This window comes from Prosthecobacter dejongeii, assembly GCF_014203045.1.
Taxonomy (GTDB): Bacteria; Verrucomicrobiota; Verrucomicrobiia; order Verrucomicrobiales; family Verrucomicrobiaceae; genus Prosthecobacter; species Prosthecobacter dejongeii.
In genome coordinates, this window is record NZ_JACHIF010000007.1 from 229227 (window position 1) to 286897 (window position 57671).

The following is a 57671-nucleotide window of genomic DNA, read 5'->3' on the forward strand; positions in this document are numbered from 1 at the left end:
CATCTGTTTGGCTGTCATTTGGCCTACTGGCACTGTGGCTCCAACGTAAACGAGGTCTTCCTGTTTCTGGGCGAAGATCCCTACGTGGGAGTGTCCTTGTTGGGTAAAGCTGCGCCTTTCCTGGATGGCCGATTCTGGTGAGAGGCAGGTAAGTTTGAAGGGCAAAAATGTTTCGGTTTCTGTCAATACACCATTCAGTCCCATGCCTTCGACGACGTATTTGAAGCGTGCTTTTTTCCGGTTGGTCCTGTCACCATGCTTGATGAATACTCTCAGCAAAGCCACCATGACATCATTGAGTTGCTCGGGTTTGACAATCACTCCCCAATCGCTGGCGAAAGTTTGATGTCCAGTGACTCCACCAAGCGCAATGCGAAAATATACACCAGGTTCGATGCCATCGTTGTTCTCCCCAATCTTCACCGCGCTGGCTCCGATGTCGTTGGTGTCTTCCACAGCACTGATGAGCCCACCGCCGTCATAAGCAATGTTGAATTTGCGAGGTAGATCGTAGAACTCCTTGGAGGCGATGATCAGTGTGGCCAGCTCATTCACCAGAGGTCGCACATCAATGATTTCATGTGGATCATAACCCGCGCATGGATTCATGGTAATGTTGCGAATGTTGTCAGCACCTGCGCCTTTAGAATGAAGTCCGCAGGACTGAATGCGGCGCAGTACTTCAGGGCAGTTTTTGGGCTCAATGAGGCGGATTTGGAAATTGTTCCGCGTCGTGATTTGGATGTAGCCACTGGTCAGTTCATGGGTGATTGCAGCTAATTCCCGTAACTGGTAGCTTTTCACAACTCCTCCGGGTATACGCAGGCGGCACATGTACCCGTCCTTCACGGGATTGAGCCAAAAAAGCCCGTTCCATTTGTAACGAAAAATGGATTCAGGTTCAGGTTTAGCATTCCAACGAGCATCCATCACGAGTTGCTCAATGGCATCGAAAGGGTGCAACTCACGTTTGATGCGTTCCTCCTTGGTTAAGTCTTCTAATGCAGGGCCTTCAGGCACTGTAGGCTTTGCTGCAGAAGTTCCCGAAAGATCGGCAAACGAGACGCCTCCAGCAGTGACCCCGGCAAAAAAGCCTTCAAGGTAACGCTGCTGTTCAGCGGAGAAGTTTTTATCTGCCGAGAGCGAAGGAATAGCTAGAGTGGTCATAGCGGTAAAAGTAAGGGATGCTTTTGGGAAACGGCCTTTGGCGGAGGCTTCAATACACGTCGCGTTGGTACCGTTTGTTTTTCTTCATATCGGCAACATAAGCACTGGCTTCTTCCGCCGAGCGACCGCCTGCGGTCTGGATGATTTCATGCAGTGCTGCATCCACATCCTTAGCCATGCGTTTAGCATCTCCACAGACATAAAAATGAGCGCCTTCCTCCAGCCACTGCCACATCTCGGCAGCCGCAGTCAACATGCGGGTCTGCACGTAGATCTTTTCTTCCTGATCCCGTGAAAAGGCTGTGTCCAGGCGGGTGAGGAGGCCCTTTTGCACCCACTCGATGATTTGGTCATGATAAAGGAAATCGGTGGTGCGCCTCTGGTCGCCAAAGAATAGCCAGTTTTTACCTGTGGCTCCCGTGGCTTCACGCTCTTCTAGAAAAGCGCGGAATGGGGCAATGCCTGTTCCCGGTCCCACCATGATGACGGGCTTGCTCAGATCCGCCGGGAGGCGGAAGTGTTTGGCTACATGGAAGAAGATTCCCGTCGTTTCGCTCAAAGCTAGACGATCTGCTAGGAAGGTGCTGGCTACGCCTTTATGCTGCACGCCGTGGACGTCGTAACGAACAGCTCCTACACAGAGATGCACTTCTTCAGGGTGGGCCTTGATACTGGAGGCAATCGAATAAAGGCGTGGCTGAAGTTTGCGCAGGCTGGTGACAAAATCTGCTGTATTCAATAACTGGTTAGGAGTAATCCCGTGCAGATGACGCACTTCATAGTTTGAAATAAGGGCGTCACGAAGGAATGCCGTGCCACCATCTGGCAAAGCTGCCTCTGCCTGTGGGTCCAGACTGTGGGCGGAAATGATGGCATCTACAACCTCAGGGCAGTTTTTGACATACACGCCCAGAGCGTCTCCCACTTCATAGTTAAGACCAGAACCTGCGAGTGAGAAGGCGATGTGTCGGGTGTCTTTAGAACTGCCACTCGCGTTCAAGGCAATGTTTGCGATCAGTGGCGCTGGAAAGGGGTTCTTTTTGCTGTAACCTTTTTCTTCGATCTCCTTTGCGGGGGGAACTGCTGCGACGACGGTCACAGATATTTCTTTGCCTGTTTCCAAGGCACTTAAAGCGGTGCTGCTCCACGTTTTAGCCAATTCATCGAACTCGACGTCACAGTCCACACGCTCAGTCACGCGTGTCGCACCGAGTTCTGCTAACCGAGCATCGATTTTTTTGCCTGCTAGGCAAAAAGTCTCCCCGTAATTTTTATCCCCTAGAGCGAGGACGCTGTACTTCACGCCATCCAGTTTAGGACTGCTGCCATTTTGATTGATGTTGTCCCAGAAAGAGATGGCATTGTCTGGCATGTCTCCCTCACCCCAAGTGCTGGTGATGAGTAGAACATTTTGTTCGCGAATCAGGTCGGACGGTTGCAGCGAGTCGAGGCCAGCCGCACGTGCGGTAAAACCCCGGCTCGCTGCTTCCCTGGCCAGCCGCTTGGCCAAACTTTCCGCGTTGCCGCTCTGGCTTCCAAAAGCGATAAGCAAAGACCTTTTCGCTATCTCGGCAGTGGGGGGAAGGGGAACGCTTTGGTTCTCTCCGCGACTGATTAGGCCTGCCAGAAAGCCGTTGAGCCAAGCTCTTTGCTCGGCAGTGAAAGGTGCGGATTCAGGTATGAGTGGAACGCGGGACATAACGGTTTTTCAAGTCAAAATTCAGGTGAGGGCCATCATCCTAAAAAGGAGAAGCAGAGAGATAACCAAAAGGATGAAAAATTCGGTGCGATACAAAATGAGCGGGTTTCGCTCGATGAGTGGTGTGAAGTTTTCGAAGAAGGGCTGCACCCGTTCTGGATTGGCTAAATCATGGGCCAGTTCGGAATAATGCTGGTAGCGACGTTCCGGCTTCAGTGCGATGGCTTGGCGTACGACGGTCTCCGACCACGGTGAGACATTTGGATTCGGTTTGGTTAGGCTTTTGGTCGCGCTGAACGTGGGAGTCTGAAAACGTTCGATGCTGCCATAAGGCAGTTTGCCCGTCAGTGACTGGTAGAGAACCACCCCAATGGCGAAAATTTCCGTGCGCTCTTTGTTGGGGATCCCACGAAATCTCTCAGGTGCCAAATACCTGGCGGTTCCAGCGGGGAAAGTTTGCACTAAACCGCCTAAATACTTGCGGTAGAAACTGTGACAGTGTCCAGAGCTTTTAAGGTCGGATAATTTCATTCTGGGCTGGTTGGTTGATGCCCCTTTCAAATAGCCACCTGCGTGCCAATTGTGCGGGTGGCTTTCAGTTGCAATGTGAATCTTTTATTGGATATTCATGAACATAATTCATGAATGGAGGGGCGTGGTAAGACTGCTTGAAACACTTTTTGCCGGTTTTTCCGGTGTATTGTCGGCCTAGCTTGGCCACGCTCCTCCACCTATCAGGCTGCCCAGTTCAATGCCTCTCGTGTAGCATCGCTGCAGCTTTCCAGTATTATTGATCGTTAGAAGTCAATCTGCACCTGCACGTATCCAAAATGGGCATTATCATCCGCTCCAGTGTCTGAGAGATAGTCTCCAGCGATGAATAGACTGTAGCCTGCCTGTAGTGCTACGTGAGGATTGAATTTGTAAACAGCAGTCAGGTCCACTTCTTGTCCACGAAAGCTACTGGCAGTACGAGCGGCTGCATTCACTGGACGGACGCCGGTGACACCATTGACACGGCGCCAAGCGTCATCATTGCTAGCATTCCAATAGATGTGGTAGTCCAGCATAAGCTTTAACTTTGGCGTGGGCATGACACTGAAGTTGATCTGGGGATTGTGCATGTTGGTCCAGCCGGTGGTGTCCATGTAGCCATAGAACAAATGGTTTGTCGGATACAGGTTTTGGAAGGTTTCGATGTCACCGTCAGCAGGGTTTTGGTCGCCTGTGGCATAGTTGTATTGCAGGCCTAGACGTGGTTTCCATGGATGGCCCAGCCAGTTATAACCCGCTCCCCAGTGGCCTGCAAAGGCGGTCAGATCACGTCCGTTGACTTCACCCGTTTGGAAAGCCATTTCGGTCTCATAGTCCCAGCCACGTAGCTTCTTTGCATCGCCCTTCCACAGAGTGCCGAAGGTGAGGAAGTTGGTGTCGCCGAGTTTGGGCCCGAAGTTGGCATTGCCGTCATCCATTTTGTGGAAGACATAAAAATCCGTCGTGGTATTCACCGGCACGAATTGCGTGCTGAAATAAACACCGCTGAAGATTTCATTCAGATTGTCATCATCATCCAGGAAGGTGGACTTGTTCCACTCATGATCTTTGAAGACCACGGGACTCGAACTGAAAAGATCCAAGGACCATTTGGGGGCGGCGTACCGCAGTTTCAGCGCATCAAAGGTACGTGCTTGGTTCAGCCATTCCAAGGGGCCCACAAGTCTCTGATCTCCATAACTCAGGAATTGACGACCGATGGTGGCGCTCGGTCCTTTTTTGATGTCGCCCAATTGCACATAGGCCTTGAGGAGATCAAAGGTATCATCGCCTTCAGCCGCAAAAGTTCCGATCTCATTCGGTCGGCTGCCACCGATCTCTCTCACATCTTGCCCTTGGGCATAGATTTTAAACCAAGGAGTAAAACTGTATCCGAGGCCTAACCGAAAGCGCTGAAGTAGCCATGAGGCATCTTGAGGGCCGTTAACGGCACTATTAAAGTCAAAGTTGTTTTCGCGAACTTCGACGCGCATTTTCTCTTGGATATCCACGGTAAGTTTACCGTCCAAGAGTGTGATGGGGGCATACCCTGGAGGGAGGGGCGGTGCGGGTGGCACAGAGGATATGGGGGCGGGTGAACCTGCTTGGGCCAAAGAAGCCGTTGCCAGGAGTATTGCTAGCCTTTTCATCGGTAGTGAGGGTGGGTGTTGATGCGTTATTGTTGTTTTTCTCGGCTAAGCGGCGGCTGTCGGGAAAGGAATGACGTGAGCTGCCATTTCGGCAGCCATGTCTGGGGAAGGTTTAAACTCAGGTTCGCGGCTGGGACGAATGTGAGAACGGTCGTTGAGGAAGGTGATTAGGCGCTCACGCAGTTCGTAATAGCGTGGGTCTTCCATGATTTCTTTGCGGTTACGCGGGCGTTCAAAAGGGATGCTCAAAATGTCTTCCACTTCTGCTTCGGGACCATCTGTCATCATGACCACACGGTCAGAGAGGAAGATGGCCTCATCCACATCGTGAGTGACCATCAACGTGGTGATGCGGTTGCGACGCCATAGCTCTAACAGCACTTCTTGTAATTCGTAACGAGTCAGAGAATCGAGCATGCCAAACGGCTCATCTAGAAGCAGCATCTTTGGCTGCAAAGCAAAGGCCCGAGCTATACCAACGCGCTGTCTCATGCCTTGGGAGAGTTCTGATGGATATTTATGCATCGCATCGGATAGGCCGACAATACTGAGGTAATACTCAGCCATTTGGCGGCGTTCCATCATGCTAGCCGTGAAATACACTTGGTTAACGCCGAGCATGACATTCTCAAATGCGGTCATCCAAGGTAGCAGGCACGGAGACTGGAAGACGATGCCTCGATCTGGCCCCGGCCCCACGGCTTCTTTTCCAGCGAGAATCATATTGCCCTGACTGACTTCACTCAAACCTGCGACCATCATAAGCACGGTGCTTTTTCCACAACCGCTGTGACCGATCAGAGTTGCAAACTCACCCTCCTTCAGTTTCAGATTGAAGTTTTTGACGATCGTTGCCGGACCTTTGGGCGTGTCATAGATCTTCCACAAGCGATCCAGTTCGAGCATTTTGGGATTCAGTACACTCATGCGGTTACCTCCACTTCTTCATTTTTCAGTTCGTTGCGGCGTTTAGGGCCCCGGCGGTTCAGGAACTCAAAGCTATTCACCAAATTCAGATCCTCTGGAAGGATGTCTGGCAGGGCCAGTTTGAGGCTGGATTTCGTTTTATTTTTACTTTTGGCATCCAGCAGAATGCTGATCAGGTGTGCTCGGAGTTTTTTGAATTTAGGGTCGTGATTGATGGCCTTGCGATCTCGAGGGCGTTCGATGTCCACCTGAATTGATTCTCCCAAAGTTGCTGGAGAAGTTGGTAACAAGGGGATAACTCGATCCGCTACTAAAATGGCTTCATCAGGGTCATTGGTGATCCAAACGACGGTGGTTTTATTGTTCAGCCAAATCTCAGCAATCTCGTCCTGGAGAGTGGCTCGCGTTAGGGCATCCAGGGCACTTAACGGCTCATCCATCAAGAGGACTTTGGGGTTCATCGCTAGTGTGCGCGCCAAGGAGACGCGCTGCCTCATACCACCGGAAAGTTCTCTGGGCAGTTTGTGAGCTGCATGGCTCAATTTCACCATGCCGATGTGTTTTTTTACGTGGGCAGCCCGCTGTTCTTTGGTCCAGTCTTTGAACACTTCATCTACGGCTAGAGAGATATTTTCCTCCACAGTCAACCAAGGCAGTAAAGAGTAGTTCTGGAACACGAGTCCACGATCTGGGCCTGGCTCTGTGATGGGTTTGCCCTCGATCATAGCTACACCAACATCTGGTTTCACTAAACCAGAGATCAGGTTGATCAGTGTGCTTTTCCCTGAGCCAGAATAACCAACGATGACAACGAATTCACCTTCTTCGACAGAAAGATTGATATCGCTCAATACTTCGGTTCGCTGGCCTGGTAGGCCGAAACCCTTGGATGCATTTTTAATTTCGATGAGTGGCATATCGAGTGAAATTTCTTCCGTTAAGCAGTTTTGAAGCGGTTTTCGATCACACTCATCAGACGGTCTAAAACGTAACCGATGATGCCAATGGTGAGGATGCAGAGAATGATGTGGGCGAAGCTATTGGCGTTGTATTGCTGCCACAAAAATCCGCCTACTCCTGGCCTACCAGTAAGCATCTCCACAGCTACGATGACGAGCCAAGCAATGCCTAAACTGAGCCGAAAGCCCGTGAACATGTAGGGCAGAGTGGCTGGCACGAGGACTTTCCACAGCGTTTTGCTTTTCGACAACTTCAGCACTTTAGCCACATTCAAATAATCCTGAGGTACAGCACGCACGCCAACAGCGGTATTCATCACCGTGGGCCACATGGCACAGATGGCGATGGTGAAGAGAGCCGCTGCATCTGAGGCTCCAAAGGTGGTGCGGCCACCTTCGTCCATGATCTTCACGCCGCTGAAAAGAATCATTCCCAAAGGAAGCCAAGCCAAAGGTGAAACGGGTCTTAAGACTTGAATGATCGGGTCAAACGCGATGGTGAACTTCTTTGATAGTCCCAAGAAAAAGCCAATGGGGGTGCCTATGACGAGGGCAAGAAAGTATCCTTGGGCCACAAGCTTTAGGGACAACCAGGTAAAACGTAAAATGCCCTGATCCAACTCTCCTCGCTTGGCGAAAGGTTCCATCACATACTTGCGGCTGGCCGTCCATGTTTCCCCGGGTGTGGGTAGATCTTTGGAAATGCCGTAGCGTTTGGTTTCTTTGACCGTGTCCCCCCAGTCATCTTTCTTTAGAGTGGTCACAGATTTCCCGGCGATGCCATACCAGATGAAGCAGCAGACAAGGATAGCGCCTAATGGCAGGAGGAATGAGTCGAGTTTGTAACGTTGGAGCAGGTTCATAGGAGAAGTAGAATAATGAAAGAGAGGGGCTCCGGACATGGAGCCAGATCCGGCGCAGAGAAAAACCTCTGCCAGTGAGCCAGATCTGGCTTTGGGGTTAAAGTTTGTTAGGCTTTTAGGCTTTTGATATCGAAGCTAGCTGCGTAAGTTTCGAGATCGCTTTTAGGATCAAAGACATTCCCATCGAAGAACGATTCAGGTTTATTGTCGGCACCGCCATGGGCGAAGCCGATCTCCTTCATCGCTTCTTCATAAATGTCACCACGCATGACCTGCTTCGTAACGGCGGCGTAATCAGGAGCACCTTCTGTGAAGCCCCAGCGGCGGAGCTGCGTGAGCCACCATTCACAAAACTTCGCTTGTGGATAGTTGCAGTTGCGGTCACTGAAGATCATGTAATTGGGGTCCCTGAAACGGCGCCCATCTCCCATGTCGTATTTTCCCTGCAGACGGCCCAAAATGGTTTCTGGAGGGCAGTTGATGTAGGTGGGGGCACTGACGATGTTTGCCTGTTCTTCGCGGTTTTCCATTTTGTCCAGCCACACACTGGCTTCATGCAAAGCTTTCAGGACGGCTTTGACCGTCTTGGGATTTTTCTCGGCAAATTCTTCGGTGAAAGCACAGACCTTTTCTGGATGGTCTTTCCATATGGACTGAGTGGTGATGGAGGTGAATCCAATGTCATCTGCGATGGAGCGTGCATTCCAGGGCTCTCCCACACAAAAGCCATCCATTTGGCCGACTTTCATGTTGGCCACCATCTGTGGAGGTGGAATGGTGATGAGGGAAACATCAGCTCCAGCGCCCCCAGCATCTCCCGGGTGAATCCCCCCGGCTGCCAGGTAGTAACGCATCCACATGGCATGTGTGCCTGGAGGGAAGGTCATGGCAAATGTCATGGGCTTTCCGGCGGCTTTAGCCTCATCCACAAAAGGCTTCAGCGCTTTCGGATCATCGGCCACTTTACCTTTCAATTCCTTTTTGAGGGTGATGGCCTGACCGTTGCGGTTGAGAAGCCAAGGAATGATCATAGGCTTTTTAGGGGCACCTCCCAGTCCCATCGTGCTAGCAATCGGCATGCCGATCAGCATGTGCGTGGCCTGAATGTCGCCATTGCTCAATGAATCGCGAATAGCCGCCCAGCTAGCACCTTTGGTAACGGTGGACTTGATACCGTATTTTTTAAACAGGCTCTTTTCATGAGCGATAACGATGCTGGAGCAGTCCGTGAGTGCGATGATGCCTAGATTGACATCTGGTCGTTCTGGAGAGTCATCGGCATAGGCGCTGCCGACCCACCCCTGAGGGAGGCCCGCTAAAAGAGTGCCTAAGCTGGCTGCGGTGGAACGCTGTAAAAGACTGCGGCGCGAGAATGTGTGGGCGGGTGGTTTCATGCGAGGGCGGATTTGGAACGTTTATTGGTTTTGCTGGTTTTCTTGGCGGCGGCTTGCGGTGCAGGGAAAGGGAGGGCATCAGAGTTCCAGCATTCACGCAGGGCCTCACTGGCTTCGTTGCGTTGACTGGGAAGGATGAGTCCGTGGGCAATGAATTCATCCACGAGCCAGCGACCTCGCTCGCTGGTAGTTTCATTGGCCTCGTAACGATGGAAGATGTGAAATTTGGAGGCCTCGATATTTTTGCCTACGCCTAGATCAAATGGACCTATGAGTGAGCGCTGAAGGATGTCTTCGCCGTTGGTGAAATAACCGCTATCAGCGAGGATTCGGACCACCTCTGGGCGATTTTCAGACACATCGCAAAAAGCGCAAGATTCACGCAAAGCCTCTCGAATGGCATGTGCTTGATCGCCATGTTGCTCAATAAAAACCTCATTCATTAGCAACACTTTTTCTGGATGCTTGGGGGAGAGATCTTCACTGGTCGCCGCGATCCAGCCCACACCTTTATCTACAGCCACTGAGTTCCAGGGCTCTCCCACACAGTATCCATCAATGAGGCCTGCCGCTAAGTTGGCAGCCATTTGTGTCGGGGGAAGAGCTACGATACGAACTTCCGTATTCGGATCAATGCCGCCAGAGATCAGCCACCGGCGCAGTAAAAAATGGTGGGCGGCATAGCGGGAGACCATCCCAAAAGTCAAACGACGAGATGTCGTGCTACGGATGAGTTTTTTCAGGGTTACTGCATCACGCACGCCGCGGTTCCAAAGGTCACGACTCAGCGTGATGGCATCGCCATTTAGATTGAAGACGAATGGGGCCACCACTCGGCAAGGAGGCGTGCTTAATCCCAGACGCATGGCTAATGCCAGCCCGGCAATGGCATGTGCAGCATCTATTTGGCCATAAAGCAATTTCTCCCGAATGGTGGCCCATCCGACCTCACAACTTAATTCGACCTTAACTCCATGTTTGCGAAACAGCTCTTTTTCCTTCGCCACGAGCAAAGGGGCGCAGTCGGCCAGCGGAATAAATCCGATGCGGACCGGCTGGACGACACCCGCAAGAGGGGCAGGGGATAGGAGAGCTGACTTTGGCATAACAATAGACAGCATCAGCATCAGGGGTGCCAGCGTGCCAATCTCATGCAGAAACCACGCGCAATCTTTTTCACATGCAGTATGAATGTAATTCATGGATCATCCGCTCGATACCCGACAGCTTCGCGCCTTTATCTCGCTGGCACGCAGCGGTAGCTTTACCCAGGCTGGCCGCGAGCTGCATCTTACCCAGTCCGCCATCAGCCATGCCATCAAGGCCTTGGAGACCGACTTGGCTTGTCAGCTTTTCCATCGGCAGGGTAAAAGTGTCCATTTAACCCACCATGGGCGTGAGCTACTGCCGCACGCGGAAACCATCATGCAGGAAATGATTCAGGCCCGTGCCATGCTAGGTGCTCTGGATATGACTCCTCGTGGCCGCCTAACCATCGGTTGTACCCCTGCAGCTTCCCAGTTCATCCTCCCCACCGTTTTACGGGAATTTAAAGAAAGCTTTCCTCAATATGAAATCCGGGTGGTGCCAGGGGAGACCCCACAGACGATCGAAAAACTTCTCTCCAATGAAGTGGATCTAGCCGTAACGTTGCGTCCGCCCGATGTGACGCGCTTGGATTGCCACCCCATTTTTGAAGATGAACTGGAATTTTTGGTTTCGCCCCTTCATGCTTGGGCTACCAAAAACCCGCGAATCAAAGATGCTAGTTCAGAGACTTTTATCGTCTCCAGTCGTAGCAGTTTAAACTTTGCCATGATCCAGGAGTTCTTTTTGAAACAAGGCGTACGTCTCAATCACTTCATTGAGTTAGGTAGCAGTGAAGCGATCAAAGAATTGGCCAAACTTGGATTGGGTGTTGCAATTGCAGCGCGGTGGATTGCGCGGAATGAAATAGCAGCAGGGCAGCTCGTTCCTGTTCCTTTGCCTAAAGCACGTCTCCGTCGTCGTTGGGTGACATCCCATCTGAAAGGACGCCCTATGAATCTTGCCGAAAGAACATTCGTCGGGCTTTGCGAGCAGGTGGGTAAATACATGAATTAAAATTTGTTAGACGTTGATTATGCTCTCGGGTTCTCCTTATCAATACTGTTCCAGATGTGGACATGAATCCATGGCTGCCATTTCGGAGCGGCAGCATGTTTGTAATGAGTGTGGTTATAAACATTATATCACACCCTTCCCTGCCGCAGGGGCTTTGATATTAGATGCTCAAGAGAGACTGCTTGTCACGCGTCGTGCCCATGAGCCTGGGCTTGGTAAACTAGGGCTGCCAGGAGGCGTTGTGGAACCTGGTGAAGCAGGCGAGGAAGCGGCTGCCCGGGAATCAAGAGAAGAAGTGGGCTTGGACATCCCTCCGTCATCGTTTCGATATTTCATGTCTCTGCCTAACTGGTATTGGTATCAAGACTATCTCTGGCCTACGTTGGATCTTTTCTTTCTGACCCAAGTGGAAAGCTTCGAGCACTTCAGCCCCTGTCCGGCGGAAGTCTCTGAGATTCTTCTCATACCTTTGGACGAAGTCTCCTTGGAGGATTTTGCTTTTGAATCGAACGCAGAAGCTGTGAGACGGTTGCAAGAATCTCGTGCCCGGCTTGTATGATGCTACATCATGATTCACCCACTTTTTGATCTTACCGGTAAAGTCGCACTGGTCACTGGCGGCAGCAAAGGACTGGGCAAGGCTATGGCCCGTGGTTTTGCCGAGGCCGGGGCTCATGTATTCATTTCCAGCCGTAGCGAGGCGGATCTCAAAGCTGCTGCGATAGAGATTGGCGAGGGTTTGCCCGTGCGAGTGGAATGGATGGTCGCGGACATGATTGATCGCGCTCAAGTGAAAAATCTGGCTGACGAGATCGTTAAACGATTGGGCAAAGTGGACATCCTCATTAACAATGCAGGTTCAAATCAACCTCAAGCCATCGATGAGATCACCGACGAGGCCTGGGACCGCATTGTCGAACTGGACCTCACTTCTTGCATGGCGCTCACACGCTATTTAGTCCCTGGAATGAAGGAGCGCCAGTGGGGGCGGGTGATCCACATTTCCTCGGTTTTGGGCGTAGGCTCGAAGGAAAAACGCAATGCCTACTCGGCCTGTAAAGCTGGCCTCATAGGGCTGGCTAAAGCCAGCGCCATTGACCTCGGCACTTTTAATATCACCGTCAATTGTCTTTGCCCCGGGCCTTTTCTCACAGATCTCCCCATGAGTTTACTCAGTGATCCTGAAAAAGAAGCCTTTGCCAATCGCACCGCTCTTCGTCGCTGGGGACTTCCTCGTGAACTGGTTGGTCCTGCTTTGATGCTTGCCAGTGAGGCTGGTAGCTACATCACTGGGGAAGCTCTTTTGGTGGATGGTGGGGCTTTTGCTCGAGCTTTGTAGGAAGACAAATCTTTGCTGGCGCTTTTCTTCCGTGCCCTTTCAGTACTGAAATGTCATCTTCGTCCACTGCCCCCGCCACTTCTCACCGGCCAGGAATCATTCTGGTTCTGATCACCCTTTTGGTTTACGGGTTGTTGTCTTATTTACGACACTCGGAAAAACCGATGTGGGATGAGCAGCGTTATCTGGATTATGCGACTAACTTAACGCAGGGATATTACGTTACGGAAGCGGAGCCAGATATTGTCAACGGCCCGGCCTACCCCATTCTTCTCATGCCTTTCGTAGGGGGCGGGCCAGACCATTGGTTATTTGCGCGGTTTTTAAATGCTGTTTTCATGGCTGGGGCGGTCGGCTTTGTTTGGTTGACCGTCCGCCATTACGCCAACTCCGCATGGGCTTTCGCTGGTGCTTTGATCACGGCTTTTCATCCCACCTTACTTTGGATGGGGGCGGCGCTCATGACGGAGCCACTCTCCACCTTTACCTTTACAGGCTTTATTTGGAGCTTCACTCACGCCCTCAGGGACAAAAGATGGACGTGGACTTTGCTCACTATCGTGTTTTTCGGAACACTCATCTTAACCCGGGTCTTTTTTGGGCATGTGCTCATGGCTACAGCCGTTCTTTGCGGAGCGCTGTTATTCATCAAAGAATGGCGACCAGCTCTGCTGCGCACCCTAGTTATTTTGGCGGGCTCGCTCGTTTTTTGCTCGCCTTATTTAGCCTACACCCAATCTAAAACGGGAGAATTCTTCTGCTGGTCCACCAACAGTGGGGAACTGCTTTACTGGATGAGCAGCCATCACGAGGGCGAAAATGGTCACTGGTTTGGCAAAGCTGATGTGCGAACCAAAGAATTTCTAAATCCCGTACATCGCGAGTTTTACACAGAACTACTGACCCACCCCATCTTGGAGCGTGAAGAGCGGCTGAAGGCGGCCGCCATGGCCAATTTCAAAGCCGCTCCAGCTAAAGTCGCCTACAATTGGGTCTGCAATCTCACCCGTCTCGCCTTCGGTTTCCCTCGTTCTCACCAGCCAGAAGAGCTTCGCACCATTGTCTTGATTGCCTTTAACGGTCCCGTCATTTTATTAGCTGCTGCGGCGGGCTTATTGGGATTGTGGTTCTGGCGCAGCATCCCGGTGGAAATTTGGCTTCTAATGGGCATGGCTGCTTTTTACTTGGGGGGCAGCACCCTCGCCCCCAGCCTGCCGCGCTACTTTGTCCTGATGGTCCCCGTGCTTTGGTTGGGAATCGCGCATGTTTTTTATCGGCACGTCCGGGTGAGCATCACGGATTGAAAAGATCAAATCGGCACTGGAATTGGCCCAAGGTGAGGCTAGAATCGTATCTCCCCAGCCGTCAGACATCTTTTGTTCTGATGCAGTTCTTTCCAACTTCCCTATGCCCAGCAAGAAGACCCACGTCTGCGACTCTGTCGAATCCGTCATCGCGGACATCCGTGTCGGCCGCATGGTGATCGTCACTGATGACGAGGACCGTGAAAATGAGGGTGACCTCATTTGTGCAGCCGAGGCGATCACGCCTGAGATGGTCACTTTCATGGTTCGTGAAGGTGGGGGTATGCTCTGTGTGCCAGTTTCTTTGGGTATCGCTCAGCAGTTGAATCTGGAGAGCATGGTTCCGGAAAACCGCGAGGCTTTCCGCACCGATTTCACGGTCACTGTGGATGCTGCGGAGGGTATCACCACCGGCATTAGCTCTGCGGATCGTGCCCGCACCATTCGGCTCTTGGGGGAGCCTAAAAGTACGATTGCTGACTTCGTCCAACCAGGCCATATCAACCCTCTTGTGGCAAAGCCAGGTGGAGTCCTCCGTCGTGCAGGTCACACAGAAGCTGCTGTGGATCTCTGCCGTCTGGCTGGACTGCGCGAAGCGGGTGTCCTGATCGAGATCATGAATCCCGATGGCACCATGGCACGCATGCCAGATCTTCAAAAGTTTGCTAAAAAGCATAAACTTAAGATTTGCTCCATTGCCGATTTGATAGCCTATCGCCGCCGCAGCGAAAAACTGGTGGAGAAGATCGAAGTCGTGGACATGCCAACGGATTTTGGTGTTTTCAAACTACACCTTTATAAGAGCAGTCTCGATGGCGTTCACCACGTAGCCTTGGTCATGGGTGATATTGATGCCGAAACCCCGACCCTCGTTCGGGTTCACAGCGAGTGCCTCACTGGCGATATCTTTGCCTCTCGCCGCTGTGATTGTGGCAGTCAACTGCACGCGGCGATGACCAAAGTGGCTGAGGCAGGTCGCGGCATCATCATCTACATGCGCGGGCATGAAGGCCGTGGCATTGGTCTCCATGGAAAAATTATGGCCTATAAGCTGCAAGAGCAGGGGCTGGATACCGTCGAGGCTAACCTTAAACTGGGTTACGCCATGGACCTTCGTGATTACGGTATTGGGGCTCAAATCATTTCGGATCTTGGGGTGCGTAAAATTCGCCTCATGACCAATAATCCGCGCAAAGTCGTGGGATTAGAGGGGCATAAACTTGAAATCACGGAGCAAGTCCCCGTCATTTCAGAGCCTAACCCCCACAATAAAAAGTACCTCGAAACCAAAAAGAAAAAACTCGGGCACAAGCTCTGATCTGCACCGCCTCATTCTCAGGCTCTTATAATCTTCTCATGTCACAATACGGTCCCAGTCGTCCTCGCCCCATCCAGGATCGCGTTTCCATCGCGATCGTGGCCAGTCTCTATAACAATCAATTCGTGCAGGGTCTGATTGACGCTGGTCGTGAAGAACTCGAAGAGCTGGCACCCAATGCCACCATCACTGTTTATCGTGTGCCTGGGGCCTTTGAAATCCCAGTCTGCGCGGAGTTGGTGATCAAAAATACCAAGCCAGATGCAGTGATTGCGTTCGGTGTCATCATCCGCGGTTCTACAGAGCATGCTGACTTGGTAGGTGCCTCTGTCACTGATGCTCTTCAACAGATGGCCGTGCGCCACACACTTCCGGTAGTGCACGAAGTCCTGTTGGTAAGTTCTGAAGAACAAGCCGAAGAGCGTTGTCTAGGCGTGAAAATCAATCGTGGCACAGAGGCCGCCCAGGTCGCTGTCAATATGATTGCGCTATTCCGTAAGATGCGCGCCAGTTTTGCCGGTCAACCTGAACTGGAGACAGTCTAATTATTATGGGAAAACGCCGTGAAGGCCGTGAGGCTGCCGTCCAGTTTTTATTCGCCAGTGAACTCCATGGGGAGCATACCCCAGAGGAACAGGAGGCTTTCTGGACCATCCACAATGCTAAAAATTCCGTCCGCACTTATGCAGAATCCCTCATTCAGGGTGTGCAGTCGAATCTCTCTGAGATTGACAGCTTGATCGAGCCCGTCCTTGAAAATTTCCGCATTCAGCGTCTTGCTCACGTGGATCGCAATGTTTTGCGCCTTGCCGTTTATGAGATCATGCACGTGCCAGAGGTGCCAGCGCCAGTGATCATCAACGAGGCCATTGAAATTGCCAAAGCGCTCGGGGCAGGGGAGTCGGGCTCCTTCGTGAACGGAATCCTTCATAAAATTGCCCAAAAGGCACGCCCGAAATCGAACATATAAACACGATCATCTGTCCACATTTGATACGCGTCATGCCGTCAGATGTGGACACTTCAGATGGTACTTGTTTGAGCTTGCAATGAGCCGGAATTGACCAAATCGCGGCAAATGTTTGAAAAGCGCGTATTCAGGGTAGAAAAGAACTTGTTGAGACGCCTACAAACGCTTTCATAACATCCCACTTGCCCACCCCCATAAACCATCAGGAACGAAGGAGAAACAAACTGTGAAATTTAAGTGCCCCTCTTGTGACATGCAGTTGAAGGCCGAGCCCGACATGGCTGGCAAAGTCGTCCGCTGCCCCGGTTGCAACAGCAAGCTTTCCATTCCTGCCAGTGTCGGCGGGGATCTACCTCCTCCGTCTGGCCTGCCGTCTCCAACGGGATATACCCCCCCACCAGATGCATCTGCACCGTATGAATCATCTGGTGAAGTTGCTCCTCCAGCAGATGAGCTTCAACAGCATCGTCAGGAGCGCGGTGGTTGGGAGGAAACAGACCCATCGAATCCAAACCCAATGCTCAGTTTTGGCATGGGTGTTGTATTGTTCCTTGCATGGGTGGGTATCTTATATCCCTTCCAAGCGCCAGAGGGCACTTCTCCTGCTGACTACACCGGGATGCAGTTCATTGCCTCGTTGTTCTACAAACACATGCTGGTGAGCTTCACCAACACCTTGTTCTTCACATGGGCCATGGCCATCCTTTACCTCAAGTTCAAGAAACTTCGTCATCAGCGCGAGGCTCTTCTTCTGGATGTTTTGCCTTGGGAACTTGGCAGCGAAATCAATGCCCAGAACGTCAGTGCTTTCATTGACAATCTCTACAAGCTCCCCGTCCGCCTACGCGACAGCATGATGGTGAATCGCATTCGCAAAGCTTTGGAACTTTTCGAGGTGAAACAAAACGTCGGAGATGTGACCAACATGCTTTCCAGCCAGTCGGACATTGATAGCATGCGCATCGGCGGCAGCTTTACCCTTTTGAAGGCTTTCCTTTGGGCCATTCCGATCCTCGGGTTCATCGGTACAGTGTTGGGCCTATCCCATGCTATCGGTGGTATGAACTTCGCCAATGTGGAAGACGTTTCAGCCATCATGGCTTCCATCAATAGCGTGACAAGCGGTCTGGGCACGGCCTTCGACGCTACTCTTCTGGGGCTCGTATTGGCCATGTTGCTGAACTTCCCCATGAACTCCATGATGAAGAGCGAAGACGACTGTCTGAACGACATTGATGCCTTCTGTAACGAAATACTCCTCCCACGTCTCAATGATGGTGGTAGCATCGCTGGTGGCGATACCAATGGTGTCATGGAAACCCTTGTCAGAGCTGTAGCTCAGGCGCAAAAGGAATTCCTTGTTGATCTCAACTCACTCTCCGCTCGCATCAATGAGCAGGCGGCAAACCTCGATAAGCGCGCCACAGCTCATCAGGAACGTGTGGATGCTGAATTCGCCATTGCCGTCAATCGCATGCGGGAAGACCTCACCGGCGCTATTAAGGATAGCGTGAAGACCACCAGTGATTACACGCGCGCTTTGGCTTCTGGAATTCAGGGGCTCAACAATGTTCTGACGGAATTGGGGGGTAAGCAGATTATCATCCATCAGGTCAAAAAGAAGGGATGGTTCAGCAAGCAAGACTGATCCCTTTCCACCCCGCTCTGCGTTTTCATTCTTTGATCCCCCATGGCCAAACGACGTCATAAAGGAACAGACGAGATTCTTCTCATTCCTTTCTTGGACATTCTATGCTCCTTGATCGGCGTCTTGATCCTCATCATCGTCGTTTTGTGCGTCTCTCAGTCTCAGCAGACTAAGGGACGCACACCGGAAGAGATTAAAATGGCCCAAGAGTATAAAGACATGCTCAAGGAGCTCAAAGAGCGTGAAAAACTTCAGCAATTGGTGATTGAGAAGCTTGCTAAACTTAAGGAAGTCCAAAAAAACCTTGAGGACAAGCAGCTGCGTTTTGTTAAACTTCGTAAAATTCTCGATTCTTCCAAAGAGCTTAAAGAGCAGAACAAAGAAATAAGTCAGAAGCTGCAAAAAGAACTGGATGATCTTTTAACGGAAATCGATGGCATTGGTCGCCAGCAGAAGGACACTCAGAAAGAAATCGAGTTACTTGCCGCTGAACTGAAAAAACGTCAGGTGCCGCCAGATAAAAAGGTTCCACCCGTGGTCGTTCAACCATCGGGTTCCGGCATGGCAGATACAACGAAGGTTTATTTCGTGGAATGCTCGTCCGGTGCTCTCAAAGTACTGGGTGCTTGGGGCGAAGATTATCGCTTAGCTGCTACGCCCAGCGTGGTTGTTGCCGATGTGGCTTATAACCATTTCCTCAGTGAGGTGGGTAAAGACAAAAACTCCCTTATCCTCTTCCTCATTCGCGATGACGGGCAAGGCGCCTTCAATACGGGGGCTGGGCGTGCAGAGGCAGACTACAGCATTCGTGTGGGTAAACTGCCTATTCCAGGGCGTGGTCAGCTTGATCTTGCTTTGTTCGATAAGTATCGCGGCAAAATTTCCGCCCCGCCAACTCCAGGCACCGCTGCTCCCACTCCAGCGGAAAAGAAATCTTAATTAGCCTATCTTTTTATGTCCAAGCACAAACATGAAGAGCAGGAATTGCCCTTCGTCGCTTTGATGGACACCATGACGAACGTCGTTGGTGTGCTCATCATCGTCATGGTCATGGTTGGTATCAGTCTCGCCAGTGCCGTCAACAAGATCCTCTCAGATCTTCCCCCCGTGACTAAAGAGGAGCATCAGCGGATGGTTGAACAGATCAAAAAACTCCCGCCGATCGCAGAAGACCCCAAAGATCTGGATGAGAAAAAGCGCATTGCAGAGTTGGAGCTCAAGAAAACTGATGATGAACTCAGTAAGATTGATACGACATCCGTTCAGGCGGAACTCAAATTTTTAGATCTCGATAGCTTCCGCAAAAAGCTGGATGAGGCCAAAGTGGATCGTGAAAAGAAAAAAGCTGAAATTGATAAGCTTTTGACTGAACTCGAACGCCTGAAAGGACTGCTGGATCAAACGCCCGTTTACCAACCGCCTGCTCCTAAATACGTCCGCCTTCCCAACCCACGTCCTTATCCGGCAAAACCGAATGAGACACGTATCCTGGTTGCTAAACAGGGGGTTCTAACATTAAACGAGGCTGAGTTCATCAAACCCATCATTGATGGGCTCGATAAAGTGAAAAGTCAGCTCGAATACAAGGATGTTAAAATTGATCCTTTTTTGCCGATGTTGACTAAGATTTTTGGTAGCGCTCAGGCTGCCCAGCAGGCGTGGCCAGACATCGCTCCTTCCGTCAATACCTTCCAGATGGATCAAGTGGCTGAAGCGTATAAAGCCTTGGCCACGGCAGGTTTGCAGCCTAACAAAAATATTTTGTCATCTCTCGGTGACATCGCGGTGGTGATTCGCTCCACTTTACCAGCCGTTGCTGATGCGGTCATCGCCGCCACCAAAGGTGATCTAGCCAAATGGACAGCACTGGATCCTTCAAAAGATCCCTTGAAACCTACATTCAAAGCTACCCTGGCAGGAGCTAAAATCTCTTTCACCTACGGTTCAGGTAAGCCTGTGGAGGTGAAAACCACGCCACGTGATGTTTTGAATTATTTCGTCAAGGATTTGGCGGATCTCGATAGCATTAAAAACAAAAGCCGCAGCAAGGTTATCTACGATGCTTTTAAATTACAGGCAATGCTGGAACGTGCCGCCTCAAACCCGACTCTGAGTGGCTCCTATGTCATCAAGCCAACGGTGCGCCCGGGTAGCACTTTAGTCGCGCTTGCGTTGACTCCTCGGGCTGGTGGTGGTGAAACCCTGGATCAAATGCGGGCGGAGGCATCAAACTACCAGCGTTTGATGCGCCAGATCAAAGGCGATCCGAACGGTGTGGCTGTCTTTCAGGTAATGGCGGATGCGTTTGACGCTTATCTGGAGGCACGCAAGATCGCAGATGAGATTGGCGTGGCTGCCACTTGGGAGTTTTTGGCCCGCCTTGATCTATCTGTGAACGTCGCCAACTACGAAGTGCAGCGCTTTACTCAAGTCGCGGCGGCTGCGCCTAGAAAACCGGGTGATCCCGACCCTGTCCGCATTGCCACGCCCAAACGTTCGCTGGATTAATCAATCGTCGTTTTTTATCCAACAAAGTCGAGGTTCCTTGGACGATCCTCGGCTTTGTTGTTTTCACTTCATTCCAGCATGAATGGTTTTGTTACTCTGGCTACGATTTCTTGCATTCACGGGCGGTAGCATGAGAGATTGTGAGCAATCCCTAGCAAAGGACAGGTTTCTCCATTTGACGTTCTTCATGGTGCGGGCTAAAAAGCCCGAACAATCCGCGATCACGCGGGTCTAAGCTGACTCTATGCATTCTGCCCTTCCTCTGTTTCGCCTCTCTGTGGCCCTGAGCTTCCTTGCCCTCGCAAGCTCCTCCTGGAGCGCTCAACTGCCACTGGATCATCCATGCGCCACCATGGTGAAAAAGTACCTGGAGAGCGTTGTAGCTCAGGATTGGAAAACGGCTTCCGTCATGCTTTTGCCAAGCTCCTTGGAACGCAAGCAGAAGGAAACCATCGCCATCATCAAGACGGCCCCTACCATGACAGAAGAAGCCCAGATGCTGGAGCGCTTCGGTGTCAAAGAAATCCGTGACCTTGAAGTTCTTACGCCTCAGGAGTTTTATATCACAGACCGCAGTGCTTGGCATAAGCGTGTGAATGCGGCTCCTGAGGTCACCAAGAAGAAACAGGATACTCTGAAGATTGATGTCTTGGGCCTCGTGGAAGAAAAGGAAAAAAATTACGTTCACGCGACGGTTCGCACTTCTCAGGAAACTCTGACAGACCGCATCGAAGAGCTCTTCCTCATCTCCTTCGTGAAAGAAGGAGACAAGTGGCTCATCTGGCCAGAAATGAAAGACCGCCCGATCATCACCCCTCTGGACGGGGCTAAAAAGGACGACGGCGAAAAGAAAAAAAGCAAGTAAGGCTGTGAGTTGGGTTTCTGCAGGTGGGATGGCACTGTGATCATTGTCACCGCCAATTTACCTCCACTCTGCCCTCTTAACCGCAAAGTTGCTAATGCTTCACGACACCATCGCCGCCATCTCCACTGCACTGGGAGAGGCGGCGATTAGCGTTTTAAGAGTCACAGGTCCTCAGGCTTTGGAGGTTGCCCAGAAAGTTTTTCATACGGCTAGGGATCTTGTGAGTTTACCTGCACGGCAAGCTCATCTCGTAACTGCCAGAGATGCCGATGGCACAACTCTAGATCAAGGACTGCTCCTCATCTTCTGTGCTCCATCCAGTTACACGGGTGAAGATGTTGTCGAATTTCAGGGACACGGAGGTTTACTCGTCACTCAAAAGCTTCTAGAAAGCCTCCTCGCTGCGGGTGCTCGTGCAGCCGAGCCTGGCGAGTTCACCCAACGTGCGTTTCTCAATGGGAAGATGGATCTTACCCAGGCGGAAGCCGTCATGGATCTCATCCATGCTCAAAGCACACTCGCTCTAAAGGCAGCGCATGAGCAACTTGGCGGGGCCATTGGTAAAGAAGCTATGGCGTTGAAGGAGGAGCTCCTCCCTGTGTTGGCCCACGTCGAAGCGTATATCGATTTCCCTGAAGAAGATATCTCTCCAGATACAGGGGCTTCTTTGGTGGCAAAAATGGACTTAGTGTTAGAGCGTGCGAGTCGGCTCATTGCGACCAGTGAGCAAGGCCGCATCCTCCGCCACGGTGCGCGCACTGTCATTTGCGGCGAACCCAATGTGGGCAAGTCAAGTTTGCTCAATCTTTTGTTAGGCTTTGAGCGCGCCATCGTCAGCCCCACGGCCGGCACTACTCGCGATACCATCGAGGAGATTATCCAGGTTCACGGCATTCCTCTGCGCCTGGTTGATACCGCCGGTCTGCGCAGCAGCCAGGATGAAATTGAACGCGTCGGCATCGAGCGGACTCAGCGCGAGCTGGAGCGTGCGGATCTGATCTTAGAAGTGGTGGATGGCAGCCTCCCTCCCTCAGCTGCCCAGCGCGTGTCCCTGCCTCCTCAGGCCGAGGCCAGGCGCATCCTTATTTTAAATAAAGCCGATCAGGGGCTCCATCCGGACTGGGCTGGCGGCGTTCCGCTCTCCTGCACGGCGAATGTCGGCGTCGAGACGCTTCGCGATGCCATCCGCACTCTCATCATGAATGTGGGGAGCATGCAGGCAGATCATCCCATCGCCATTAATGCTCGTCATAAGATCTGCTTTGAGCGCATTGTCTCCCAGGTTCAGGCAGCCCGCGTAGCTCTGATTGATGGCGCCGCTCCTGAATATGTGGCCCTGGATCTTCGCGAGGCTCTGCAATCCCTCGGTGAAGTCGTCGGTGTGGTGGATGTGGAGCAGATCCTAGACGTCATCTTCTCCTCTTTCTGCATCGGCAAGTGAAGCATCTTGAGGATATGGGCCCTATTGAGTTCCTTATATGAGGAAGGTTATCGAGCTTCAAAGGCATCGTAATACCCGCGCTCAAAGCTCCGCCGATAGCGTGGATCATAGCGGCCTACGTGGGCTCCGGCATCTGCTTGCCTTCCTGCTACCCGGTCACGGAGACCGTATTCATATCCCTGACTGTATGAGGGATCATTCTGAGACGCATTGCTTGGCGGTAACGCAGGCGGTGTGTAGCCACCGGGGCTCGGGTAGCTAGGGGCAGGGCCGTAGCCTGGCATCCCACTGCTGGCTGGTATGGAAGAACGATAAGCCTGCTCATAACCATCATTATAAGCTGTGGCTTGAGTTGAAGAATAACCAAAAGGATTGCGTTGTAAATTTCGTGGCATCCCACTCCGGGCATCGTCACTTCCATCTCGCTGCCCGCGATCATACGCCTGCTGTGCCTGTCCGCTGTCTTGCTCTCGCATGTCGGTACGATACTGCTCTCTCCCATCGGTATAAGGAGCTGGTGCCCCTGGGCCGAAAGGAGACATCGGATTGCCATAAGGATCCACGCATTGGGTCAGAGCCAAAGGCAAACAGCAGAGAAGCAGAAAACGCATATGGACTAAAGTTAACGCAGTGCACATCCAAATGCCAAGGGGAAGATTAGCTCAGATCTCCCGTTGGGGTATTAAAATCTCACCTACCATCCTGATTGCAGAGAATAAAAATATCCGCTAAAACCCCCGCATGATTTTCCTTGCTTTCCTGCTTGCCACGGACACCACCTCCGCCGCATACGAGTCAGGGCGCCACATCACTACCAGCTTGACCTTGGTGCTGCTTTTCGCAGGGATCTGCAAATGTGTTTCTATCATGCGGCGTCCGCACACGAGCAGCCTTTGTGTGCTGTCCCTAGCCATATTGCTCGCCGTTTTCATGGTTGGTCATGTGTGGAGCTTTGTGATTGATAGCGGATGGGTGCCGCTAGGTCTGAATTGGGCCATCTTGCTGGTGAACGTCCCCATGCTCATGACCTCTTTGATCTTGGCGATTGTTGGTCTTGCTTTATATGATCGTCAAAGATTCAACCAGGGCCGTAAGCAAGCGATCTGGGCTTTGGTGCTTACCCTCATCTCTATGGCGGGCATTGCCGCGCTCTACCTAGCTGAGCCTCTCGGTCAGTTAGCCAAAAAAGTGGCCGAGGAGGCGAATGCTCAGGTGGCTGGAGGTACGTCCGTACAGGAAGGATGGAACTTTTCCCTCACGCCACCAGACACAACCTGGCGGCCTCAGACACCCACCTCTTTATCTCCGCTGGCGTGCACAGCTTTCATCAAACAACCCGATCAAATCTATGCCATCGTGATAGCCGAGCATAGCGCTGCACTTTTGGACAATGGTCTGGATGCCATGCTTAATTCTGTAAAAGCTGGCCTAACCACCAAAAGCAAGGTTCTTCAGCAGCAGGAAAAACGTGTGCAACTTGCGGGCTTGGACTTCGTGAACCTCAGCACTGTTGCTTGGACAAACTCGGTCAAAAAAGAAATCGCTTATGAACATTGGATGGCCACCCATCAAGGGTTTGCTTGGCAGATCATGGTCTGGGGCGATTCGGATCAAAGAGCCATTGTGGTAGAATCAGCTCGCTCTCTAGTGGCGGGTTTTCGCGTCTTGGACATGTCACGCCAGGTTCCCGGGCTCGATGAAAAGTTGGATGTGAATCGCCCAGCCTTTGGTTATCGAACGACAATCTCCAAAATGGGTTGGCAATCTTGGTCTTCCGGAAAAGAGGCAGAACCTTTGCCAGCGTTGGCGGATTTTGGAGCTCAGACACTGGCGAGTGTGGTTCTTGTCATGCCGTATCACCACCAGATGAGTTCACCTCCGCCAGTCGCAGAGGCTCTGGCCCGTGCTTGCATGGCCGAATACGATTTCACCTACCGCCGTGATGGTAATGACTTCACCACCCGAACGATCGACAAGCCCTTTCCAGGTCTGGAGATCACCACGGAACGAGAGTCTGATGATGGGAATCGTTACCTCTACCTCTTCCGTATTCATCAATCAGGTAAGCATGCCTGGATGCTGGCTGGCTGGACTCGCAAGTCTCCAACCGCCACATTGGCCGGTGTGCGAGCCGCCATGGATGGCATCGAACTTTTCGAGCCTTCCTCTCCGTCTCCACTGGTGCTAAACAACGAGCCCCGGACGGAAAGCCTCTCCAAATTCGTCAACCAAATCGGTCTTTGGTACAATGATCGTGAAGAATGGCCTGCTGCGCTTCGCTATTTTAAGGAGGCCAGTTCCATCAATCCAGATGATCGCACCTATTTTGAAAACATCACCCATGTGCTGGAATCGCAGGAGAAATTTGATGATGCCTTAGCCGCCATGGATGCAGCGAAGGAACGCTCCTTTGCTGACGATCACGGCCACCAGATGCGACAGGCTTGGCTGCTGCTCAAAGTCGGTAAGATTCAGGAGGGTACAGCCCAACTCCAGCGTCTTGTCAAAGAGGGCTACCAGCAACACGATGCCGTTCTGGGTTTCATCAATGAATTGCTGAAAGGCGACCATCATAGCGAAGCCAGTGCCGTGGCGGATGTTTATGCAAAAGCGTATCCCGAACCACGGCCACGACTGTGGCAGGCTCAAGTGGCTGATCAAGGGGGGGATTCCAAGCGTGCAGCTGAATTGCTAGAGAACCTGATCAAATTAGAGCCCGATTTCCTTGAAGGCTTCTATGCTCTCGGGGAGTATTCCAATCGCCAAAGCAATCATGAACGGGCATTGGAATTAGCAGAAATGTTGGAACAAAAAAAGCAAGATACCGCAAGACTTGATCTCATGCGGGGGTGGGCCCACATGGGGCGTAAGTGGTATCGCGATGCCAAGTCGAGTTTTGAAAAAGCAGCGCAGAAGGCACCGAACGACGAAGATGTGAAAGCTGCGCTCAAGGATGCGGCTGCTTACCTCGGGCAGGGGACCAATACCGAAATCAAGACACCCATTGAGGCCGTTCCTCTACCAAAATCCGTCGCCGCCAACCTGGACAAGCTCCGTGCTCTGCCTGCAACCTACGGTGAGGGCCACAATGCCGCTATGCTTCTCTGGGCGCGCTGTATTCAATACACCAAAGACAAACCCATGCGCAGTACGGTCCGTAGGGTCATCCGCATTCTCAATGACGAAGGGGCTGATGCCTTCAGCTCCATGGAATATGCATATGATCCTTTGATCGAACGACTGCATGTCAATAAGGCCGAAGTACTGGATGCTGAGGGTAAAGTGGTGGCCCGTGCAGGCATGGATGATGCCTATGTTCTCGATTCGGATGATCGCTCCATGGCCACCACTGAACGTAAAGTCCACATTCAGGTGCCAGGCATGAAAGCAGGCCTAACATTGGATTGTGAAATTACTGTTGAGCGCCTTTCATTGACCGATACCTTCCCACTCACTCGTCATCTGTATGCCGCAGGCATTCCCACTCGCTCAGAACTGATCTGCGTCATGGGGGACACTGAGTCACTTTCAGAAGACCTCGTCATGAAGGACCGGATCAAAGTTACCCGAGAGCCTGGTAGCGTGATCTATGAAGTTGCTGATGCTCCCTTATCCTCAAATGAATCGTACCAGCAGCCTATTGAAAAATGGGCTCCGGTAGTCATCCTGGCAGGTAAAAAAGAAACTTGGGAGCAAGTGGGAACCAAATACCTCCAAAATATTTCAGACAGGCTTAAGCCCGACCCAGCCATCGAATCTGAAGCGAAGAAATTGACGGAAGGCCTCGAAAGCACGCGCGATAAAGCTCGGGCTCTCGCTTCGTTTGTTCAAAAATCGGTTCGGTACAAAGCCATCGAATTTGGAGTGCGCGGGCAGATGCCAAATGCGCCAAGCTTCACCCTCCAGCAACGTTATGGAGACTGTAAAGACCAAGCTTTGCTGCTGCATCACATGCTTCGCGCTTGTGGTATTATTTCTCATCTAGCCCTCATCAACACCCATTGGGATCTTGAGCTCAATCAACCGACCTTGGATGCTTTCAATCATGTGATCGTCCATGTTCCTGCTTTGAAAGACACCCAATTCATCGACACCACAGCCGCACATCTTTCTGCTGCAGATCACAGTCCTTATGGTCTGTGGGGCTACCCGGCTTTCGTGCTTGACCCACAGGGGCCCCATATCAAAAAAGTACCTGGCCCACTCAAAACCAGTGGTGATGTTTCGTCTCAGCGCAAACTAACCTCCCTATCTTCTGATAGTATTCGTATCGAGGAGGTCTTGACCCTGCATGGCTACTATGCCAGTGGCATGAGAAGTGCCTTTGCCCGTCAGGAGCCCAAAGCTCGATTTCAACATGCGCAAGATCTGTTGGATGATAGGGGCAGCTACCGGCTTGAAGATTTTAGTTTTGAAAATCTTACCGACCTCTCACAGCCTGCCATCCTGCGCCTAACTTATAGTTTGCCAAACGCGATCGAAAAGCGAGGCGATGTCACCAAGCTGCGCCTACCCAATGCCTGGGAAACCGATTACCTGAGGGTTCCTTTCATTAAGGAACGCCAGACGCCTTTCTGCTGGAATACCCCCTTCACTTTTCGCAGCACGGTTACTTGGGATCAATCATTGCGAGTTTCTGCCGAATCTCTTCAAGGCATGAAGCGCAAAAGCGATTCTCGCTTTGGTCACTGGGAAATGAAGACGGATTCCGGCCTCCAGTTTGAATTTATCGCGATACCTGGAGACTACCCGCCTTCCGCCTATTCAGAGTTTCAGTCGCTATGGTCTGGAGCTCACGACATGTGGCTTAAAGAATTGGTTCTTCAAAGCCCTTGAAACCCCAAAAACAACCCTTGCCGATTGTTGTACTTCAGAGGGCAGAGCGATAAAGCGCAGCGAAGTCCTCAAGCACCAACGGCCTTGGATTGAACTGCGCAGTCCATTGTTTCATCGCCATTTCAGCGAGGGGATGTAGGTCCGCTTCAGTTACGCCATAATGAGAAATATGGACGGGCATCTGGGCCTGGGCCAGGAGTTCCTGAATGCGGGCGGCGAGGTCGCCTGCGTAGTAGCTGGCATACACGGCGGCGCATTCGGGCAGGGCGGCGTTAAAGCGGATCACGTGCGGCAGCATCACCCCCACGGCTTCGCCATGGACAACGTGGAACTTGGCGGTGAGAGGGTTGGCACAAGAGTGGGCGGCACCGAGCATGGAGTTCTCGATGGCGATGCCTGCATAGGCAGCACCCAGCAGCATCTGGCCCCGGGCTTCCAGGTCCTTGGGCTCGGCCAGGATGCGGGTGAAGCCTTCGTGGCAGAGGCGGAAGGACTCACGGGCAAAGACAGTGGAGTAGGCGTTGCCTTTGTTGGTGACCGCGGCTTCCAGGGAATGGGAGAGGGCGTCCACGCCGGTGCAAACGGTGACGCGGTGAGGCTGTGAGACGGTTAGCTCGGGATCGAGGATGGCCACCTTGGCGGCGGCTTTCACATCGCCACAGGCCATCTTCACGTGCGTCAGCGCATCGGAGATAAGGGCGTAGCTCTGGCACTCGCTGCCGGTGCCTGCCGTGGTGGGGATGGCGATCATCGGCAGCATGGGCTTGGTGGCCTTGCCCGTGCCCCAGTAGTCCTGCATCTGGCCACCATTGGTGTAGATGAAATTGCAGCCCTTGGCTGTATCCATGCTGCTGCCGCCGCCGAGGCCGATGATAAAGTCTGCACGGAATTCGCGGGCGGCATCCACACAGCGGTCCACATCCTCCGTGTTGGGGTTTTCGCGCACTTCTCCGAAGACGCGTGTTAGCACGCCCGCTGCCAAGAGATACGAGGCAGCCCTGGTCACGTAACCTGCCTTCACGATGCCTGGATCACTGACGATCAGCGCCCGCCTGCCGCCTAGTTCCCGAGTCAGTTCACCAATCTGGGAGAGGGTTCCGTTTCCAAAGATGAGGCGGGTGCGAGGCTGGTGATCGAAAGGGGAAAAAGGCATGATGAAAGGACTCTGAGCAAACCGACGGGCGGAGAGGAAGTGAAACACGGGCGCAAGCGCCCAATCCTATCAAGCCCGGTCAATGGAGCGGCGCTTGTAGAGGAACTCGAACATGTTTCCTTCATGGGGCTGGTCCCAGCTGATTTTCATGGTGCTGATGGGGCCGAGGTTCAGGCGGTCAATGGTGGGGCACTCAAGGAGCTGATCGGTGAATTCGGGGTCTTCGGTGATCGCGGTGACGATGAGGGAATAACCAATTTTGCTGAGGACTTCGGACTGCTTTACCTCGACCACGCTGGCGTAGGGGCAAAGGAATTCGCGGTTGGCCAGCGGATGATCCCAGCTATTGCAATGGATGATGGTGGGGCGCAGGAAGGTGCCGCCCTGGAACTCCACCTTGCGGGGTCCGTTGCGGTACTTCGCTGTCACGTCTTCGGCACCGGGCTTGTCGGCGAGGTCGGAGTCGATCACGCCGTCAATGTAGTCGGCCATCTTGGTATTCGCGAAGCCGGACAGGCGGGCGTTTTCATCGTCGGCAGGCAGGGGCTCCACAGGGCCGAGACGCTGGGCGATGGCGTCGGCGATTTCCTTGCCGTATTTCGGCACGATGACGGCGGAGGCATTGATGCAGGAACGGCCACCGTTGTCGCTGATGGAGCTGACGATGACGTCGATGTATTCCTTCCAGTTTTCGATTTTGTCTTCGCCGATGATGATCTTGCTCCAGCCGGGTCCGTGGACCTGCACGCGGGGGTTGCCTTCGTACATCTTGGCCATGGCGACATCGCCAAAGACGAGGTTGCGACCGCTGAGTTTCACCACTTCGCCGCTGCCTTCATGGTCGGTGGGGTAAAAGCCAAAGGCTTCGGCGGGGGCTCCGGCGGCGATGAAGGCCTGGATGAGGCGAAAGGGGGTCCACGGCTCCTCGCGGCCGGGTTTGATGACCACGGGGATCTTCAGGGCAATGGCGGGCAGCCACAGGGAGTTCACCGCCGGGGAGTTGCTGGGCATCACAAGGCCGAGGGCATCGGTGGTGGGGAAGTAGGCCACCGGGCAGCCGGACTGGGTGCCGAAACCCTGGTCAATCACCGTCATGTCCAGGCCACGAGAGAGACCGTTGAGGATGACATCCATGTGGGTGAGCGCGTAATGCAGCTTGGCCATGTTACGCTTCACCATGATGTGCGGTAGGCCGCTGGTGCGGGATAGGGTGGCGATGTATTCCTCCGGGCTCTGGGTGTGGCCTTTGTCGCCCAGGGGCAGGGTGCCATTGAGGAAAAGGTCGCCCGCCTTGGCCGTGATCTCGATGAGCTGGGCCACGGTGAACTTCTTCAGGGCCTTGCGTGCCTCGCCGATTTTGCCCAGGTCCTTGCGCACGATGCCAGCATTCACCTGGCTGACTTCGGCACAGACTTCGCCGGTCTTGTGGTCTTTCACCGGGACTTTATCCAGAGATTCGTACGGGCGGCCTTTGCGAAGAGCGGGGAGGTGGGGAACGGAAGACATGGGAGAATGATTGGAAGACGGAGGATTTACGAGTGACCTCAGAAAGCGGCAATAAAAAACAGGAGCTGGGGCACTAGTCTTTCAGGTGAAGGCGAAGCTGATACACGCTAACACTTCCCTAATTCATCCATGGCATGCAGGGAATTCATGGAGCAGGTGGGCACATGACAGTTGCGCGAGGGCGGGGGCGATGCTCCTTACGGCCACGCATGAGCACCACAAGCAGCCACTGGGATCGTTTTCAAAAGTTCTTCGTCCGTTACCCACAGATCGGTTTTTCGATTGATATCAGCCGCATGGCTTTCGAGGAGGGGTTGTTTGATTCGCAGGCGCCTTCCATTGAGAAGGCGTATGTGGACATGAAGGCGCTGGAGGCAGGTGCGATCGCGAATCCGGATGAGGGGCGCATGGTGGGGCATTACTGGCTGAGGAACTCTGACCTAGCGCCGACGGCGGAGCTGAAGGCGGAAATTGACGCGACGCTGGATGCAACGCTGGCATTCGCTGCTGAGGTACATGCGGGCAAAATTTTGGCGGCGAACGGGCAGAAGTTTACCCGGGTGCTGATCGTGGGCATCGGTGGTTCGGCCTTGGGGCCGCAGTTGGTGGCGCAGGCGATCACGCCGGCAACGCCACCGATGGCGATTGATTTTTTTGACAACACGGACCCGGACGGGATGGACCGGATCGTGGCGCAGATCGGTACGGAAATCGCGACGACGCTGACGCTGGTGATTTCGAAGTCCGGTGGGACAAAGGAGACGCGCAACGGCATGCTGGAGGCGCAGGCGGCCTATCAGGCGCAGGGGGTGGACTTCACCAAGCATGTGGTGGCGGTGACGGGTGTGGGCAGTGAGCTGGACAAGTATGCCATCGCGCAGGGCTGGCTGGCCCGTTTCCCGATGTGGGACTGGGTGGGCGGACGGACGAGTGTGATGAGTGCTGTGGGCACCATCGCGGCAGCGCTGCAGGGGGTGGATGTGCGCCAGTTCCTGGCGGGGGCGGCGGCGATGGATGCGGAGACGCGCACGCGGCCGACTCGTGAGAATGCGGCGATGCTGCTGGCCCTGATGTGGTACAGCGCGGGCATGGGCAAAGGCGCGAAGGACATGGTGGTGCTGCCTTACAAGGACAGGCTGGTGCTTTTCAGCAAGTACCTGCAGCAGCTCCTCATGGAGTCCCTGGGCAAGGAGCATGACTTGGATGGCCAAGTGGTGAACCAGGGCATCGCGGTCTATGGCAATAAGGGATCGACCGACCAGCATGCGTATGTGCAGCAATTGCGCGATGGGGTGAACAATTTCTTTGCTGTTTTTATCCAGGTTTCCAAATCGAGAGACACGGCGGGATTTGAAGTGGAGCCTGGCTATACGAGCGGGGACTACTTGCAGGGTTTCCTGCGTGGCACTCGCACGGCTCTGGCCGATAAAGGACGCGAATCCATCACGCTAACGATCCAGGAAGTGAATGCTTTTAGTCTGGGGATGCTGGTGGGCCTGTTTGAACGGGCGGTCAGTTTCTATGCGACTCTGATCAATGTGAATGCCTACCATCAGCCGGGTGTGGAGGCGGGCAAGAAGGCGGCAACGGATTTCCTCAAGCAGATGGGCCAGGTGCTGGCGGCGCTGCCTGCGACTGGCGTGGGGGCAACGGCGGATGAGATCGCGGGGCCGCTGGGCATTGATGCGGAGGATGCGTGGCACATGGCGAGCCATCTGGCTGCGAATGGCAAGGCGAAGGCCCTCGAAGGCAACACACCTGCAGAAGACCGATTCTTGGCAGTGTAAAGATATCCTTTATTGCCTTTTTCGGATGCTGGTCGTAACGGAGGGGAGTCCAAAACTCCCCCCTGTCTATGGACGAGCGTTTTCCACTCATCTACCAAATCATCTGCATCGTCTTAACGGCGCTGTTTGTCTGGTCGTTTGTCGTTTCGCGTGAGCCCCGGCAGTGGCGGCGGCTGTATCAGTCGAAGTTTTGCCGAGCGGAGGATTTCTCGGTGAACAAAAACAAGGTGATTGATGAGAATCTGAAGAAGTACGGGATTCTGATCTCGATGTTTTTTTTGGTGGCGGATGTGGGCTTCTTTTTATGGGGAGCTTCGCATTATGACCGCAATAAGAGCGAGCAGACCACAGTGGAGGAGCGGCTGCAATTGAATGAGCTGGAAAAGATCCAGAGCAAAGCGCAGGCGCTCAATCGCACAACCAACTGAAGGCCTACAGAGTAAGGCGCAGCCTATCTAGATACGACCTGCGGCTTTGAGGTCGAGGTAACGATTGGCCAGGGCAATAGGAAGATTTTGTGCCGTTTCATCCACTGTAACGATACGGTTGGTCCGCAGGGAATGGAGGAGGTGTTCGCGCTGTTGCTGGTAGTGGCACAGGGCACCATAGCTGAGGGCGTCATGGAGATGGGTGATGGGCTGATCAATTCGGGTTTCAATCTCAGCCTCGCGAAGTGTGGCGACGAGGACAAGATGGCGCTTTTGCAGGAGGGCCACGGCACGGGCGAGGTGGGAGGTGTCCTCGGTGCGGAGATTGGTGAGCAGGATGATGAGTGCGCGGCGCTTTTGCAAGCCCATCACGCGCTCGGCAGCTTCAATGAAGTCGCTTGGCTCGGTGGTGGTTTCGTAGTCATACAAATGGTTCAGCAAAGTGGGCATGGCAGCGGAACCTTTGACGGGCTTGAGCCACCGCTGGCTGCCGCCAAAACCGGTCACGCCAACTTCGTCACCCTGCCGGAGGGCGATGTAGGCGATGAGGAGCATGGCATTGAGACAGTGATCAAACTGAGTGAGCTCTCCATCCATGGCACGCATGCGGCGGCCGCAGTCGGGGACGAGGATGATGCTTTGATTCCGCTGTTCTTCATACTCTCGGCTGACGAGAACTTGACGGCGAGAGGTGGCCTTCCAATCCACGCGAGAGAGGACATCGCCATCTTGGTATTCGCGGAGCTGGTGGAAATCCAGCGTGGCTCCACTACGGCGGCGTTTGACGATGCCCATTTGTTCTTCGCGGTTGGCCGTGGCGAGGAGGGCAAAGCGGACGACGGGTTCGTAGTTGGGGTAACAGCGGGTCTCGCTGGTGGGGCCTACCCGATAGAGTCGCTGCCACAGGCCTAACTGAGAATGCACCAAAAGATGGGCAGCCGTGAAGATATGCAGACCCCGTCTAGTGAAGTGAGCTTCGTAAGAGAGACTGAGGTGCTCTTGCGATGGCCATTCGATCTGCCAGGGTAGGCTGTCTGCGGTAGCCGCAGGGGGTAAACCATCGTGAACGAGGACCTTTAATGACCGCCCGAGCGAATGTCGCAAAGTGAGGGTGAGGGTGGCTTTGACGCCCAGCGCAAAGCGGCCAGGAAGGTCCCTCTCCACAGAGAGACGATGTTTGCCAGGTAGGGTAAACAGATCCCCCAGCGCTACCAAGATAAATAATACGCCCATACCAACCCACAGCATCTGCAACCAAGGCCAAATCGAGGCGGCAAGACCGAGCACGGTCCAGGCAGCAATAAGGCGGAGGGTGAGAACGGAGGGGCGCATGGGGCGGGAAGCTGGATGCGACTGACGCGAGGGTCATGATGACACACGCACACTGAGTGGGCTTATGCGCGGGGAGCTTCTACGCTGCGGATCACGGTATCGAGTACTTGGTCCACACTTTGGCCGGAGATGGTGACCTCAGGAGTGAGGGAGATGCGGTGACGGAGCACGGGGAGGGCGGCGCGTTTAACATCGCCTGGAGTGATATAATGGCGGCCTTCGAGGAGTGCGTAGGCTTTTGCCAGACGCACGAGGCTGATGGCCCCACGCGTGCCTGCACCGAGGGCGATGGCCCCATGGGTGCGGGTGGCGCGGGTGAGATTCACCGCATAGGTGACCACACTTTCCACGGCCTCGACAGCGGCGGTTTCAGCCTGGGCGCGTAGGATGTCCGCAGTGGTGCAGACGGGCTGAAGCTGTTCGGCAGATAGGCCACGGCCTGAGGCGGCTGAGGCTACCGATTTCACGATCCAAGCTTCTTGTTGGGCGCTGGGGTAATCGATGATCACCTTGATCAGAAAGCGGTCCAACTGAGCCTCGGGAAGAGGGTAAGTGCCTTCTTGTTCGATCGGGTTTTGCGTGGCGAAGGTCATGAACGGCGGGGTGAGCGCATGTGTCTCGCCATCGATGGTCACCTGAGCTTCCTGCATCACTTCGAGGAGGGCAGACTGGGTCTTTGCGGGGGCGCGATTGATTTCATCGGCCAACAGCAACTGAGTGAATACCGGACCGAAACGGACACGAAAACTCTGGTTTCCCAGATCATAGAGGGTATGCCCCGTGACGTCTGAAGGCATCATGTCTGGGGTAAACTGGATACGCCGAAAGGTGGCCCCAAAGGTGCGGGAGAGGGCCAGCACGAGGTGCGTTTTGCCCAGCCCGGGTTTGCCCTCGAGCAGCACATGACCACCAGCCAAAAGGGCCGCCAGCACTTGGTGAATGACTTCGGTCTGGCCGACAAAAACCTGCTCCACCGCAAGCCGTATCTGCTTCAGGAGTTCCAGTGTGCGCGAGGCTTCGGGCATCGCGGGAGGGAACTCAGGCGGCAGTGGGGGTAATTCGCAAACGGGGTGCTGAGGTGGCGGAGCGTAGGCAGAGTCCGGGGCGAATTCATTCATGGCGAGTGCGGCGCAGGATCAGGAGCGGAAAGAAGGAAACCTAGGGAACTAGGCATCACTTCTTTTCCTTGGGAAGCACTTTCACGGCCACGGCACGGTTCGCCTGAAGGAACTCTTTGGCGAGAGCTTGGATCTCTTCTTTTTTGATGCCTTCGAAATCGCTGAGCAGGTTCTTCGCCCACTCGATCCGCTCGGGATGTTCCTGGCAGTTGCGCACGACGTTTTGCGACCAGTAACGGTTGTCGCGACGCATCTGCTCAAGCTGGGTCATGAGGGGCTTTTGGGCGCGCTCGAACTCGTCGTCGCTGATGGGGCCGGCAGCGACTTCGGCGGCGATTTTCACCACCAGTTCGGTGATGGGCGCGGCCTGCTCGGGCTTGCACTCGATCATCGCGGTCATGTAACCGTAGCCAGTGAAGGTGTCGCTGGCGACGTGATAGCAGGCAGGGCTGTAGGTCTCGCCCAGTTCCTCACGCACCTTGATGCGGAGACGGTCATCCAAGACGGAACCGAGGAGAGTCAGGCGACGCGTACGCTGGATGTCCAGCATGTCGCCGGTGGGCCAATAGAGGGCTGCGATGGCTTTGGGGATCTCGGTATCAAAGGCGATGTCCTTGGTGACGGGGCCCTGGGGGAAGGGGACGATGCGCTCTTTTTCATACTTGGGTTTGTCGGCGCGTTTTGGCAGCGCGCCCAGGGTCTTGGAGAGGGATTCCAGAACGGCTTTGGGCTCCACATCACCGACGATGGAAACTTCCACGTAGTCTTCGGTGAGGGGCTTCTTTAGCCAGGCTTCTAACTCGGCTAGATTGCGCTTCTGAATGGTGGTGATCGGTGGGAAGCCAAAGCGTGGATCGTCGCTGTGAATGTAGGCCACGACCTTGTCCGCCATGATGCCTTCAGCCGTGTGCTGAAGCTGGACATACATCGGCTCCAGGTTCTTTTGGAACTGGCGTGCGGCTTCTTCACGATAACCGGGGGCCGTCATGTAAGCTGTTAGGAGCTGCAACTGGGCTTCGAGATCGCCCGGGGTGGTGCGACCGCTGAGCATGAAGGCTTCATCGCCGACGGCGAAGTCGGTGCCCACACTCTTGCTGGCGAAGATGCGGCGGATGTCATCCACGCTGTGTTCCTTGAGGCCACCCATGATGAAGGTGCTCTGGGCAAAGGGGATGATGCCCTGCTGATCTGCTGGTGTGCTGAGCTTACCACCGCCAAAGTTGATCGTCACACGGACGGTGCCCTTCTCAAAAGGCGTGGGTTTGATGTTCACGCGCACGTTGTTTTCAAAGGTGGCCTGGGTAAGCTCGAGTTCCTTCACGATGGACTCTTGGACGACCTTGCCGGGTGTGCCGAAGGTGGTGTACGCAAAAGCGGCGGTCTCTTCCTGCTTCGGAGCTTCCACAGGCTTGCTTTGGCTTTCGCGATACACGGCTTTGATCTGCTCGGCGGAATCGCCTTCCAGCTTCAAGTTGCCACCGACAAAGATCTGCACGTCGTCACCCTTCCAGGTTTCGGCGAGGGCGGTGTGGCATTCTTCTTTTTTCAAGCTGGCGAGGGCCTCCTTCACACGTGCGAGATCATCCGACGGATGGGTGAAGACTTTCTTGGAAGCGAGGATGCTAACGACGCCGCTGGCCAGATCCCGTGACTTGCGGGAGTCGGCCTGGGCGGCACGGAGTTCCACAGTCTTCAGAAGGGAGGCTTTGGCTTCTTCGAATTCGGCTTCGGTGAAACCATGCTGCACAGCGCGGCGGATCTCGGTTTCCAGCAGGGTCAAAGCCGCCTTCCACTGGTCTGGCGCGCACTGGCCCATGATGCCGATCACTTCGACGAACTCTAGGTATTCGTAGCTGTAGGACTCTCCGCTGAGGAACGGGGCACCCTCGGCCTTGGCCAGTTTGGACAGGCGTTGGTTGATCATTTCATCGGCCAGATCGCGCACCATTTTTTCGCGGCGGCTGGCGGCGGTGTCGGGCTTGTTTTTGGCGGGGCGTAGCATCTCCACGGAGATGTCCACGGCCTTGGCTTCCATCTCGGTGTGCAGCTTGGCAATGAGGCCGCGACCGGTGCTGATTTTGCCCAGGCTAGGGTCCGCCGGATTGGGAGACTTGGCTTTAGCATCGGCAAAGTTTTTCTCGATCTCGGCCTTCACGGCTTCCACGTCCTTGAAGTCACCCACGGCCACGATCACAGCGCGCTCAGGGGTGTACCATTTGTTGTAAAACTCCACAAAACGCGCCTTCTGCATCGTCTTGATGGTCTCCTCGGTGCCAATGGGCAGGCGATTCGGCAACAGGGAATCGGGCAGGGCAAACTTGTAGCCTTCCAGCATCGTGCGGTAGTCGATCGAGTCGCGGCTCAGCTTCTCGCTCAAAATGATGCCACGTTCCTTGTCGATCTCCTTTTCACCCAGGGCCATGCCATCGAGGTAATCGCGGAAAAGCTGCATGCCTTCGCCCAGCATCTTGGTTTCCACCTTGGGCAGCTCCAGCATGTACACCGTTTCTTTGAAGGAGGTGTGCGCATTGGTATCAGCACCGAAGCCCATGCCCAGACGCTGGAAGTACTCCACCATCTCACCGCCGGGGAAATGGCGACTGCCATTGAAGGCCATGTGCTCCAGGTAGTGCGCCATGCCCTGCTGATCGTCCTCTTCCATCAGCGACCCCACATCCATGTAGATGCGGATGCTGGCGCGCCCTGGGGGCTCCACATTCGGCAGGATGACATAGCGTAGCCCGTTTTTCAGGCTGCCAAAGGTCGCCTTCGGATCAGCTTTCAGGTCGCTGGTATCTTGCGGCCACTGGGCGGTCGCAGAGAAACAGAGGAGGAACAGGGCACAGGTAAGACGAAAGATCATGATGGTTGTTCCCTGTAAGAACGCAGCGGGAGCCGGACCTGTCGAGAAAAAGTCACTTTTGGGCCAAACTCATCTCCGGGTTTGCCTGCCTCTGAGTGAAATCAGGGTTTACGGGCAGGATCATACAGCCACTGAGAGAGTCTCCCACGATGCGAAAACTGCCTTTCATGACTTGCCGGGCGGTGAATGCGCACAGGGCTGCATCCAGAAGATCCATGCTGCGGAGTGAAGCGGTCTGGATGCCTACCTCCTCAAGCAGAGCCCGCCGGACTGTTCTTTTATCTCCGGCCTTCACCACCCGGCCTGCCAGCACACAGGCCACAGCCTGGGGAAAGGTTTCAAAGCAGACTGGATTTTTCAACGGTTGGTCCTCGCTGATGATCTCAAAATCTCGTCTCAAAGCGTGATGCAGGGCCATGCCTTGAAGCATCCATTCATAGTAACCTCGCGGGTGATTGCGCGCCTCTTTCTCCGTGGGGGTGGAAAAGCAGTAGATGCCTTCCCTCATGAGTTGTCGTTCCGCCGTACGTGCGCTGCCTCCAGGGGTTCGCCAGCAGCAGGGTGCATCCACCCCCACGGCCATGGCTCCTTGGTCTCGGCACCAGCTTGCTACTTCCTCCGCGTTTCTGGACTGAAGGGTGGCGACTATCTCCAGCCCCTCCAGCAAGACCGCGTGGAAGCCTTTTTTGACACCGCCCACATCCACCCCGGCAGTGCGTGGTGAATGGAGGGATTGAGTCTTGGCTTGGGAGGCTGGCATGAATGTCTGAAGCTACGTCCCGTGTGTTTTGGGCGACTGTTTTTCTACGATGCCATGAGTCCTGGAAAAGCATTGACTCGGGTGACGCTTTCGTGGTGGCATGTCTTATCTTATGAAATCCATGCGTTCCTTTTTTCTGCCTCTTCTGCTGGCCTGGATCACCAGCCTGGCCATGGCCCAGCGTGTGGCGACGGATGAATTCAACTTCAGCCAAATCATCGGCAACTTGGAGTTTCTGGAGCGCACGGACTATCCGGAAAAAGAGCTGGGCTACAGCCTGCGGTACGAAAATGACAAGCTGCTGAAGGCCGATATCTACGTCTATGACAACGGCCAGCCTAACCTGAAGGATGGCATCGCCTCCCCCGAGGTGAAGGCGGAGATGGCCTCTGTCGCCAGCGGCCTGCACACCATGGAGGAGATGGGCAAGTATGAAGGCGTCAAAGAATTGAAGCAGGGCGAAAAGATGACCAAACCCTCTGGCCTCAAATTTCTCTGGTCCCGCCACAGCCTGCGCCAGATCGGCGGCTCCGAAGTCATCTACCTGGGCAAACGCATCTCCGATACCTTTCTCATGGTGCGTAAAGGCAAGTTCATCAAGATTCGCATCACCACCAAGGAAAGCGACCTCGCTGAACACGACAAGGAGATCGAGCGCTTTGTGAATCAGGTCGGCTCCTGTTTGCTGTAAAGCCGGGGAGGGGATGTTCTCCTGCCCATCGTTCAATCCTCACTCCTCCCCCCATGAAAATCGAAGGCATCAAAAGCTGTTACGACAAGACCCGTGGCCTGTTCTACTTCGCCCGTCTTTGTTCAAAGATCCGGCTGCATGCCGCAGGCCAGCTCCCGGCGGAATATCACGAGCTTCTGGGCCAAGGTTTCGATGGCCGCACGGTCCGTTACCTGGAGGTCTCTTATGACGATTTGCGCGCCCAGGTTCTCGCGGGCAAGACCGATGAGGAAACCCTGGACTGGTGCTACGCAAACGGACGCGCCCTCAATGACGAGCAGGTGCTCATTTTCAACAGTTTCATGAGCAAGCGCGGCTGGCACGACGACGAAACCGACGAGTTCATCCCCGAGATGATCCGCCAATACGGCTTCCCCGATGACGGTCGCATCATCACCGATTTCGACCTCATCGAAATGGACGAAGGCCGCTGGACCCCAGATCAATGGCGTGCGGCTTGGAAGTAGGTTTGGGGTTTGACTGACTGCCTGAACTGTCCAGATGTTTTGCCAGCCTGTGTAGTGAAATACCTCATTGAGGTCGCAGTTGGCCAGGCAACACCATTTTGATCGGCTTCAAAGATGGCTCCATCAAAACGGTTCAACTCGAATTAAAGACGGTTTCTTGCATCTCCCCGAAAGCATCCTCAAACCTGAAGGCAAGGAGCCACTGCCTACCCTGAAGATTCTCGACATTGAGGTGCCTTGATTTGGACAATGACCTTGCCGTCTCACAGGCGGTTTAAGCATAATCAGCGATGAGTGAAAACGAACCGGAGAAACCCAAGAAGGGATGGTGTTGGCTGCAATGGAGTGTGACGCTTGTGGCGTTGCTCTTTCTTGCCGCTTACTTCATGCCAGTCAGCAAAGAGATCAGTGTGAAGGCGGTGCAGATGAAAGGCTGTAGTAATGCCCGCCAGATCATCGGGCTATTACTCGCCTATGCCAGTGACCATGAGGGGCATTATCCTGACTTCGGGAAAGATCCCTCCAAACTCACTTCCAATGAGGTCTTTCGTGACTTGATCCGGGCAATGGCGGCCGATGGATTGATCATCGACGAAACCATTTTTAGTTGTCCTCAATCCCCCTTCGTGGGTGACAAAAATTTAGGGCAAGCTCCAGGCTTTAATCAGGCTCTCCAGCCAGGAGAAAATCATTGGATGATGGTTTCGGGTCTAGGCAACGACTCCCCAAGCCGCACTCCCGTGGTCTTAGAGAATGCGGCTGAAGTTGTCTGGCCACCGAAATGGCTCCCCTATAAAGAAGAGCCATCAAAATCCTTTATCCAACGACTTCTTAGCCTAGGACGCCTGTCTCCACGTGGCCGCAGTTGGAAAAATAAGAAGATCATCATATGCCTGAATGATGCCTCTGCTGAACCGGTCAGCCTGAAAGAAAAGGACGGCCTGATGCACTTGTCTGACTCCTATCTTAATTCTATTGCGGTTCCTCCGTCCGGATTTCAAATTCTCGACATTGCGGTCGAAACCCCAGGACATCCTCGGCACCATAAAGATTAAACGATGGGGCTGTGTCATTAAGGCGGCCATTCTTTTGGGATTCCTGGGTTATTTAATCAAAGGAACTGTGGAAGCTATGTATCTGCAATACGGTAACATGACGCTGGAACCGGCGATCGTGAAATACCTGGAAAAGCATGATGGCCGGTGGCCCTCTTCGTGGGACGATCTTCAGCCCTATTATAAGGACCTTCTACTGCCCGTTCATACCACTCGGTTTATCCGGAAATACTATTCCATCGCCTGGGATGTGGACCTCTACGAGATCTATGAGAAGAACAAAGAACCGCCTGCCGACGGAGCAATCTCCAATTATAAAGATGATCTATGCACAGTCGTTTACCGCCATTCGAGGGAAGGGCCGGGAGATGACAAGCGTCGCTGGATTTTGACGCCTCGCATCCATCAGTTCATTCATGATCGGGCAAAGCAAACTCCGGCACCTCGCTGAGCATCCCATGCTCATCCCGCTCCCTGAACCGTGACAAAACGACTTTTCGGAGGCGGGCGTGGCCTTTCTGATTCACGATGCGCCGATGACTCCTGCCGAATCTTTTCTCGACTGCTCTGCGGCCTTGCTTGACCGCGTTCGTGCCCAGCTTCCTGCGATCCAGCAGACGGCGGATCTGTTTGCCAAGACAATCCTGGCCAGGCAGATGGTGCATGTCTTCGGCTCGGGACACAGCCGCATTTTGGTGGAGGAAATGTGGCCGCGTTATGGCTCCTTTCCGGGCTTCAATCCCATCGTTGAGCTCAGTCTCACCTTCCACAATCTGGTCGTCGGTGCCAATGGCCAGCGGCAGGCCATGTTTCTGGAAAACGTCTCCGGCCTGGCCAGTCGCATCCTGCGCAACTTTGATCTAAAGGCAGGCGACAGCGCCCTCGTCGTCTCCTCCAGCGGTTGCAATGTCGTGCCTGTGGAGATGTCGGAAGAGTTTCAGCGACGCGGTGTCAAGGTGGTGGCGCTCATTTCCAAAGACCACGCCGAGGCCAGCACCAGCCGCCACCCGGCTGGCAAAAAGCTGCAAGATTTTGCCGACATCATTTTGGATACGGGGGCACCGATTGGCGATGCCATGGTGAAGATCGAAGGACTAGAAACACCCGTCGCTCCCGGCAGTACGATTGGCGGCTGTCTCATCGTCAATGCCGTAAAGGCGGAGGTCGCCCAGCGCCTGACCCAGGCCGGGCAGCCACCCAAGGTGCTGACGGCCGGGGTGCTAGTCGGAGCCCAAAAAGCCACGGAAATTTTTGAGGCGGCTTATGATGAACATGCGCGCCGCATTGCCCCCTACTATCAGGGTCTCGGGGCCTGAGCCTTGACGGGCCTGGTAAAGAAGATAGCGAGGATGCCGGACATGGCCAGGAAGGCGGCCACGCCATTCATGGCCAGTTGATGGCCTGCATTTTCCAGCGCCCATTGAACCAGCCCTTTCGGCAGCAGGAAGTTAGGCGTCGGCGTCTTCAGCCAGTCAATCAGCTTGGGCCCGACAAAGCCCGCCAGATTGCCGATGGAGTTGATGCCCGCGATGCCCACCGCAGCGGCTGTGCCGGAGAGCATGGCGGTGGGCAGGGTCCAAAAACACGAGATGCTGCTCATCACCCCCGTGAGGGCCACGGCCATCATCGCCAATACCAGCGGGGCAGGCAGGCCGGGCAGGCCGCTGAGGGAAAAGGCAATGGCGGCGGCCGTGGAGGACAGGCCGATGTGCCAGCGGCGCTCGCCCGTGCGATCACTGTGACGCCCCACCAACACCATGCCGATGGCGGCACAGCCCCAGGGGATCATGGAATACAACCCCACCTTAAATTCATCCTGAGTCAGCGTGTCCTTGATGATCTGTGGCAGCCAAAAGGAGGTACCATAAAGGCCGACAATGGCCCCAAAATAGATGCCGCAGCAGATCCAGATCTTGGACGATTTGAAAGCGCCCAGCAGTCCTTGAATACCGTGACCCTCGGCGGCCTTGGCTTTCTCATCGGCAGCCAAGTTGCCTTCCAGCAGATCTCTTTCCTCGGCCGTCAGCCACTTGGCCTTGGCAGGCCGATCCGAAAGGAGAAACGGCACGGCGATGCCGAGCAGCACGGTGGGGATAGCCTCCAGGATGAACAGCCATTTCCAAGCAGGCAGGCCATACCAGCCCTCCGTGATCTTCAGCAGCCAGCCGGAAAGGGGGCTGCCGATCACCCCGGAGACGGCGATGGCGGTCATGAACAGCGCCACCATGTGCGCCTGACGGCGACGCGGGTACCAGTAGGTGAGGTAGAGGATGATGCCCGGAAAGAATCCGGCCTCTGCCACGCCTAACAAAAAGCGCAGTGCGTAAAACGAGGTCTCGCTGTAACTGAAGGCCATCGCCCCGGACACAAAACCCCAGCCGATCATGATGCGCGCGATCCAGATGCGTGCGCCCACGCGGTGCAGGATGACATTTCCCGGCACCTCGAAGAAAAAGTACCCCAGGAAAAAGATGCCCGCGCCCGTGGCAAAGACCGCGTCTGTGAACCATGCCTCCGATTTCATGGAGAGCTTGGCAAAGCCCACATTTACCCGGTCAATGTAGGCCAGGATGTAGCAACTGAAGAGCAGGGGAATCAGCCTCCAGGTCACCTTGCGATAGACGACGGCTTCCTGCGGGCTGGGAGATTCGGGATTCATGGAGTGGCTGTTGATACTCTGGTCAAAGCGTCCGCTGGAATCTTTTTCCTTCACCCGTTCCCAGAAAAAACAGGCACTTGGTTCTGGTCAGGCAGGAGCTGACTGGGCAAAAAGAGGCAGCGTCAGGTCAAGCATTGTCATCCCTTTGGGCTTTGCCTGGTGGGCTGGATGTGATTAATGGCAGCCTTCCCAACCCCATGAATACCTCCCAACCGCTGGATTCCGGTACCTCTTCCGTTTCGCGCACCGCCTGGCTGATCGTGGGTCTGCTCTTTCCTGTCGCCCTGCTAAACTATCTGGACCGCCAGATGATCGCCTCAATGAAGGTCTCGGTGATGGGCGACCTCAAGGACATCGGCAGTGAGGAAAACTGGGGCCACATGCTGGCTTCCTTCAAATGGGTCTATGCCATCTTCAGCCCCATTGGCGGATACATTGCGGACCGTTTCAGTCGCAAATACACCATCTGCGGCAGCCTCTTTGTCTGGTCTCTCATCACTTACCTAACCGGACATGTAAACAGCTTTGACGATCTATATTGGGCCCGCACCGCCATGGGCATCAGCGAGGCCTTTTACATCCCGGCGGCCCTTGCTCTCATCGCTGATTTCCACACCGGTCCCACTCGCTCGCGTGCTGTGGGGGTTCACCAGATGGGCATCTACTGCGGAGTCATGGTGGGTGGTTTTGCGGGGTATGCGGCCGATTGGCCAGACTTCGGTTGGCGCGGGGCTTTTGATATCACGGGGTTGGTGGGCATTCTGTATGCCATCCCTCTTTTGTTCCTTCTCAAGGATGCCCCGCGCTCGGCTGCGGAGATCGCTAATCCTGTGGCAAAACCCTCCGTCGGCACAGCCATCACGGAGCTGTTTACCAATCCCTCCTTCCTCCTCCTGGTGCTTTACTTCACCCTGCCCGCTTTAGCCGCCTGGGTGGTGCGCGACTGGATGCCGGCGATTTTGCAAAAGGAATTCAACATCAGCCAGGGCAAGGCCGGCGTCTCTGCCGCCCTCTACTGGCAGGGGGCTGCGCTCGTCTCCGCCATCTTTGGCGGCTGGCTGGCGGATCGCTGGATGCGCAAGACACCCCGTGGCCGCATCTACGTCAGCGCCATCGGCATGCTCTGCATCATTCCCGCCCTCTTCGGTGTGGGTAATGCCCCGGCTCTCGGATCCTTCACCCTGGCGGTCGCAGCCCTCATCCTCTTCGGTGTTGGCTGGGGCTTTTTTGATTGCAATAATATGCCCATCCTTTCCCAGGTGGCCCGGCCCGAACTCCGCGCCACAGGCTACGGCATTATGAACTTTGTCAGCATGATGTGCGGCGGTGTGGCGGATTGGGGCTTTGGTTTCATGAGGGACAAAGGCGTCGCCCTCAATGTCATCTTCGGGGTCTTTGCACTTGTCTGCGTGCTGTCGGCCTTCCTCGTCCTGCTCATCCGCCCACGCGAGCACGGCGGCGCGCGGTTGTGATGCTCAATGCCCGCCCTTCAGCAGCAAAAAGCCGACGATGACCAAAATGGGCAGCAGCACCGGGATGGAGAACTGCCACATGTAGCGCAGGAAATCCGGCGTGTTTACCTTGGCCTTGTCCGCGATGGCCTTGACCATGAAGTTCGGCCCGTTGCCGATGTAGCTGCCTGCGCCAAAGAAGACCGCCCCCATGGAAATGGCCATCAGCAGGTGCGGATGAGATCCGGCAAAAGCCAGCACGTCTGCGGGGGAGTCCACCGAAAGCCCCTCTGCGCCCATGGCGGCGGCGAGAAAGCTAAGGTAAGTCGGTGCATTGTCCAGGAAGGCGGACAGGGCACCCGTGGCAAAGTAGTAACCGATGGGCGTACTGATTTTCACCGCCTCCCCGCTTTGCAGGATCTGCAAAGCCGGAATCATCGTCAGGAAGATGCCCACAAAAAGGTAACCCACTTCCTTCACCGGGCCGAAATTGAAATCATTGGCCTCATGCAGCTCGGGTTTAGTCGCGAAATAGGAAGCGAGAGCGGCGGCAATCATGACCATGGCAGGTACACTGAGCACCCCGCCAATGACGGTTTCCTGCAGGCTCTTCGGCAAGAAGACGGCACCCAGTACCACGCCCAGAAACCCGAGGTTCAGCAGACCGCGAATGTAAAAATGCTCCTCCCCCGTTTCCTTTTCCCGCACTTCTTTGGGGGCCCGACGGAAGTTCAGGGTATCCACCACCAAGAAGACCGCCAGCAGCAGGGCCACGGCCAGACCCCAGCCGCTCCAGCAATGGTCCAGCACCCAGCCGAACGGCACCCCGCGCAGGAAACCCAAGAACAGCGGCGGATCGCCAATCGGTGTCAGACAGCCGCCGACATTGCTGACCACAAAGATGAAAAACACCACGTGAAAACCCGTGATGCGATACTTGTTCATTTTGATCCAGGGGCGGATCATCAGCATCGAGGCACCCGTGGTCCCGATGAAATTGGCCAGTACTGCGCCGATCGCCAAAAACACCGTGTTGCGAAAAGGTGTGGCCTCGCCTTTCACTCGAATATTGATACCGCCCGAGATCACGAATAGCGATCCCACCAGCGCCATGAAGCTGACATACTCATGCGCCGCATGCTGCAGAGGCTGCCAGTCACGCTGCACCGCCACATAATAAAGAGCCGTCACCAATCCCAAGCCCACAGCCAGCTTGGGGTAATGATGCTCCCAAAAATGACCTGCAAACAGTGGCATCAGCGCAATGCAAAGCAGCAGCAGGGCAAAGGGGAGCACTGTCCAATACGGGGGCAGGGAAGCAGTATGAGCAGCGGCAGCGAGAAAGAACGTCACGACGGGATATGCACAACAGCCCCCTCCTTGGCAAGCAATGCATGCCTCTCTCGCCCTGCCCGTTCAGGACTGGGGGCTGTTTTGGCCCCTTGATTCCAAAGGTTGTTGTGCCGCGCCGGAACCTTTGCTCGCCATGCGTGAATCAAACGTGGACAAACCGCCCATCGGATGCCCCAATAGCACCCGCATGAACGCCCCCGCCAGCGCCGTCCCCTTGGTCGCCACCGATGTCCACCGCACCTACACCCTGGGCGGCCATCAGCTTCCCGTACTGCAAGGGGTCAATCTAGAAGTCGCTGCGGGTGAAAAGGTCTTTCTTTGCGGCCAATCGGGTGCTGGGAAGACCACGCTGCTTTATGTGCTGGGTGGCTTGGAAAAGCCCACCCAGGGAGATGTGCTGGTGCATGGTCAGTCGCTCTATTTTGGCGCTGCGAAGGCCCGGGCCAAGATGCGCAACCAGACCATGGGCTTCGTCTTCCAGCACTACTTCCTCCTGCCAGAACTCACCGCCCTGGAAAACGTCCTGCTGCCTTCCATGATCGGTGGCAAAAGGGCCGAACAACGCGCTCGCGAGTTGCTGGATCGCGTAGGCCTCACGCCACGCATTGACCACCTGCCTACCGAGCTTTCCGGTGGCGAGCAGCAGCGCGTCGCCATTGCCCGTGCCCTCATCAACGACCCCGGCATTCTTTACGCTGATGAGCCCACAGGCAACCTGGATGCCAGCACAGGCACGGGCGTGATGGACATGTTGATCAGCGTGGTCAATGAATCCCGCAAGACCCTCGTCGTGGTGACCCACGATCAGCAGATGGCCAAACGTGGCGATCGCCGCCTCATCCTCAAACAAGGCATTCTCGAAGAAGGCTGATCATCGCCCTCCCGTTCTCTGAGCCATGCCCAAACCGCGCCGTAAATCCCGAGGCAAGTCCCGGTCTTTTCTTCGTCCTTTCCTGAAGCTCGTCCTCGGACTGGTGCTTTTGGCCGTGCTGCTAGGCGGGGCTGCCTGGTGGTACTTTCATCCTCCGGTTACCGCCACTCGGGGCGTCCTCTACACCACGCGGAATGGCCATGACCTGACCTTGGATGTGTTTCGTCCCGCTGAACCCAACGGCGTGGGCATTCTGATGATGGTCAGCGGTGGCTGGCAGTCTGCACCGGAGAAATTTCAGCCCTGGATGGCGGCCTCTTTTCTCCGTCGAGGCCATACCGTCATCGCCGTGTCCCATCTTTCGCAGCCCGAGGCCAGCATCATGGAAATCGTCGAGGATGTGCACCGGGCCGTCCGTTTTGTGCGCCACCATGCCAAGGAGTACGGGGTGGATCCCCTGCGGCTCGGCGTTATCGGCGGCAGTTCCGGGGGCCACCTCGGTCTCATGCTCGCCACCCGGGGCGGGCCCGGCAGCCCAGTTTCCAATGATCCGGTGGACCGGGAAAGCAGCGCCGTGCAGGCCGTCACCGTCTTTTATCCGGTGACAGACCTGATCAACCTAGGAGACTCCACGCAGAACCTTCACGATGGCGGCCCGCCCAAAAGTTTCCGTCACTCCTTCGGCCCCCATGGCACAAACTTGGCCTCCTGGAAGATCATCGGCAGGGACATGTCCCCCATTTTCCACATCACTCCGGCCATGCCGCCTATCTTCATCATCCATGGCGATGCCGATACCCTGGTGCCGGTGGATCAATCCCAACGTTTCCAAAAACGCGCCGCCGAGGTGGGCCGCAAGGTCGAGGTGCTTGTCCGCCCCGGCAAAGGCCACGGCTGGTACACCATGCTCTGGGATGCGCATCTCTTTGCCGACTGGATGACCGAGCAGCTCTCGTCGCCATCGCTTTAAGCAGCCCTTCCTGCACCTTCCTTAAAATCTCATGTCGCAAATTTCGCGACATGCGCCAGACTGCCCACCCCTTTCCCATGTCCACCGAACGCAAGACCCTTGAAGAACGCGCCCAGATGTCCGACATCGAGCGCCTGCGCCACTCCTGTGCCCACATCATGGCCACCGCGATCCTGCGCATCTGGCCAGACGCCCAGTTCGCCTACGGCCCGCCGATTGAAAACGGCTTCTATTACGACTTCAAGATGGCCCACCGCATCACCCCGGATGACTTCGAGAAGATCGAAACCGAGATGAAGAAAATTTCCAAGGAGAACCAGAAGTTCGAATGGAAAGGCATCACGCGTGAAGAAGCCAAGGCCATGGCCGAAAGCGGTCGCCTCGGCGGCCTGTCCGAGCGCCCCGGCAACCCTAGTGTCTTCAAGCTAGACCTCATTGATAAGATTCCTGAAGGCGAGCAGATTTCTTGCTTCCAAAACGGCGATTTCATAGACCTCTGCGCAGGCCCTCACGTGGGCTACAGCGGTAAGTGCAAAAACGTCAAGCTGACTTCGGTCTCCTCCTCCTTTTACCTCGGCGATGAGTCCAAAGGCCAGCTCCAGCGCCTTTACGGCACCGCTTTCCCGACCAAAGAAGAACTGGACGCCTACTTCGTGAATCTCGAAGAGGCCAAAAAGCGCGACCACCGCAAGCTGGGTAAGGAACTGAAGCTTTTCCACATTGATGAAGACGTGGGCCAGGGCCTCATCCTTTGGACGCCCAATGGGGCCGTGCTCCGCCAGGAGCTGCAAAACTTCATCGGCGAAGAGCTGCGCAAGCAGGGCTACCATCAGGTCTTCACCCCTCACATCGGCAAGCTGGCTCTCTACAAAACCAGCGGTCACTTCCCATATTACAAGGACGCTCAGTTCCCGGCCATCATCGAGCAGGACCAGCTTGAAAAAATCGCCCACGAAGGTTGTGGCTGCGCCGAAATGACGGCCCGTCTGGATGCCGTCTCCGCCCAGTTTGCCAGCCAGCTCAATGAGCGCGCCGGCCGCGAAATCATCGGTCAGGATCGCATTATGGATCCGGAGAAGCTGCTCGACGGTTTCCTCCTGAAGCCGATGAACTGCCCGCATCACATCAAGATCTTCGCCAGTCAGCCCCACAGCTACCGGGATCTTCCCGTACGCCTGGCCGAGTTCGGCACCGTCTATCGCTGGGAGCAGAGCGGCGAGCTCAATGGCATGACGCGCGTGCGTGGTTTCACCCAGGATGATGCCCACCTTTTCTGCACGGAAGATCAAGTCGCCGCCGAAGTTCTCGGCTGTCTCAGCTTGGTGAAGATTGTGCTCAACACCCTCGGTATGACCGACTACCGTGTGCGTGTGGGGCTGCGTGATCCGGATAACAATAAGTTCACTGGCAATCCCGCCCAGTGGGACAAGGCTGAAGCCGCTTGCCGCGAAGCTGCCGCCACCCTTGGTGTGCCCTTCACCGAGGAACCCGGCGAAGCCGCCTTCTACGGCCCGAAGATTGACTTTGTCATCAAGGACGTCATCGGCCGCGAATGGCAGCTTGGCACCGTGCAGGTGGACTACGTCCTCCCTGTCCGTTTTGATCTCAGCTACAACGGCCCGGACAACAAGCCTCACCGCCCCGTGATGATCCACCGCGCCCCCTTCGGCAGCATGGAGCGTTTCTGCGGCGTGCTGATCGAGCACTTCGCCGGTCACTTCCCGACTTGGCTCGCCCCTGAGCAGGTGCGCATTCTCACCATCAGTGAGAAAACCGACGTCTTCGCTGCTGAGATTTTCGCCCAGCTCAAAGAGGCTGGCCTGCGCGTGACCCTCGACAACGATGCTGACAAGATCGGTGCCAAGATCCGCAAGGCTCAGCTCGACAAAATCCCCTACATGCTCGTCCTCGGCGAAAAAGAAGCCGCCGCCAATAGCGTCGCCATCCGCCACAGCAAGCGCGGCGACCTCGGCGTCAAATCCGTGGCCGAATTCCTCACTGACGTCACTGCCGAAGTGAAGGAACGGAAGCTGTAAGCCGACTGTCAAAAATTCAAAAGCGGGCAGGGTTTTCCCTGTCCGCTTTTTTTCTGACGAAGGATCTGGGGCGTCCGCTGGTGTGTAGGCTTCTCCTGACACTCGCCCGCTTGAGAACTTTTGTTCTCGCGCCAGTATTTCGCATGAATACTGCTCCTAGCTTCAAACTCCTCTTCGTATGCCTCGGCAACATTTGCCGTTCTCCCGCAGCCGAGGGCGTCATGCGCCGAGTAGTCGTGGAGGCAGGCTTGGGCGAAACCATTCACATTGACTCGGCTGGCACCGCTGGCTGGCACACCGGCAAGCGGGCCGATGAACGCATGAGGGCTGCAGCTCAATCTCGTGGGCTAGAACTCACCAGCTTTGCCCGCCAAGTGCGGGATGCGGATCTCTCCGAATATGACCTTGTTCTGGTGATGGACCGCAGCAATCACCAGGATATTCGCGCCTTCGACCGCGAAAAACTTCATGCGACCAAAGTGCGCCTCTTCTGCGAGTTCTGCACGGATCACGAAGAAACCGAAGTGCCCGACCCTTACTACGGGGGACCGGAAGGTTTTGAAAAAGTGCTCGATCTCCTCGAAGACGGCTGCGCTGGGGTCTTGAGACATGTGCAAGGGCAGTTGAAGTCTCGCGTCTGAGTCTCCCCCCACATTTCGTGCTGGCCATGCTGCCTGGTTTCTGACTAAACCGTCCCTGTCATGAATGCCCGTATTGCCTTGGTCCTCCTTTCCTGCCTTCTTAGCATCGCCACAGGGCTGGTTTTATCTCGTGGCAAAGGCGACTCTACAGCAAAAAAGAATGACAGTCTTGTCGTTGGCCTCAGCATGGACACGCTAAAGGAAGAGCGCTGGATCGGTGACCGCGACCTCTTTGTAGCCAAGGCTCGCGAGCTCGGTGCCGAGGTTCTGGTCGAGTCCGCCAACAGCGATGATACCCGCCAGCTTCGCGATGTGGAAAGCCTCATCACCCGTGGGGTGGATGCACTCGTCATCATTCCTCACAATGGTGCCGCCATGGCCCGTGCCGTCGAAATGGCCCATGCAGAAGGCATCCCCGTACTTTCCTATGACCGGCTCATCACCGGGGCCGATACCGACCTCTACATCACCTTCGACAACGTCAAGGTGGGCGAGCTCCAGGCCCAGTTCATCTCCGACCGCCTTCCGCCCCAGGGCAAGCTTCGTCTCATCCGCATCTATGGGGCAAAGACGGATAACAACGCCGTGCTCTTCAAGCAGGGCCAGGACAACATCCTGAACCCTCTCATCCAGTCCGGCCGCATCGAGGTTGTCTTTGAAGATTGGGCCGAAGACTGGAAACCCGAGAACGCCAAAAAGATCACCAACGCCGCCATCACCAAAGCCGGGCAGGGGATTGATGCCATCCTCGCCAGCAACGATGGCACCGCAGGCGGAGCCATCCAGGCTTTGATCGAAGAAGGCCTCGCTGGCAAAGTCATCGTCACTGGCCAGGATGCCGATCTCGCCGGCTGCCAGCGCATCGTCGCAGGCACCCAAACGATGACTGTTTATAAACCCCTCAGTGTCCTCGCCAAGCAGGCCGCAGACCTCGCCGTCAAGCTCGCCTCCCGCCGCCCCATCATTGCCAAAGAAGAAAGCGACAATGGCAAAGTCAAAGTCCCCTCCGTCTTCCTGCCCATCCATTCAGTGACGAAGGAAAACCTCCGCGAAACTGTCGTCAAAGACGGCTTCCGCTCCGCCAAAGACGTTTACGGCGAGTAACCTACCAGTGATTATAACAAACTCAAAGTTAGGCCCTGTATCCGCCTAGACACACTTTCAAAAGACCTGCATCGAGAACCCGGTAAAAACATATCGCTGCCGCAATTCTTCCCGTGACAGCAGCTCGCGTCCCCGCAGTGGATCTCCCACCACTAATTTCCCAGTTTTATCCTCGCCTAGTAAGGCAATGAAGTGCCCTGTATTTCCGAACCTCACACCGACCATGGCTACAGTTGGATCGTTTTTTGATTCCCTCGGTTCCATCACAGGCGTAGCTGATAAAAACAAGGGCTCATCCGTGGAGAGTTGAAACTTTACCTGCAATCCCCTTTGCCGAATGGCCCGTGCCAGATACCAAGCCTCCGTTCCGCTTGTGTAAGAATGGGCTTCTTCAGCAATCACGGCTTCGGTCACAATGATCCCATGATGGCGCAATAGGCTTGCTGTGGAGGCTGCACCACAAGTCGAATATGTGCTTTGCCGGCAAACCTTTCCATCCCATTGATCACGCAGGGCCCCTTCATGGAATGGCCCCAAAAAGGGTTTCACGAAAGGCACGGTTACAAACAGTACCACTAGCAGCAATGACAGTATGCGGCTGATAGGCCCTACCAGACTGGCCACGACTCCTCCGGCAATACCGATCAAGATAAGACAGGCTTCGATGCGCGGCCAGGACCGGAACTCATAATACCAGGCTGGCACCTCCACCACATGCGCGTAATAGGCCGCAAAGCTGGCTCCAGGAAGCGCTAAAACTAAAGTTGTTAGTGTCCAAACAACTCGCTTTTTAACTGGTATTCTCTTCGCCGCCCCATAGCTCACGAAAAATGCCAGAAGAGCAAAAGTCGCACAAATAAGGCCTAACCAGTTGGGAAACATAAAGGAGGAAGGCTCATCCTGCGCAGAAGCAGCTTACACCGCCAAGCTCAAAGACAAGAACCTACCTTTTTTAAGCCTATCCTTAGATGTCTTTCACCTTTTCCCGCACGGCTTCCAGGCTCGTCTGCTTCAGCACGATTTTCCCATCGGGTCCGATCAAATAAAATGTCGGAAAGTTGCGGAGATTGAAGAGGGTGGTGATGGGACCGGAGGTGGTGCCATCAGACCAATTGCGAAAGTGCACGTTGTAATCGGCATAGGCTTTGCGCGCCTCTTCAGGAATGTCGGTGTTGATGCCCAGTACGATGATGGGTTTTTCCTTCATATCCGTGACAAACTGATTCACCATAGGCAACGCACTGTGGCAGGCATGACACCAGCCCCCCCAAAAGATCAACATCACATGCTGGCCACGATGATCGCTGAGTTTGAAGGACTGACCCTCCAGATCCTTTCCCTCAATTTCGGGTGCCGGACTGCCAACGGAAAGATTGCCCATTTCAAAAAGCATCCGCCCGGCTTGGTCAGCAATCGGGAAACCTTGAATGGTCACCTGACCATGGGTAGCGACGATTTCTTGGAAACAATCCATCGCTCGTGTCTTGGCCACTTCCGCTTCGGAGGGAGAAAGTGCTGCATCAAAACGCCTAAAATACTGCATGCCCAGCGCATACAAAGCCGCCGCTTTTTCTTCGGGGTACGGGTTTTTTTGCTGAATCGCCTCCAGAATCGGCTCGACTTTATCCAGGGGCTGAAACTCCAAAGCCTTTACCGCTGGGGCAATGCCCTGAAGGCTAACATGAGTGGTGGCCAAGAGCGAAAGGGCTGTTTGAGATTCAGGAAAGGCCGCTGCCTGAGTAAGAAGCCAAACAATGCCCGTCGTGCTGCCCGGATCCCCGGGTGCTGCCTGCACAAGCGCCAGAACCCGGGTAGCATATGGGGCTGCACTGGGGATGGTGGACCGATGCTGCGCACGCTCTTCTTCCGTTTTGGCGGCGATTATTTTTTGAGTGTTTGCGCGGACACTAGTCTCGTATTCATCAATGATGCTTCGCACCTGCTGCTGCACTGTCTGCGCTTGTAGTGAAGAAAAGAACGTTAGGCCAAAAGCGAGGAAGACGAGGCATTTCATAACACAAGGCTGAGCACGGAAGAGAAGACTCTTAGAACGAGAATTTAATTTATGGTAATTATAAGGAATTGCAAATTGAAAGTGAACTTAACCTTAACGATTTGAGCCCCACTGAACTCTATGCGATGAAACAGGAATGAAGATTTTGGCCGCAATGTCAGGAGGGGTGGACAGCAGTGTCGCTACGGCACTACTCGTCCAGGAAGGGCATGAGGTGGTGGGGGCCTACATGAAAAACTGGATCAACGAAGAAAACATCGTGGGGCATTGCCCGTGGGAGGAAGACATCGTGGATGCACGTGCGGTGGCGGATCAACTCGGCATCGAGTTTCACGTCGTGAATCTCATGCGTGAATATCGCGAGCGCGTGGTCAAATACCTCCTGGAAGGTTACCAGGATGGCATCACGCCAAATCCTGATGTGATGTGCAATCGCGAAATGAAATTCGGTGTTCTCTGGGACTGGGCGAAAGAGCGCGGATTTGATGCCATCGCCACCGGGCATTATGCGAAGAAAGGCTCAGATGAGCTGTCCATCCTGCGTGGGGCCGACCCCAACAAAGACCAGACCTATTTCCTGGCGATGATGAAGCCGGAGCAGGTCCACATCTCCCGCTTTCCCATCGGCCACCTTTTAAAACCTGAGCTTCGGGAGGAAGCCCGCAAACTGGGACTTAAAACTGCTGACAAAAAAGACAGCCAAGGCATCTGCTTCATTGGTGAAGTGAAGATGGAAGACTTCCTGCGCACTTTTGTAGAGGATAAACCCGGCCCCATTGTGAATCTGGAAGGCAAGGTGCTGGGCGAACATCGCGGCCTGCATCTCTACACCCTCGGCCAGCGCAAAGGTATCGGCGTCGCCAGCAACCTCTATAAGCAGGCCTACGTGGTCGTCGCTAAACATCACGAAAAAAACGAGCTCGTCATCGCCATCGAGCGTCCGGATACTCCGCTCCTATGGGCGCGCAAATGCACTCTTACGGGCCTTTCCACCACCGGCTTGCCATTCGATGCCCCTCGCCTCCTTCAGGCCCAGCCCCGCTACCGCTGCCCCGCAGGAGATGCCGAATTCCGTCCCCTGGGCGATGGAAGGGCAGAGCTCATCTACGCCCAGCCTCAGCGCGCCCTCACCCCCGGCCAGATCTGCGCTCTTTACGAAAATGATCGTTTGTTAGGTGGAGCGGTGTTCGAGCACATTGACTACGAGTCCTAGCCCCTTGTATTTGTCCTCATTCATGATAGACCTTGGGTCAGGAAGTTCGGTCCCATCTTGGCCATTCTTTTGGCCCTCATCATCTCACTGGCAGGAGTGTCCATGATGGCAACGACTTGGCTCGGCTTTGAGAAAGGGGAAATCAAAATCGAGGGCAGACGCAATTCTCATCTCTACCAAAAGGCCAAAGATCCCATCGCCTATTGGATGACTATTTCAGTGAAAGGTGTCTTGGGCTGCGGCCTTTGCGGCTTCAGCATCAGAATACTCCGCCGTTCCTTGCGCTCCCGTTAGTCTGGTAGCCCACACAGTTCTCTGTATAGGGAGCAGCCTTGAAATCCTCATCACTCTCCACCCCGCGAGACCAAGAAATCCACGATGGTCTCCGCTAGGGTGCTACTGATCCCGGGCACCTTCGAGATCTCCTCTGGGGTCGCTTTGCGTAGCCGCGCCACCGAGCCAAATTTCTTCAACAGCGTCGCTTTGCGCGCTTGGCTCACCCCCGGGCAATCATCCAGCAGGCTTTCCTCCACCCGTTTGCCTAACAAAAGTTGGTGATATCCGTTGGCCCATCGGTGGGCCTCATCGCGGATGCGTTGTAGCAGCTTCAGCGCCCCCATCTCATGCGGCAGCACCAGCGGGTCCGGCTCATGCGGCCGATAGATTTCCTCGCGCTCTTTCGCCAGGCCGATGATCGGCAGATCAGAAAGCCCCAGCCGCTGCAGCTCCTTCATCGCCATGCCGAGTTGTCCCTTGCCACCATCCACGATGACCAGATCCGGCAGCCGGACGAATTTCTTCTTTTTTTCAGACGGCAGCTCCGGCAGCTTCGCAGATTCCAGTCGGCGCATCATCTCCAGCGGTGTTTCCTGGGAGTAGTCCGCCTCCTCGCCCATCACTTCTCGGCCCTCCAGCAGGATGCGCGAAAATCGGCGGCGGATCACCTCCGCCATGCTGATGAAGTCATTCTGCCCCGTCACCGCGCGGATGCGGTAGCGGCGGTAGTTGGCATTGTCCGGCGTACCATCCTTGAAGCGCACCATGCTGGCCACGCAGTGCGCTGTGCCGATGTTCGCAATGTCAAAGCACTCCATCACCAGCGGCGGTTTGCCCAGGCCCAGGGCCTCCTGCAGCTCCTTCACATCCGCCATCGGGTCCAGGGTGGAGATCACCTTCGCCCGCGCCCCGCGTTGGAAGCTGCGCGTCGGGCTCAGCGTCTTCTTCAGGTCCTCCACCATGTCCCGCAGCTCAGCCGCCTTTTCAAAGTCCAGCTTCATCGCCGCCTTCTGCATCTCCTCCTCCAGCAGCGAGACCAGGTCCTTTGTCCCTTTCCCATCGAGGAAGGAACACGCCTGCTCCATGCGCTGCCGGTACTCTTCCACGCTCACCCGCCCGATGCACGGCGCGCAGCAGTTCTTGATGATGTCGTTGGAGCAATGTTTGTAGTCCTGCTCATCCGGGCGGATGGGGCGGCAGACCCGCAGACCAAACTTCTTGTTAAGCCAGTTCAGCGTCGTGCGCAGCGCACCCGAATGGGCAAACGGCCCAAAGTAGCGCGCCCCGTCATCCCGCTTCATTCGCGTCAGGGTGAACTTGGGAAAGTCGTCCTGCAGATTCACCCGCACCATTAGGAAGCGTTTGTCATCGCGGAAGCTGATGTTGTACTTCGGCCGGAATTCCTTGATCAGCTTCCCCTCCAGCAGAAGCGACTCCGGCTCATTGCGCACCTGGTGGATGTCGAAATCCCAGATGCTGGCGATCAGTGCCCGCGTCTTCCGGTCCACCAGCTTGGAGCGCGCCGGGGTAAAGTAGTTCGACAACCGCTTGCGCAGGTCCCGCGCCTTCCCCACATAGATCACGCTGTTCAGTCGGTCCCGCATCACATACACCCCCGGCGTGTGGGGCACATCACGCAGTTTCGCCATCAGGTCAGGTTTGGATCGGGGGTCAGGCACTATATGAGGAAAGCTATCGTTTGTGGACAAAGTCAATGGCGCTGCGATCAAACTTACCTTGCAAAAATAAAGAATTGTTTGAAAAGACGAATTTTGCTCAAAATTAACGAGGGAGTGCTAGGTAGGGATGCCTTTGTCTTGAGCTAGAGGACCGTGCAAGATGGTGTGGAAAAAAAGGTTTCACGATCTTCTATCATTTGAAGCGTGCGCACCTCTAGTATTCATGCGTATCATATTCTTGAATCACTGCCCCAACCCATGTCTGCGACACCCATTCCTGCCCAGCCACCGGAAAAGCTCACCGGCATTCATATCGGCAAGACCAAGCACTCGGCCGCTGGTGTGCCGGCCGTGGCGAATTCCCTGAAGCATGTGTACGGAAGCAGCGGCCTTCTGCGCGGCACCTCGGCCATGCTGAAGCTGAACCAGACAGGGGGCTTTGACTGCCCGAGCTGCGCCTGGCCCGACCCGGAAGATCACCGCAGCGCCTTTGAGTTTTGCGAAAACGGGGCGAAGGCGATTGCCTCTGAAACCACCAAGAGCCGGGTCACTCCGCAGTTCTTTGCTGACAACAGCGTGGCCGAGCTTTCCGAGTGGAGCGATTACGAGATGGACCAGGCCGGGCGCATCACCCATCCCATGATTTTGAGGGAAGATGCAACCCATTATGAGGAGATTTCC

The 57671-nt window shown here is 54.9% G+C and carries 49 protein-coding genes (2 of these 49 cut by a window edge); 28 read left to right on the top strand and 21 right to left on the bottom strand.

Annotation, left to right across the window (positions count from 1 at the left end; all coding sequences use genetic code 11):
- From HNQ64_RS16670 to HNQ64_RS16710, 9 genes are all read right to left on the bottom strand, one after another.
- Positions 1–1167 carry the 5' portion of a NirA family protein gene (locus HNQ64_RS16670; RefSeq protein WP_184210660.1) on the bottom strand. It extends 585 nt beyond the left edge of the window, so only the first 1167 of its 1752 coding nucleotides appear in the window; the start codon lies at positions 1165–1167; the stop codon falls past the left edge of the window.
- 49 nt (positions 1168–1216) lie between these two features.
- Positions 1217–2719, bottom strand: a complete 1503-nt coding sequence (locus tag HNQ64_RS16675; protein WP_246431081.1) for a diflavin oxidoreductase — start codon at positions 2717–2719, stop codon at positions 1217–1219.
- 168 nt (positions 2720–2887) lie between these two features.
- Positions 2888–3397, bottom strand: coding sequence for a protein kinase domain-containing protein (locus HNQ64_RS16680; protein ID WP_184210664.1), 510 nt, complete (start codon positions 3395–3397; stop codon positions 2888–2890).
- A 266-nt stretch (positions 3398–3663) separates the two neighbouring features.
- Positions 3664–5049, bottom strand: a complete 1386-nt coding sequence (locus HNQ64_RS16685) for an alginate export family protein (protein WP_184210666.1) — start codon at positions 5047–5049, stop codon at positions 3664–3666.
- A 45-nt stretch (positions 5050–5094) separates the two neighbouring features.
- Entirely contained in the window at positions 5095–5976 is an 882-nt protein-coding gene (locus HNQ64_RS16690; protein ID WP_184210668.1) for an ABC transporter ATP-binding protein, read from the bottom strand.
- Positions 5973–6893, bottom strand: coding sequence for an ABC transporter ATP-binding protein (locus tag HNQ64_RS16695; RefSeq protein ID WP_184210670.1), 921 nt, complete (start codon positions 6891–6893; stop codon positions 5973–5975). The genes HNQ64_RS16690 and HNQ64_RS16695 overlap by 4 nt, the downstream gene beginning before the upstream one ends.
- A gap of 20 nt (positions 6894–6913) precedes the next feature.
- On the bottom strand, positions 6914–7798 hold the full coding sequence (ntrB, locus tag HNQ64_RS16700) for a nitrate ABC transporter permease (protein ID WP_184210672.1): 885 nt from the start codon (positions 7796–7798) through the stop codon (positions 6914–6916).
- Positions 7799–7905: 107 nt separating this feature from the next.
- Positions 7906–9192 (bottom strand): CmpA/NrtA family ABC transporter substrate-binding protein, encoded by a 1287-nt coding sequence (locus HNQ64_RS16705; RefSeq protein ID WP_184210674.1) that lies wholly within the window; start codon positions 9190–9192, stop codon positions 7906–7908.
- Positions 9189–10394: a CmpA/NrtA family ABC transporter substrate-binding protein gene (locus HNQ64_RS16710; RefSeq protein ID WP_184210676.1), complete on the bottom strand. Its 1206-nt coding sequence runs from the start codon at positions 10392–10394 to the stop codon at positions 9189–9191. The genes HNQ64_RS16705 and HNQ64_RS16710 overlap by 4 nt, the downstream gene beginning before the upstream one ends.
- Between HNQ64_RS16710 and HNQ64_RS16715 the strand changes: the two genes are divergently transcribed.
- From HNQ64_RS16715 to mnmE, 12 genes are all read left to right on the top strand, one after another.
- Positions 10393–11295 (top strand): LysR family transcriptional regulator, encoded by a 903-nt coding sequence (locus HNQ64_RS16715; RefSeq protein WP_184210678.1) that lies wholly within the window; start codon positions 10393–10395, stop codon positions 11293–11295. The genes HNQ64_RS16710 and HNQ64_RS16715 overlap by 2 nt on opposite strands.
- Before the next feature lie 70 nt (positions 11296–11365).
- Entirely contained in the window at positions 11366–11854 is a 489-nt protein-coding gene (locus HNQ64_RS16720) for an NUDIX domain-containing protein (protein WP_184210856.1), read from the top strand.
- Between the two features lie 9 nt (positions 11855–11863).
- Entirely contained in the window at positions 11864–12634 is a 771-nt protein-coding gene (locus HNQ64_RS16725) for an SDR family NAD(P)-dependent oxidoreductase (protein ID WP_184210680.1), read from the top strand.
- Between the two features lie 50 nt (positions 12635–12684).
- Positions 12685–13938, top strand: coding sequence for an ArnT family glycosyltransferase (locus HNQ64_RS16730; RefSeq protein WP_184210682.1), 1254 nt, complete (start codon positions 12685–12687; stop codon positions 13936–13938).
- 103 nt (positions 13939–14041) lie between these two features.
- Complete coding sequence (locus HNQ64_RS16735) at positions 14042–15256, top strand: bifunctional 3,4-dihydroxy-2-butanone-4-phosphate synthase/GTP cyclohydrolase II (RefSeq protein WP_184210684.1); 1215 nt, start codon at positions 14042–14044, stop codon at positions 15254–15256.
- Positions 15257–15294: 38 nt separating this feature from the next.
- Positions 15295–15801 (top strand): 6,7-dimethyl-8-ribityllumazine synthase, encoded by a 507-nt coding sequence (ribH, locus tag HNQ64_RS16740; RefSeq protein WP_184210686.1) that lies wholly within the window; start codon positions 15295–15297, stop codon positions 15799–15801.
- Between the two features lie 5 nt (positions 15802–15806).
- Complete coding sequence (gene nusB, locus HNQ64_RS16745; RefSeq protein WP_184210688.1) at positions 15807–16226, top strand: transcription antitermination factor NusB; 420 nt, start codon at positions 15807–15809, stop codon at positions 16224–16226.
- Positions 16227–16479: 253 nt separating this feature from the next.
- Positions 16480–17874 (top strand): MotA/TolQ/ExbB proton channel family protein, encoded by a 1395-nt coding sequence (locus HNQ64_RS16750; protein WP_184210690.1) that lies wholly within the window; start codon positions 16480–16482, stop codon positions 17872–17874.
- Between the two features lie 42 nt (positions 17875–17916).
- Positions 17917–18813, top strand: coding sequence for a hypothetical protein (locus HNQ64_RS16755; protein ID WP_184210692.1), 897 nt, complete (start codon positions 17917–17919; stop codon positions 18811–18813).
- A 15-nt stretch (positions 18814–18828) separates the two neighbouring features.
- A complete protein-coding gene (locus HNQ64_RS16760) occupies positions 18829–20382 on the top strand; it encodes a hypothetical protein (protein WP_184210694.1) in 1554 nt (517 codons plus the stop codon).
- A 244-nt stretch (positions 20383–20626) separates the two neighbouring features.
- The gene (locus HNQ64_RS16765; protein ID WP_184210696.1) at positions 20627–21247 is read left to right on the top strand and encodes a hypothetical protein; all 621 of its coding nucleotides are present in this window, start codon (positions 20627–20629) and stop codon (positions 21245–21247) included.
- Between the two features lie 94 nt (positions 21248–21341).
- A complete protein-coding gene (gene mnmE / locus HNQ64_RS16770; protein WP_184210698.1) occupies positions 21342–22688 on the top strand; it encodes a tRNA uridine-5-carboxymethylaminomethyl(34) synthesis GTPase MnmE in 1347 nt (448 codons plus the stop codon).
- A gap of 47 nt (positions 22689–22735) precedes the next feature.
- Here mnmE and HNQ64_RS16775 read toward each other — a convergent pair whose 3' ends face one another.
- Complete coding sequence (locus HNQ64_RS16775) at positions 22736–23299, bottom strand: hypothetical protein (RefSeq protein WP_184210700.1); 564 nt, start codon at positions 23297–23299, stop codon at positions 22736–22738.
- A 130-nt stretch (positions 23300–23429) separates the two neighbouring features.
- On the opposite strand from HNQ64_RS16775, the gene HNQ64_RS16780 reads away from it, so the two are divergent.
- On the top strand, positions 23430–27524 hold the full coding sequence (locus HNQ64_RS16780; protein WP_184210702.1) for a DUF3857 and transglutaminase domain-containing protein: 4095 nt from the start codon (positions 23430–23432) through the stop codon (positions 27522–27524).
- Between the two features lie 34 nt (positions 27525–27558).
- Here the strand turns inward: HNQ64_RS16780 and HNQ64_RS16785 are convergent, their stop codons facing one another.
- Entirely contained in the window at positions 27559–28677 is a 1119-nt protein-coding gene (locus HNQ64_RS16785) for an iron-containing alcohol dehydrogenase (RefSeq protein ID WP_184210704.1), read from the bottom strand.
- 69 nt (positions 28678–28746) lie between these two features.
- The gene (locus HNQ64_RS16790) at positions 28747–30183 is read right to left on the bottom strand and encodes an aldehyde dehydrogenase family protein (RefSeq protein WP_184210706.1); all 1437 of its coding nucleotides are present in this window, start codon (positions 30181–30183) and stop codon (positions 28747–28749) included.
- 209 nt (positions 30184–30392) lie between these two features.
- On the opposite strand from HNQ64_RS16790, the gene HNQ64_RS16795 reads away from it, so the two are divergent.
- Both HNQ64_RS16795 and HNQ64_RS16800 read left to right on the top strand, forming a co-directional pair.
- The gene (locus HNQ64_RS16795) at positions 30393–31970 is read left to right on the top strand and encodes a glucose-6-phosphate isomerase (protein ID WP_184210708.1); all 1578 of its coding nucleotides are present in this window, start codon (positions 30393–30395) and stop codon (positions 31968–31970) included.
- Between the two features lie 68 nt (positions 31971–32038).
- Entirely contained in the window at positions 32039–32398 is a 360-nt protein-coding gene (locus tag HNQ64_RS16800; protein WP_184210710.1) for a hypothetical protein, read from the top strand.
- Positions 32399–32425: 27 nt separating this feature from the next.
- Here the strand turns inward: HNQ64_RS16800 and HNQ64_RS16805 are convergent, their stop codons facing one another.
- From HNQ64_RS16805 to HNQ64_RS16820, 4 genes are all read right to left on the bottom strand, one after another.
- Complete coding sequence (locus HNQ64_RS16805) at positions 32426–33730, bottom strand: DUF58 domain-containing protein (protein WP_184210726.1); 1305 nt, start codon at positions 33728–33730, stop codon at positions 32426–32428.
- Between the two features lie 62 nt (positions 33731–33792).
- Entirely contained in the window at positions 33793–34755 is a 963-nt protein-coding gene (locus HNQ64_RS16810; RefSeq protein ID WP_184210858.1) for an AAA family ATPase, read from the bottom strand.
- 148 nt (positions 34756–34903) lie between these two features.
- On the bottom strand, positions 34904–37711 hold the full coding sequence (locus HNQ64_RS16815) for a M16 family metallopeptidase (protein ID WP_184210728.1): 2808 nt from the start codon (positions 37709–37711) through the stop codon (positions 34904–34906).
- 52 nt (positions 37712–37763) lie between these two features.
- On the bottom strand, positions 37764–38471 hold the full coding sequence (locus tag HNQ64_RS16820) for a DUF429 domain-containing protein (protein WP_184210730.1): 708 nt from the start codon (positions 38469–38471) through the stop codon (positions 37764–37766).
- Positions 38472–38592: 121 nt separating this feature from the next.
- Here HNQ64_RS16820 and HNQ64_RS16825 point away from each other — a divergent pair, with 121 nt between their 5' ends.
- From HNQ64_RS16825 to HNQ64_RS16845, 5 genes are all read left to right on the top strand, one after another.
- A complete protein-coding gene (locus HNQ64_RS16825) occupies positions 38593–39162 on the top strand; it encodes a hypothetical protein (protein ID WP_184210732.1) in 570 nt (189 codons plus the stop codon).
- 53 nt (positions 39163–39215) lie between these two features.
- On the top strand, positions 39216–39668 hold the full coding sequence (locus tag HNQ64_RS16830) for a DUF5069 domain-containing protein (RefSeq protein WP_184210734.1): 453 nt from the start codon (positions 39216–39218) through the stop codon (positions 39666–39668).
- Between the two features lie 290 nt (positions 39669–39958).
- On the top strand, positions 39959–40723 hold the full coding sequence (locus HNQ64_RS16835) for a hypothetical protein (protein WP_184210736.1): 765 nt from the start codon (positions 39959–39961) through the stop codon (positions 40721–40723).
- Positions 40724–40799: 76 nt separating this feature from the next.
- Complete coding sequence (locus tag HNQ64_RS16840) at positions 40800–41174, top strand: hypothetical protein (protein WP_184210738.1); 375 nt, start codon at positions 40800–40802, stop codon at positions 41172–41174.
- 85 nt (positions 41175–41259) lie between these two features.
- Positions 41260–42039 carry a sugar isomerase domain-containing protein gene (locus HNQ64_RS16845; RefSeq protein ID WP_184210860.1) on the top strand — a complete coding sequence of 260 codons (780 nt, stop codon included), beginning with the start codon at positions 41260–41262 and terminating at the stop codon, positions 42037–42039.
- Here the strand turns inward: HNQ64_RS16845 and HNQ64_RS16850 are convergent.
- Positions 42021–43382 (bottom strand): MFS transporter, encoded by a 1362-nt coding sequence (locus HNQ64_RS16850; RefSeq protein ID WP_184210740.1) that lies wholly within the window; start codon positions 43380–43382, stop codon positions 42021–42023. The two genes, HNQ64_RS16845 and HNQ64_RS16850, sit on opposite strands and share 19 nt — an antisense overlap.
- Positions 43383–43579: 197 nt before the next feature.
- On the opposite strand from HNQ64_RS16850, the gene HNQ64_RS16855 reads away from it, so the two are divergent.
- Positions 43580–44854, top strand: coding sequence for an MFS transporter (locus HNQ64_RS16855; RefSeq protein ID WP_184210742.1), 1275 nt, complete (start codon positions 43580–43582; stop codon positions 44852–44854).
- A gap of 3 nt (positions 44855–44857) precedes the next feature.
- Here the strand turns inward: HNQ64_RS16855 and HNQ64_RS16860 are convergent, their stop codons facing one another.
- Positions 44858–46186 carry a sodium:proton antiporter gene (locus tag HNQ64_RS16860; protein WP_184210744.1) on the bottom strand — a complete coding sequence of 443 codons (1329 nt, stop codon included), beginning with the start codon at positions 46184–46186 and terminating at the stop codon, positions 44858–44860.
- A gap of 133 nt (positions 46187–46319) precedes the next feature.
- Between HNQ64_RS16860 and HNQ64_RS16865 the strand changes: the two genes are divergently transcribed.
- From HNQ64_RS16865 to HNQ64_RS16885, 5 genes are all read left to right on the top strand, one after another.
- The gene (locus HNQ64_RS16865) at positions 46320–47057 is read left to right on the top strand and encodes an ABC transporter ATP-binding protein (RefSeq protein WP_246431083.1); all 738 of its coding nucleotides are present in this window, start codon (positions 46320–46322) and stop codon (positions 47055–47057) included.
- A gap of 25 nt (positions 47058–47082) precedes the next feature.
- Positions 47083–48027 (top strand): alpha/beta hydrolase, encoded by a 945-nt coding sequence (locus HNQ64_RS16870; RefSeq protein WP_184210746.1) that lies wholly within the window; start codon positions 47083–47085, stop codon positions 48025–48027.
- 77 nt (positions 48028–48104) lie between these two features.
- Positions 48105–50063 carry a threonine--tRNA ligase gene (gene thrS / locus HNQ64_RS16875; protein ID WP_184210748.1) on the top strand — a complete coding sequence of 653 codons (1959 nt, stop codon included), beginning with the start codon at positions 48105–48107 and terminating at the stop codon, positions 50061–50063.
- A gap of 143 nt (positions 50064–50206) precedes the next feature.
- On the top strand, positions 50207–50704 hold the full coding sequence (locus HNQ64_RS16880; protein WP_184210750.1) for a low molecular weight protein-tyrosine-phosphatase: 498 nt from the start codon (positions 50207–50209) through the stop codon (positions 50702–50704).
- A 60-nt stretch (positions 50705–50764) separates the two neighbouring features.
- Entirely contained in the window at positions 50765–51808 is a 1044-nt protein-coding gene (locus HNQ64_RS16885; protein ID WP_184210752.1) for a sugar ABC transporter substrate-binding protein, read from the top strand.
- A gap of 57 nt (positions 51809–51865) precedes the next feature.
- Here HNQ64_RS16885 and HNQ64_RS16890 read toward each other — a convergent pair whose 3' ends face one another.
- A complete protein-coding gene (locus HNQ64_RS16890) occupies positions 51866–52690 on the bottom strand; it encodes a cysteine peptidase family C39 domain-containing protein (protein WP_184210754.1) in 825 nt (274 codons plus the stop codon).
- A gap of 82 nt (positions 52691–52772) precedes the next feature.
- Positions 52773–53822: a redoxin domain-containing protein gene (locus HNQ64_RS16895; protein ID WP_184210756.1), complete on the bottom strand. Its 1050-nt coding sequence runs from the start codon at positions 53820–53822 to the stop codon at positions 52773–52775.
- A 136-nt stretch (positions 53823–53958) separates the two neighbouring features.
- Here HNQ64_RS16895 and mnmA point away from each other — a divergent pair, with 136 nt between their 5' ends.
- Entirely contained in the window at positions 53959–55035 is a 1077-nt protein-coding gene (gene mnmA / locus HNQ64_RS16900; RefSeq protein ID WP_184210758.1) for a tRNA 2-thiouridine(34) synthase MnmA, read from the top strand.
- Positions 55036–55379: 344 nt separating this feature from the next.
- Here mnmA and HNQ64_RS16905 read toward each other — a convergent pair whose 3' ends face one another.
- Positions 55380–56990, bottom strand: a complete 1611-nt coding sequence (locus HNQ64_RS16905; RefSeq protein ID WP_343075906.1) for an excinuclease ABC subunit UvrC — start codon at positions 56988–56990, stop codon at positions 55380–55382.
- 258 nt (positions 56991–57248) lie between these two features.
- Here HNQ64_RS16905 and HNQ64_RS16910 point away from each other — a divergent pair, with 258 nt between their 5' ends.
- On the top strand, positions 57249–57671 hold the 5' portion of the coding sequence (locus HNQ64_RS16910; RefSeq protein ID WP_184210760.1) for an FdhF/YdeP family oxidoreductase. It continues 1857 nt past the right edge of the window; 423 of the gene's 2280 nt are visible here — the first part of the coding sequence; it begins with the start codon at positions 57249–57251; the stop codon falls past the right edge of the window.

Excerpts from the sequence above, each read along its gene's own strand:
- HNQ64_RS16680 (WP_184210664.1), bottom strand. The coding sequence starts at position 3,397 with ATGAAATTATCCGACCTTAAAAGCTCTGGACACTGTCACAGTTTCTAC.
- HNQ64_RS16685 (WP_184210666.1), bottom strand. The coding sequence starts at position 5,049 with ATGAAAAGGCTAGCAATACTCCTGGCAACGGCTTCTTTGGCCCAAGCA.
- HNQ64_RS16690 (WP_184210668.1), bottom strand. The coding sequence starts at position 5,976 with ATGAGTGTACTGAATCCCAAAATGCTCGAACTGGATCGCTTGTGGAAG.
- HNQ64_RS16695 (WP_184210670.1), bottom strand. The coding sequence starts at position 6,893 with ATGCCACTCATCGAAATTAAAAATGCATCCAAGGGTTTCGGCCTACCA.
- ntrB (WP_184210672.1), bottom strand. The coding sequence starts at position 7,798 with ATGAACCTGCTCCAACGTTACAAACTCGACTCATTCCTCCTGCCATTA.
- HNQ64_RS16705 (WP_184210674.1), bottom strand. The coding sequence starts at position 9,192 with ATGAAACCACCCGCCCACACATTCTCGCGCCGCAGTCTTTTACAGCGT.
- HNQ64_RS16715 (WP_184210678.1), top strand. The coding sequence starts at position 10,393 with ATGGATCATCCGCTCGATACCCGACAGCTTCGCGCCTTTATCTCGCTG.
- HNQ64_RS16710 (WP_184210676.1), bottom strand. The coding sequence starts at position 10,394 with ATGAATTACATTCATACTGCATGTGAAAAAGATTGCGCGTGGTTTCTG.
- HNQ64_RS16720 (WP_184210856.1), top strand. The coding sequence starts at position 11,366 with ATGGCTGCCATTTCGGAGCGGCAGCATGTTTGTAATGAGTGTGGTTAT.
- HNQ64_RS16725 (WP_184210680.1), top strand. The coding sequence starts at position 11,864 with ATGATTCACCCACTTTTTGATCTTACCGGTAAAGTCGCACTGGTCACT.
- HNQ64_RS16730 (WP_184210682.1), top strand. The coding sequence starts at position 12,685 with ATGTCATCTTCGTCCACTGCCCCCGCCACTTCTCACCGGCCAGGAATC.
- HNQ64_RS16735 (WP_184210684.1), top strand. The coding sequence starts at position 14,042 with ATGCCCAGCAAGAAGACCCACGTCTGCGACTCTGTCGAATCCGTCATC.
- ribH (WP_184210686.1), top strand. The coding sequence starts at position 15,295 with ATGTCACAATACGGTCCCAGTCGTCCTCGCCCCATCCAGGATCGCGTT.
- nusB (WP_184210688.1), top strand. The coding sequence starts at position 15,807 with ATGGGAAAACGCCGTGAAGGCCGTGAGGCTGCCGTCCAGTTTTTATTC.
- HNQ64_RS16750 (WP_184210690.1), top strand. The coding sequence starts at position 16,480 with ATGCAGTTGAAGGCCGAGCCCGACATGGCTGGCAAAGTCGTCCGCTGC.
- HNQ64_RS16755 (WP_184210692.1), top strand. The coding sequence starts at position 17,917 with ATGGCCAAACGACGTCATAAAGGAACAGACGAGATTCTTCTCATTCCT.
- HNQ64_RS16760 (WP_184210694.1), top strand. The coding sequence starts at position 18,829 with ATGTCCAAGCACAAACATGAAGAGCAGGAATTGCCCTTCGTCGCTTTG.
- HNQ64_RS16765 (WP_184210696.1), top strand. The coding sequence starts at position 20,627 with ATGCATTCTGCCCTTCCTCTGTTTCGCCTCTCTGTGGCCCTGAGCTTC.
- mnmE (WP_184210698.1), top strand. The coding sequence starts at position 21,342 with ATGCTTCACGACACCATCGCCGCCATCTCCACTGCACTGGGAGAGGCG.
- HNQ64_RS16775 (WP_184210700.1), bottom strand. The coding sequence starts at position 23,299 with ATGCGTTTTCTGCTTCTCTGCTGTTTGCCTTTGGCTCTGACCCAATGC.
- HNQ64_RS16780 (WP_184210702.1), top strand. The coding sequence starts at position 23,430 with ATGATTTTCCTTGCTTTCCTGCTTGCCACGGACACCACCTCCGCCGCA.
- HNQ64_RS16785 (WP_184210704.1), bottom strand. The coding sequence starts at position 28,677 with ATGCCTTTTTCCCCTTTCGATCACCAGCCTCGCACCCGCCTCATCTTT.
- HNQ64_RS16790 (WP_184210706.1), bottom strand. The coding sequence starts at position 30,183 with ATGTCTTCCGTTCCCCACCTCCCCGCTCTTCGCAAAGGCCGCCCGTAC.
- HNQ64_RS16795 (WP_184210708.1), top strand. The coding sequence starts at position 30,393 with ATGAGCACCACAAGCAGCCACTGGGATCGTTTTCAAAAGTTCTTCGTC.
- HNQ64_RS16800 (WP_184210710.1), top strand. The coding sequence starts at position 32,039 with ATGGACGAGCGTTTTCCACTCATCTACCAAATCATCTGCATCGTCTTA.
- HNQ64_RS16805 (WP_184210726.1), bottom strand. The coding sequence starts at position 33,730 with ATGCGCCCCTCCGTTCTCACCCTCCGCCTTATTGCTGCCTGGACCGTG.
- HNQ64_RS16810 (WP_184210858.1), bottom strand. The coding sequence starts at position 34,755 with ATGCCCGAAGCCTCGCGCACACTGGAACTCCTGAAGCAGATACGGCTT.
- HNQ64_RS16815 (WP_184210728.1), bottom strand. The coding sequence starts at position 37,711 with ATGATCTTTCGTCTTACCTGTGCCCTGTTCCTCCTCTGTTTCTCTGCG.
- HNQ64_RS16820 (WP_184210730.1), bottom strand. The coding sequence starts at position 38,471 with ATGCCAGCCTCCCAAGCCAAGACTCAATCCCTCCATTCACCACGCACT.
- HNQ64_RS16825 (WP_184210732.1), top strand. The coding sequence starts at position 38,593 with ATGCGTTCCTTTTTTCTGCCTCTTCTGCTGGCCTGGATCACCAGCCTG.
- HNQ64_RS16830 (WP_184210734.1), top strand. The coding sequence starts at position 39,216 with ATGAAAATCGAAGGCATCAAAAGCTGTTACGACAAGACCCGTGGCCTG.
- HNQ64_RS16835 (WP_184210736.1), top strand. The coding sequence starts at position 39,959 with ATGAGTGAAAACGAACCGGAGAAACCCAAGAAGGGATGGTGTTGGCTG.
- HNQ64_RS16840 (WP_184210738.1), top strand. The coding sequence starts at position 40,800 with ATGTATCTGCAATACGGTAACATGACGCTGGAACCGGCGATCGTGAAA.
- HNQ64_RS16845 (WP_184210860.1), top strand. The coding sequence starts at position 41,260 with ATGACTCCTGCCGAATCTTTTCTCGACTGCTCTGCGGCCTTGCTTGAC.
- HNQ64_RS16850 (WP_184210740.1), bottom strand. The coding sequence starts at position 43,382 with ATGAATCCCGAATCTCCCAGCCCGCAGGAAGCCGTCGTCTATCGCAAG.
- HNQ64_RS16855 (WP_184210742.1), top strand. The coding sequence starts at position 43,580 with ATGAATACCTCCCAACCGCTGGATTCCGGTACCTCTTCCGTTTCGCGC.
- HNQ64_RS16865 (WP_246431083.1), top strand. The coding sequence starts at position 46,320 with ATGCGTGAATCAAACGTGGACAAACCGCCCATCGGATGCCCCAATAGC.
- HNQ64_RS16870 (WP_184210746.1), top strand. The coding sequence starts at position 47,083 with ATGCCCAAACCGCGCCGTAAATCCCGAGGCAAGTCCCGGTCTTTTCTT.
- thrS (WP_184210748.1), top strand. The coding sequence starts at position 48,105 with ATGTCCACCGAACGCAAGACCCTTGAAGAACGCGCCCAGATGTCCGAC.
- HNQ64_RS16880 (WP_184210750.1), top strand. The coding sequence starts at position 50,207 with ATGAATACTGCTCCTAGCTTCAAACTCCTCTTCGTATGCCTCGGCAAC.
- HNQ64_RS16885 (WP_184210752.1), top strand. The coding sequence starts at position 50,765 with ATGAATGCCCGTATTGCCTTGGTCCTCCTTTCCTGCCTTCTTAGCATC.
- HNQ64_RS16890 (WP_184210754.1), bottom strand. The coding sequence starts at position 52,690 with ATGTTTCCCAACTGGTTAGGCCTTATTTGTGCGACTTTTGCTCTTCTG.
- HNQ64_RS16895 (WP_184210756.1), bottom strand. The coding sequence starts at position 53,822 with ATGAAATGCCTCGTCTTCCTCGCTTTTGGCCTAACGTTCTTTTCTTCA.
- mnmA (WP_184210758.1), top strand. The coding sequence starts at position 53,959 with ATGAAGATTTTGGCCGCAATGTCAGGAGGGGTGGACAGCAGTGTCGCT.